Here is a 56,721-nt window from a genome sequence, read left to right as displayed (position 1 = left end):
GCCCGTCCCGCACGTCGAGGAACACCAGGCCGAACGGCCGGTCCATCCCCGGCCGCATCTGCCAGTACGCTGGGGACCCGTTGGCGCGCACCGGCTCCAGCCACGCGCCGGCGCACGAGGCCTGCGGATCGTGCAACGCCAGGGAGATCGCCGGGCGTCCGCGCAGCCACCAGCTGAACGGCGGCATCGACATCGTCGCGTCCTCGTGCAGCAACGACACCAGCGTCCGCACGTCGTGCCGCTCGAACGCCTCGCAGTACCGGCTCAGCAACGACCGCTGCTCCGCGTCGACGGGGTCGAGCGGGTCACCGGGGTCGACGACCCGCAGCGTCGCCCGCGCCCGTTGCAACGCGCTGTTCGCCGCCGCCACCGAGATGTCGAGCAGCGCGGCCACCTCGGACGCCTGCCACGCCAGCACGTCCCGCAGGATCAGCACCGCTCGTTGCCGCGGCGGCAGGTGCTGCAACGCGGCCACGAACGCGAGTCGCACGGTCTCGCGGCGGATCGCCTGGTCCTCGGGCAGCACCAGTGCGTCCGGCACGGGCTGCACGAAGGCGTTCTCCAGCAGGGGAGCGCCGATCTCACCGCCGGACGGTCCCAGGTCGACCGAGAGCGCGCGCCGCTGGGCGCTGCGCTGCATGTCGACGCAGATGTTCGTGGCGATCCGGTAGAGCCACGTCCGCACCGACGCCCGTGCGGAGTCATAGCTGTCGTACGCCTTCCACGCGCGCACGAGCGTCTCCTGCACGGCGTCCTCGGCCTCGAAACCGGAGCCGAGCATGCGGTAGCAGTAGCCGGTCAACTCGACCCGGAACGGCTCCAGCGCGTCGATCACGGGACCGACCCTACGCGGACCGATGAGTTTCCGACGGCCGATCCGTACATCCGGACATGACCGAAGAAATCCGTGCCGCGGTGGCGGCCGAACGGCGTGACCAGGCAGAACTCCTCAGCGGCCTCACCGGCGACCAGTGGGACGCGCCGAGCCTGTGCGCGGGCTGGACCGTGAAGCACGTCCTCGCCCACACGACCCTGCCGTACCGCTCGTCGATGAGGCGCGTCCTGTGGGAGATGGCCAAGTCGGGCGGCCGCTTCAACCACGCGTCCGACCGCATGGCCCGAAAGGACGCCCGGCTGCCCGCGAGCGACCTGCTCGGCGCGCTGAAGAACAACATCGACCACCCGTGGACGCCACCGGGCGGCGGTCCGGCCGGCGCGCTGTCGCACGACGTCATCCACGGCCTCGACATGACCGTCGGGCTCGGCCTCGACCGCGTCGTCCCGCACGACCGGTTGCGGATCGTCCTGGGCGAACTGTCCCCGAAGCACGTCAAGTACTTCGGCTCCGACCTCGACGGCAAGCGGCTGGAGGCCACCGACATGGACTGGTCGTTCGGCGAGGGCCGGCCGGTGCGCGGGCTCGCCCAGGACCTGTTGCTGCTGGTCTGCGGCCGGACGCTGCCACCGGGCAGGGTCAGCTGACCTCTTCGCGCACCCGCTCCGTCGCCTCGATCGTCGAGGCGAGGAACCGGGCGACGACCTGGCGTTCCTCGGCGCTCATCGAGCCCCACGCGGCCGCGTAGCCGCGCGCGAGGGGCTGGAAGAACGTCGCCGCGAGCTCCGTCGCCGTGTCGAGCACCCGCAGCTCGACGCGGCGGCGGTCGCCGGGGTCGCGGTCGCGCTCGACGTGCCCGGCCCTCTCCAGCCGGTCGAGGACGGACGTCGTCGCGGACGCGCTGAGGTTCAGCGCCTTCGCCAGCGTGCCGGGTGTCATGGGAGCCGTCATGATGAGGTTCAGCGCTGTCATGTCCGTGGGATGCAACTCGTGGGCGGCGCTGAAGATCTCGAGGAATCGGTTCGACTCCATGACGAGTGTGCGCAGCATCATGCTCAGGTCGTAGTCGGTTGCATCGCTCACGATCACAGCTTACTGTTTCGACCATCGAAACGTTCGACGATCGAAGGAAAAGCTGATGCGAGTCCTAGCCGGGGTCCTGCTCGTCGTCTGGCTGGCCCTGGGTGGCTTCACCGGGCCGTACGCGGGCAAGCTCTCGGAGGTGGCGGAGAACGACAACAGCGCGTTCCTCCCGAACTCCGCCGAGTCCACCCAGGTCGCCGAACTGCAGAAGAAGTTCCAGCAGGAGAACGCGATCCCGGCGATCGTCGTGGTCGAACGCCCCGGCGGACTGACCCCGGAGGACACGAAGTACCTCGCCGACGAGGTCCAGGGCTTCAAGGCGTCGCCTGTCATCCCCGCGCAGGACGGGAAGGCCGCGCAGGCCATCGTGCTGCTCGACCCGGCGAAGGACGTCAAGGACGCGGTCTTCGAGCTCCGCGACGGCACGCGCGGCGCTCCGGAGGGCCTGACGGTGCTGGTCACGGGCCCGGCCGCGCAGGTCGCGGACCTCGTCGAGGCGTTCGGCGGGATCGACGGGCTGCTGCTCGTCGTCGCGGGCGCGGTGGTCGCGCTGATCCTCCTCGTGGTGTACCGCAGTCCGCTGCTGCCGGTCGTCGTGCTGGTGTCGGCGGTGTTCGCGCTCGGCCTCGCGAGCTTCGTCGTCTACCTGCTCGCGAAGAACGACGTCCTCGCGCTGAACGGGCAGAGCCAGGGCATCCTGTCGATCCTCGTCGTCGGCGCCGCGACCGACTACGCGTTGCTGCTGGTGTCGAGGTTCCGCGAGGAGCTCCGCGACACCGAGGACAAGCTCGCGGCCGTGAAGACGGCCTGGCGCGGGACGATCGAACCGATCGCGGCATCGGCCGGCACGGTCATCCTCGGCCTGCTGTGCCTGCTGTTCAGCGACCTCGACTCGAACAAGGGCCTCGGCCCGGTCGCCGCCATCGGCATCGCCGCCGCCCTGATCACCACGATGACGTTCCTGCCCGCGGTCCTCGCGCTGCTCGGCCGCGGCGCCTTCTGGCCGTTCGCGCCGAAGTTCGGCTCCCCGCACCCCGAGACGAGCGGTCTCTGGGGCCGCGTCGCGAACCTGGTGCGCCGCAAGCCCCGCGCGCTCTGGATCGGCACCACGCTCGTGCTGCTCGTCGGAGCCGCGTTCCTGCCACAGCTCAAGGCGTCCGGCACCGCGCAGTCCGACGTGTTCCTCACCCCGGTCGAGTCCGTCGCGGGCCAGGAGGTGCTGTCGCGGCACTTCCCCGGCGGCACCGGGTCGCCGACCGTGATCATCGCGAACGAGGGCGCCACCGCCGAGGTCGTGCAGAAGGCCAAGGTGGACGGTGTCGCGGACGTGCGGCCGTCCGGCACCGCCGACGGGCTCGTGCGCATCGAGGCCACGCTGAAGGACGCGCCGGACTCCGACGCGGCGGTGGCGACGGTCGAGCGCCTGCGCGCGGCGGTCGACGGGATCGACGGCACCAAGGTCGGCGGCCCCACAGCGACGTTGCTCGACACCAGGAACACGTCCGAGCACGACCGGACGCTGATCATCCCGATCGTGCTGCTGGTGATCTTCCTGATCCTGACGGTGCTGCTGCGGTCGCTGCTCGCGCCGTTGCTGCTGATCGCGACCGTCGTGCTGTCGTTCGCGGCCACGATGGGCGTCTCGGCGCTGGTGTTCAACCACGTCTTCGACTTCCCGGGTTCCGACCCGGTGGTGCCGTTGTTCGGGTTCGTGTTCCTGGTCGCGCTGGGCATCGACTACAACATCTTCCTGATGACCCGCGTCCGCGAGGAGACCCAGCGGCTCGGCACGGTCGAGGGGACGTTGCGCGGCCTCAGCCTGACCGGTGGCGTGATCACGTCGGCGGGTGTGGTGCTGGCGGCGACGTTCGCAGCGCTGGCGGTGCTGCCGATCCTGTTCCTCACCCAGATCGCGTTCATCGTCGCGTTCGGCGTCCTGCTGGACACGCTGCTGGTGCGGTCGTTGCTCGTGCCCGCGCTGTCGGTGGACATCGGCGGGCGAATCTGGTGGCCGTCGAAGCTGCGGTGAGCCAGGATTCCGGCATGACCTCCACGGCCCGTCAGCTCAACCGCGCCACCCTCGACCGGCAGATGCTGCTGCGCCGGGAAGAGGTGGGGTCGCTGACGGCCGTGGAGCGGGTCGTGGCGATCCAGGCGCAGGAGCCGGCGTCGCCGTACATCGCGCTGTGGAACCGGGTCGAGGGCTTCGACCCGGCCGAGCTGGACGAGGCGTTCGCGAGCGGGGCGGTCCGCAAGGCGTCGCTGATGCGGATCACCCTGCACGCCGTGACGGCGGCCGACCACGAGGTGTTCCACCACGCGATGCTGCCCGCGCTGAGGGCGTCGCGCCTGTACGACAAGCGGTTCAAGTCCATGGACCTCACGGTCGAGCAGGCCGACGCGCTGCTCCCGCACCTGCTGGAGTTCGCCGCGACACCCCGGCAGAAGGCGGAGATCGAGGAACTGCTGCACGCGCACGTCGGCGACGTCGGCGAGCCCGGCGTCTGGTGGGCGCTGCGGACCTACGGCGGGCTCGTGCACGCGCCGACGGGCGGGCCGTGGTCGTTCGGGCTGCGACCGTCCTACCAGTCCGTCGCGACGGAACCGCGCGAACGCCTCGCCGCCGTCGCCGAGATGCTCCGCCGCTACCTCACCGGGTTCGGCCCGGCGACCGTGCTCGACATGAACCAGTTCAGCATGCTGCCGCGCACCACGATCCGCGAGGCGCTGGCGCTGCTCGACGTCGTCGAGGACGGCGGCTACTACGACGTTCCCGATCGGACGGTCCCGGACGAGGACACCCCCGCGCCGCCCCGGCTGATGGCCATGTGGGACAGCACGTTGCTCGCCTACGCCGACCGCAGCCGCGTCATTCCGGACGAATACCGCAAGCTGGTCATCCGCAACAACGGTGACACCCTGCCGACCGTGCTCGTCGACGGGTACGTGGCCGGGGTGTGGCGCCCGACCGAGGACGGCGGCGTCGAGGTGACCGCCTTCCACGCCTTTGACGAGGGGCAATGGGCCGGGTTGGCCGAGGAGGCGGCGGCGCTGCGCAAGCTCCTGGGAGACCGCGAACCGCAGGTGTACAAGCGTTACGCACGGTGGTGGAGCGGCCTTCCGGCTCACGACGTTCGTACTGTGTGAAAACGTCGGAGCGCGGCCGTCCCGGCAGCTCGGGCCACGAGCGCTTCCGGTTCGTGCTGCAGCAGGCCGAGCGCTACCAGAGCAACGGCCTACCGCGCCGGCAAGTGACCCGACGGGAGGGCCTGCGCCGACAGCAAGAGGAAGCGCAGGCCCTCCCGTGACGCGTCGTCCGTCGCGGTGTAGGCGACGAGCAGCTGGTCCGGGTGGGTGTCCACGGTGAACTGCTGCACGTCGAGCACGAGCTCGCCCGCCACGGGGTGCCGGTAGGTCTTCACCAACTGGCGCGGGCCGCGCACCTCGTGCGTGGCCCACCAGTGCCGGAAGTCCCGGTCCTTCACGCTGAGCTCGCCGACCAGCGAGCTCAGCGCCGTGTCGTGGGGCGTGCGCCCGGCCTCCATCCGCAGCACCGCCACGCACTCCTTCGCCGAGCGTTCCCAGTCGCCGTAGAGGGCGCGGAACGACGGGTCGAGGAACGTCAGGCGGATCAGGTTGCGGTCCGCTGTGGACAGAGCCGCGAAGTCCGTCAGCAGGGCGGCCGCGCCCTTGTTCCACGCCAGCACGTCCATGCGGCGGTGCAGCACCATCGCCGGGATGTCCGGCATGCCGTCCAGCAGCTGCTGCAGCCGCGCCGCGACCTCGGGGGTGGCGGGCCGCCGGTCCGGGGCTACGTCCGCGACCCGGAACAGGTAGTCGCGTTCGTCCGGGGCGAGCCGCAGCGCGTCGGCCAGCGCGTCGAGGACGGTGCGCGAGACCCGTTGCGTGCGGCCCTGTTCGAGCCGGACGACGTAGTCGACGCTGACGTGGGCGAGCTGGGCCAGTTCCTCGCGGCGCAGGCCCGGCACCCGGCGCTGCCGCCCGTCGTCGGGGAAGCCCGCGCGCGCCGGGTCCACGGCGGAGCGGCGGGTGCGGAGGAAGTCGCCCAGTTCGGTCATGCCTCCAGTGTCCGCGTCCGCGGCGGCGCGTGCCTGGTACTGGTCTGCATAGGCTGAGTCCTCCCTGGCTGCGAGGACCTCCCCGGGACGACCGTGGTGGACATGGACAACGTGACCTTCCTCAGCAACGGACTCGAGATCGCCGGCCACCTCCACCGGCCGCTGGGCGCCCCGCGCGGCGCGATCGTCGTCGGCCACCCCGGCACGGCGGTGAAGGAGCAGACGGCGGGGGAGTACGCGCGGCGGCTCGCCGAGCAGGGCTTCGTGACGCTCGCCTTCGACGCCGCGTACCAGGGTGAGAGCGCGGGCCTGCCGCGCGGCCTGGAAGACCCTGCCCAACGGGTCGAGGACATCCGCGCCGCCGTGACGTTCCTCGGCGAGGAGCGCGTGGGCGTGCTCGGGATTTGCGCCTCGGGTGGCTACGGCCTCGCCGCCACCGGCTCCGACCCGCGGATCAAGGCGTTCGCGGCCGTGAGCCTCGCCGACATCTCCCGCCAGTTCCGCTTCGGCGCGGACGGCACCCAGGACCCCGCTGTGCTGCAAGGACTGCTGGCGCACGACCTGGACGGCTCGTTCCCGCTGTTCCCGGCGGACGAGGAGCAGGCCCGCGCCGGTGGGCCGCACGTCTTCGAGGGCTGGGAGTACTACCGCACCCCGCGCGGCGAGCACCCGAGGTCGGCGCAGACGCTCACCTGGAACAGCGTCGGCCGCATCGCCGCGTTCGACGCGTTCCGCACGGCGGGCCTGGTCGCGGACCGGCCGGTGCTGTTCGTGGCGGGCCGGGAGGCGGTGACGTCGTGGATGAGCGTCGAGGCGTTCCAGAACCTGAACGGCCCCAAGGAGTTCCACTGGGTCGAGGGCGCGACGCACGTCGACCTCTACGACCGGTACGTGCCGCAGGTGACGGACCGGGTGGCGGAGTTCTTCGCCGCGAATCTCTAGATCGCGGCGGCCACCGCCCGCGCGTGGTCGAGTTCCCGTTGGTAGCGCCCGGGGTTGTGTGCGGCGAGGGCCTCGAACATCGGCAGCGCCTCGGCGATCGCGGCCTCGGCCTCGGCGCGTTCGGAGCGCAGCGTGCGGATCACGGCGTGGTCGGTGAGCGCGTCGGCCAGCAGGTAGCCGTGCTCGTACGGGTCCTCCGCGTGCAGCGCCCGGTAGTGGGCGACCGACCACAGCGACGGTTCCAGCGCGGCGTCCAGTGCGCCCGCGTGGGCGGAGGCGAGCGCGAAGGTGTTGCGAGACATGGCTTTGCCGCTCTCGGTCGAGTACAGCTCGATGCTCCGCGCCGCCGCTGCCGCCGCCTCGGCGTACGCGCGGCGGGAGATCAGGAGGCTCGCGCGGTTGTTCAACGCCCGCGCGAGTTCCCTGCGGCCGAGGTCGCGGTCCTCGTGCTTGCTCGCGAGGGCGACGGCCTCGTCGTTCGCGGCGAGCGACTCGTCGAGCGCCCCGACGTCGTGCAGCCTGCTGCCGAGACTGACGAGCGAGAGGGCGAGCCGCACCTCCGCCCTCAGGACCTGGGGACGGCGTTCCGCCTCGGCGAGCATCGCCCGGTAGCGGCCGACCGCCTCGCGCGCGGCCTCGACCGCCTCCTCCCGCAGTCCGAGGTCGAGCATGCGGTTGCTGTGGTTGTGGACCCCGCCCGCGAGGTCGTCGAGCGACTGCCGGTCGCCCTCCTCGTCCGCGTGCTTGCGGAGCACGGCCAGCGCCTCGTCCGCGGACACGCGGGCCTCCGCCAGTCTGCCCAGCCGGAGCTGCAGGAAGAAGAGCTCTTCGAACGAGTCGTGGCAGTTGATGTTGCGGCCGATGCGGTCGCGATCGCGCCAGAACACCGCGCTCAGGGCCATGAACTCGGCCGCCTGCTCGTAGTCGCCGATCCTCGCGAGCCGGCGGGCGTACTCCTTCCACGCGTGCGCGAGCTGGTAGCCCTCCGGCTCGTACGGCACCGGCCCCTGGCCGTCGAGTTCGGCGACGGCCAGCCGCGCGTTCTCGGCGGCTTCCTCGTGCCGGCCGAGCCTGCCGAGCAGGTTGGTGACCCAGTACCGGGCCGTGTTGGCGATCCCGGTGTTCGACTCACCCCGCACGGCGAGGCTCAGCGCCAGCGGCAGCTCCTCCTGCGTGACCGCCAGCGCCTCCTCGTACCGCTCCTGCCGCATGAGGTTGTCGCGCAACGAGGTCAGCACCACTCGCAGCTGCTCCGGCCCGCCGAACTCCCGCCGGAACTCCAGCACCTCGTGGTGGGTCCGCAGGGCGAAGTCGTCCCACCCGGCCTCCTCGAAGTACTGGGCCAGCTCCACCAGGTGGTCGGCGAGCGCGTCCGGCGCCGGCCACCGCTCGCGGGGCGTGCCGCGCAGCTCCTCGACCTTCGGCCACACGTGGCCCAGCATCTTCAGCGGGTCCGGGTAGCCGCTCCTGGCAGGCCGGTGCCACGTCTCACCACGGGTCACGGGGGTGATCACCCGTGAGTGGATATCACGCGGGCTGTGCTCCCGGAGCCGCCTTCACCACATCCGCCTCCGCCGCGACGGCCGCGAGCCGCTGCGCCATCGTGCCGCCCTCCGGCGTTCCCGCGGGCGAGGGCACCTTGCCCAGCAGGTACCCGGCGTGGCTCACGCCGAGCAGCACCAGGAACGCGTCGGAGAACGCGGGCAACCCGGCGATGCCCGCGGGGTTGTCCACCGCCTTGAGCGCCGACACCGCCTGCGCGACGTAGAGCAGCACGAGCAGCACGGTGATGACGAAGTTCTGGAACTTCGCGAGGTCGATCGACTTGCCCGCCGACGCCCCCTCCTCGACGGTCAGCATCTCCCAGAACCGCCCGCCCTCGGCGCCGAGCGGGTACGCCGCCACCGACTCGGGCCTGGTCGTGCTCTTCGCGACCTTGACCGCCACCGCCACCACCCCGGAGCCGACCGAGATGCCGAGCAGCCACAGCACCTGGTCCGGGATCTGGAAGCCGGCCACGTCCACCTGCCCCGCCGCGAACCGGCCGAACGCCATGCCGCTGATGAGCGACAGCAGCACGACCGTCCACAGCATCACCTGCACCCGCGAGAGGCTGTAGCGGCCGCGCGCGTCCCGCAGCACGTTCTGCGTGCCGAGACGGCTGGGGACCACCACCGCGAGCAGCACGATGACGGCAGCGGACACGATCCAAGCCCAGAACGTGGTCGCCATGGGGACCTCCTCGTTACGCCGTTCGGACGCTGTGGCCGATACGTCGTCCGAAGGCGACCAGGCGTTATCACGCTAGGTAACGATTTGGGGGTCGGTGCCCGTTGTGGTCGATCACCAGCGAGGCCCGCGCGGCCGGATCGCACGACCTCAGGTACAGCCGCTGCCCCTCGACGTACCGGCGGTTGCGGGGGTCGCCCGGATCGGGCGGGCTGCCGTCGCGCCCGGCCATCCGCGCCACCGACACCGCGAAGTCCACGTCCAGGAACACCGAGAAGTCCCAGTGCGCCACGACCTCGTCGCGGTGCAGGAAGATCCCGTCCACGAGCAGCAGCGCGTCCGGCGACGCGACCTCGGCCGGCGGGTCGGCGTACGCGTCGGTCTCCAGGTCGTGGCTCGCCCGGCGGAACGGCTCCCCGGCCGCGAACGGCGCGAGCAGGTGCCCGACGAACCGCCCGTAGTCGAAGCTGTCCAGGAAGAAGCCCTCGGGCGAGGTCCTCCCGCGCCGCCACCGGATCGCGCTCGGGTGGTGGAAGTCGTCGACGGACGCCCGCACGACCTCGCGGCCGTCCGCGCGCAGCACCCCGGCCAGCGCGTCGCAGAACGTCGTCTTGCCCGCGCCGTCCACCCCGTCGACCGCGACGAGGCCCCGCGGCGGCAGCAGGTCGGCGACCTCGTTGATCTCCACGGCACCGACCATCTCACACGGCGTGACCGCGACGGGCCCTTTCGGATGAGACCCAGGTCTCCCCGGCCTCAAGAACGCGTAAAAGCCGGGCCCGCACCCGTAAGGACGTTGTCAGGCACCCCCTGATCAGGGATTTCGTGATGCACGCTTCCGGGCGTCATCAAGAAGACCAAGTCGTTGAAGGGAGCGGCGTCATGGCCGACCTGGCCTACGCGTTGCTGCTGATCGGGAGTTTCGTCGTGCTGGGACTGACGGTGCGCGGACTGGAGAAGTTGTGAGCACGGGACTCGTCGCGAACGCCGTCGCCGGCGTCCTCGCCCTCGGGCTGATCGTCTACCTGTTCGTCGCGCTCGTCAGGCCGGAGAAGTTCTGATGTCACCTCTCGTGGCCGGCCTGATCCAGGTCGGCATCCTCTTCGCGGCCCTCGCGGCCGTGTACCGGCCCCTCGGCGACTACATGGCCCGCGTGTTCACCGCCAAGGGCCACTTAAAAGCCGAACGCGTCGTCTACCGCTTCGCGCGGATCAACCCCGACGCCGAGCAGAAGTGGAGCACCTACGCGTACGGCGTGCTGGGCTTCTCCTTCGTCGGCATCGTGTTCCTGTACGTGGTCCAACGCCTGCAGTCGTTGCTGCCGTTCGACTTCGGCCGCGGCGACATCGGTCCCGGCATGGCGTTCAACACGGCGATCAGCTTCGTGGCCAACACGAACTGGCAGTCGTACGTGCCGGAGGCGGTCATGGGCCACGCGGTCCAGCTGATCGGCCTCACGGTGCAGAACTTCGTGTCGGCGGCGGTCGGCCTGGCCGTGGCGATCGCGCTCGTGCGCGGGTTCGTGCGCCACCAGACGGATCGGCTCGGCAACTTCTGGGTCGACCTCGTCCGCGGCACCGTGCGGATCCTGCTGCCGATCGCGTTCCTGGGCGCCGTCGTGCTGGTCGCGCTGGGCGTCACGATGTCGCTCAAGTCCGGTGTGGACGTCGACGGCCAGACCGTGGCCAACGCGCCTGTCGCCTCCCAGGAGGCCATCAAGGAGCTCGGCACCAACGGTGGCGGCATCCTCAACGCGAACTCCGCCCACCCGTTCGAGAACCCGAACGAGTGGACGAACCTGATCGAGATCTTCCTGATCCTCGTCGTCCCGGTCGCGCTCACCCGCACGTTCGGACAGCTCGTCGGCAACCGCAAGCAGGGGTACGTCCTGCTGGGCGTCATGGGCTTCCTCTGGTCGGCGATGCTCGCGGTCATCTGGGCCGCCGAGGCGAACGGCGTCAGGCCGTTGGAGGGCAAGGAACTCCGCTTCGGCATCCCCGGCAGCGCGATCTTCGCCGACGCCACCACCGGCACGTCCACCGGCGCGGTCAACTCGCTGCACGACAGCTACACCGGGCTCGGCGGCGGCGCGGCATTGCTCAACATGCTCTTCGGCGAGATGACGCCGGGCGGCGTCGGCACCGGCCTCTACAGCATCCTCGTGATGGCGATCATCGCGATGTTCCTGGCGGGGCTGATGGTCGGCCGCACGCCCGAGTACCTCGGCAAGAAGCTGGGGCGCAAGGAGGTCACGGCCGCCGCGGTCTCCATCCTCGCCATGCCCACCGTGCTGCTGGTCGGCGCCGGCATCGCCGCGGTCCTGCCGAGCACCCAGGCGGCGCTCAACAACCCGGGCGAGCACGGCCTGTCCGAGATCCTCTACGCCTACGCGTCGGCGTCGAACAACAACGGCAGCGCCTTCGCGGGCATCACGGTGACCAGCGACTGGTTCCAGTCGTCGCTCGGCCTGTGCATGCTCTTCGGCCGGTTCGTGCCGATCGTCGCGGTGCTGGCGCTGGCCGGATCCCTGGCGGCGCAGCGGAAGGTGCCGGTCACGGCGGGCACGCTGCCCACCACCGGACCGCTCTTCGCGACGCTGCTGACCGGTTCGATCGTGCTGGTCGCCGCGCTGACGTTCGTCCCCGCTCTCGCTCTCGGTCCCATCGCGGAGGCCCTGCTGTGACCACCACCCTCCAGAAACCGGCCGTGGTGGGGGAGAAGGCCGCCAAGCCCGGCCTCGCCGCCGCGCTCCCCGAAGCGTTGCGCAAGCTCCACCCGCGCCACCAGCTGCGCAGCCCCGTCATGTTCGTCGTCTGGGTGGGCTCGCTGCTCGTCACCGCCTTCGCCGTGACCGAGCCCAGTGTGTTCACCATCGCCGTCGCGGCCTGGCTGTGGTTCACCGTGCTGTTCGCGAACCTCGCCGAGGCCGTCGCGGAGGGACGCGGCAAGGCGCAGGCGGACTCGTTGCGCCAGACCAAGAAGGACGCCGTCGCCCGCCTGGTCAACGGCAGCGTCGTGCCCGGCACCGAGCTCAAGATCGGGGACCTGGTCGTCGTGGAGGCGGGCGAGGTGATCCCCGGCGACGGCGACGTGGTCGAGGGCATCGCGACCGTGGACGAGTCGGCCATCACCGGCGAGTCCGCGCCCGTCATCCGCGAGTCCGGCGGCGACCGGTGCGCGGTCACGGGCGGCACGACCGTGCTGTCCGACCGGATCGTCGTGCGGATCACGACGAAGCCCGGTGAGTCCTTCGTGGACCGGATGATCGCGCTCGTCGAGGGCGCCGAGCGGCAGAAGACGCCGAACGAGATCGCGCTGACGATCCTGCTCTCGACGCTGACGATCATCTTCCTGCTGGCCGTCGTGGCGCTGCAGCCGTTCGCGATCTACTCGGGCGGCGAGCAGTCCGTGGTCGTGCTGACCGCGTTGCTGGTCTGCCTGATCCCAACGACGATCGGGGCGCTGCTGTCCGCGATCGGCATCGCGGGCATGGACCGGCTGGTGCAGCGCAACGTGCTCGCCACCTCGGGCAAGGCCGTGGAGGCCGCGGGCGACATCGACACGTTGCTGCTCGACAAGACCGGCACGATCACCTGGGGCAACCGCCGCGCCACCGAGTTCATCCCGGTCGGCCCGGCCTCGGAGCAGGAGCTCGCTGTCGTGGCCAGGCTTGCGAGCCTGGCCGATGAGACTCCCGAAGGCCGCAGTATCCTTGAGTTCTGCGGTGAGAAGTATGGTCTCGCACCGCAGGTGAGCACCGATGAACTTGTCGGTGAGGTTCGCAACGTGCCGTTCACGGCGCAGACCCGCATGTCGGGCATCGACCTCGGCGAGCGGGTGATCCGCAAGGGCGCCGCGTCCGCGTTCGACCTGAGCGACACGGCTCGGGAGGTCGTGGACGAGATCAGCGCGCAGGGCGGCACCCCGCTCGTCGTCGCCGAGAACGGCCGCGTGCTCGGCATCATCCGCCTCTCCGACGTGGTGAAGCCCGGCATGAAGGAGCGCTTCGCCGAGCTGCGCGCGATGGGCATCCGCACGGTCATGGTCACCGGCGACAACCCGTTGACCGCCAAGGCCATCGCGGAGCAGGCAGGCGTCGACGACTTCCTCGCCGAGGCCAAGCCCGAGGACAAGATGGCCCTGATCCGCCGGGAGCAGGAGGGCGGCCGGCTCGTCGCGATGACCGGTGACGGCACAAACGACGCGCCCGCGCTGGCCCAGGCGGACGTCGGCGTCGCGATGAACACCGGCACGTCGGCCGCGAAGGAGGCCGGCAACATGGTCGACCTCGACTCGGACCCGACGAAGCTCATCGAGATCGTGGAGATCGGCAAGCAGCTGCTGATCACCCGCGGCGCGCTGACGACGTTCTCCGTGGCGAACGACCTGGCGAAGTACTTCGCGATCCTGCCCGCCATGTTCGCGGCGATCTACCCGGCGCTCGACAAGCTCAACATCATGCGCCTGGCGACGCCTCAGTCCGCGATCCTGTCGGCGGTGATCTTCAACGCGGTGGTCATCGTCGCGCTGATCCCGCTGGCGCTCAAGGGTGTCCGGTACCGGCCGTCCAGCGCGTCCGCGCTGCTGCGGCGCAACCTGCTGATCTACGGCCTGGGCGGCGTCGTGACGCCGTTCGCCGGGATCTGGCTGATCGACCTGCTCGTTCGACTCGTCCCCGGGATCGGCTGATGACCAACTTCCTCAAGCAGTCGTGGGCGGGCCTGCGCGTCCTGCTCGCCCTCACGGTGCTCCTCGGCGTGCTCTACCCGCTGTCGGTGTGGGCGGTGTCGCGGCTGCCCGGCTTGCACGCCAACGCCGAGGCGGTGGACACGACGCTCGTCGCCGTCCCGCGCGAGGGCGATCGGTACTTCGTGCCGCGTCCGTCCGCCGCGACGCTGCCCGCGTCCGGCGGGTCGAACAAGAGCGAGATCAACGAGGACTACACAAAGGTCGTCGCGGAGCGCAGGACCGTTGTGGCGCAACGCGAGGGTGTGTCCGAGAGCGAGGTGCCGCAGGACGCGGTGACGGCGTCGGCCTCGGGTCTCGACCCGCACATCAGCCCGGAGTACGCCGCGTTGCAGGTGCCCCGCGTGGCACGCGCGTCTGGGCTGCCGGTGGAGGAGGTCCGGGAGCTGGTCGTGTCCGCCACCTCGGGCACCTTCACCACCACCGTCAACGTGACAGCGCTGAACCGTGCCATCGACAGCGCCTCCCGGAACAATGGGCGTTGACGGTCGCCGGGGTGAGCTGAGGATCTACCTCGGCGCCGCTCCCGGCGTCGGCAAGACCTTCGCCATGCTCGGCGAGGCTCACCGGCGCCGGGAGCGCGGCACGGAGGTGGTCGTCGGGCTCGTGGAGACCCACGGCCGCGACAAGACCGCCTCGCTGCTCCGCGACCTGGAGGTGGTGCCGCGCAGGGTGGTGCGGCACCGCGACCTCGAAGTGTCCGAAATGGACGTGGACGCGATCCTGGCCCGCCGGCCGGAGGTCGCGGTCGTCGACGAGCTCGCGCACACCAACGCGCCGGGCTCGCGCAACGAGAAGCGGTGGCAGGATGTCGAGGAGCTGCTCGACGCGGGCATCGACGTCCTGTCCACGGTGAACGTGCAGCACCTGGAGTCGCTGAACGACGTCGTCGAGCGGATCACCGGCGCGCGGCAGCGGGAGACCGTGCCGGACGAGGTGGTCCGCCGTGCCGAGCAGGTCGAGCTGGTCGACATCACCCCCGAGGCGTTGCGGCGCCGGCTCGCGCACGGCAACGTCTACCCGGCGCACCGGATCGACGCCGCGCTCGGCAACTACTTCCGGCTCGGCAACCTGACCGCGTTGCGGGAGCTGGCGCTGCTGTGGGTGGCCGACCAGGTCGACGTCGCGTTGCAGCGCTACCGCAGCGAGAAGGACATCACCGACACCTGGGAGACCAGGGAACGCGTCGTCGTCTCGATCACCGGCGGACCGGAGAGCGAGACGCTGATCCGCCGCGCCCGCCGCATCGCGACGCGGGCGGGCGCGGAGCTCCTGGTGGTGCACGTGCTGCGCGGCGACGGCCTGTCCGGCGTCGCGCCCGAGCACATCGCCCGGTCCCGCGTCCTGGCCGAGGACGTCGGCGCGACGTTCCACTCCGTGGTCGGCGACGACGTGCCGACGGCGTTGCTGGAGTTCGCCCGCGGGGTGAACGCGACGCAGCTCGTGCTCGGCACCTCGCGCCGGTCGCGGGTGGCGCGGGCGTTCGACGAGGGCATCGGCGCGGCGGTGGTCCAGGAGTCCGGCGCGATCGACGTGCACATGGTCACGCACGACGAGTCGCGGCGCGGCCTGCGGTGGAAGGCCGCCGCCGACCCGTTGTCGTTGCGGCGCAGGACGATCGGCTGGGCGCTCGCGCTACTGCTGCCCGCCGCCGTCACCGGGATCGGCATGCTGTGGCGCGACGACCTGGACTTCTCCACGGACCTGGTGGCGTTCCTGCTGGTCACGTGCGTAGTGGCGATCGCGGGCGGACTGGGGCCGGCGCTGTTCTGCGCGGTGCTCGGGGCCGGGCTGCTGAACTACTTCTTCACCGAGCCCTACTACAGCCTCGCGGTGCGGACGCCGGAGAACGTGATCACGCTGGTGGCCATGGTCTTCGTCGCGACCGTGGTCGCGCTGACCGTGGACCGGGCGGCGCGGCTCGCCGAGCAGGGCGCGCGGGCCCGCACCGAGGCCGCGTTGCTGGCCTCCTACTCGCGCACCGTGCTCACGTCGCCGTACCCGCTGGCCCGGCTGCTGGAGAAGATCCGGGAGAACTTCGGCCTGGAGTCGGTCGCGCTGCTCGAACGGCGCGACGGGGTGTGGACGCGGGTCGAGTGCGCCGGGTGCGACGGCGGTCCGGAGTCCGAGGTGACGGTGACGGAGGACGTGCGGCTGAAGCTGTGCGGGCGCGTGCTGCCCGCGAGCGACCAGCGGGTGCTGGAAGCCGCCGCCGGACAGACGTTCATGGCACTGCGCCAGCAGCGCATGGCCGCGGAAGCCTTGGGCGCGCAGCGGAAGGCGGAGTCGGCCGAGCTGCGCACCGCCCTGCTGTCGGCGGTCGGCCACGACCTGCGCACCCCGCTGACGTCGATCAAGGCGGCGATCGGCAGCCTCCGCGACACCTCGCTACCACTGTCCGAAGAGGACACCGCCGAACTGATGGAGACCGTCGAGGAGTCCGCGGACCGCCTGACCGGCCTCGTGGACAACCTCCTCGACTCGTCCCGCCTGGCGACCGGCTCGGTGGAACCCGTGCTGCGCCCGGTCGGCTACTACGAGGTCGTGGCGAGGGCGCTCGCCGGCACCGGGGGAGAGGTGTCGGTGCAGGTCGACGAGGACCTGCCCCCTGTGCTCGCGGACCTGGGCCTGCTGGAACGGGTGATCGCCAACGTCGTCGACAACGCCCTGCGCCACGGCCGCCCGTCCCCGGTGACGATCAGCGCGAGCCACCACCGCTCGTCCGTCGAGTTGCGCGTGGTCGACCACGGCCCCGGCCTCCCGAAAAAGGCGGGCCACAAGGTCTTCGCGCCGTTCCAGCGCCTGGACGACCGCTCGACCGGCCTGGGCCTCGGCCTGAGCGTCGCGAAGGGCTTCACCGCCGCCATGGGCGGGGAGATCAGCGCCGAGGACACCCCGGGCGGCGGCTTGACCGTGGTCATCTCGCTACCCGCCCACGAGGAGAACCCATGACCTCAGTACTGGTGGTCGACGACGAACCGCAGATCGTGCGCGCGTTGAGGATCAACCTCACCGCCCGCGGCTACGACGTGATGACGGCCTACGACGGCAAGTCGGCCCTCGGCATAGCCGTGGAGGGCAAACCGGACGTGGTCGTCCTCGACCTAGGCCTCCCCGACCTCGACGGCGTGGACGTGATAGCGGGCCTGCGCGGCTGGTCCACGATCCCGATCATCGTCCTGTCCGCGCGCACCGACTCGTCCGCGAAGGTAGAGGCCCTGGACGCGGGCGCCGACGACTACGTGACCAAGCCGTTCGGTATGGACGAACTGCTGGCCCGGTTGCGCGCGGCGGTGCGGCGCAACGTGGCCCGGTCGGGCGACCCGGTCGTCGAGACGTCGTCGTTCGTGGTGGACCTGGCCGTGAAGAAGGTGCGGCGGGACGGGCACGAGGTGCACCTGACGCCCACCGAGTGGGGGCTCGTGGAGATCCTGGCGCGCAATCCCGGGCGGCTGGTGTCGCAGAAGCAGTTGTTGCAGGAGGTTTGGGGGCCCATGCACGTCAACGAGTCGCAGTACCTGCGGGTGTACTTCGCGCAGTTGCGGCGGAAGTTGGAGGTGGATCCGGCGCATCCGCGGCATCTGATCACGGAGCCGGGGATGGGGTACCGGTTCGAGGTGTGAGGGGCGCGGGCGAGGGGCTGGGTCGCGACTCGGCCGCTCGCCGGGACCCAGCCACCCGTCGGATTCCTGCCACCCGCCCCACTCCAGGTCCGCCACCAGATCAACGCTCGCCCGCGCCCCGACCCGGCTGCCCCGACCCGACCCGGCTGCCCCGACCTGCCGCCTCAGCCAGTCTTTCGCCCCCACCCCTTCCACCCGCCGGTTGACGAACACCCCATGAGAGCGCTTCCATGAAGGTCCGCTGCCGCACGATCGTGACAGAGAGGTCATCGTCGTGGCTCGAAAACTCACGCGCGCCCTGCTGGGACTGGCCCTGGTCCTCCCGCTCTCCGGCACAGCGCAGGCAGCGGTCCCACCCACCCCGCCCGGCTGGTCCCTGGCCTGGTCCGACGACTTCACCGGCGCGAACAACAGCGCCCCCAACGCGAACAACTGGATCGTCGACACCGGCCACGGCTACCCGGGCGGCCCCGGGAACTGGGGCACCGGCGAGATCCAGCGCTACACCAACGACCGCGCCAACCTCGCCCTCGACGGCTCCGGCAACCTGCGGATCACCCCGCTCAGGGCGGCCGGCGGTGAGTGGACGTCGGCGCGCATCGAGACCCGCCGCGCCAACTTCAAGGCTCCGGCGGGCGGGGTGCTGCGCATCGAGGGACGCATCCAGATGCCGAACATCACCGGCACGCCCGCGCTCGGCTACTGGCCCGCGTTCTGGGCACTGGGCTCGCCCTACCGCGGCAACTACTGGAACTGGCCGAGCATCGGTGAGTTCGACGTCATGGAGAACGTCAACGGCATCAACAGCGTCTGGGGCGTGCTGCACTGCGGCGTGAACCCCGGCGGACCGTGCAACGAGACCAACGGGCTCGGCGCGTCGCGCGCTTGTCCCGGTAGCAGTTGTCAGTCGGCGTTCCACACCTACCGCTTCGAGTGGGACCGGTCGGTCAGTCCCAACCAGCTGCGGTGGTACGTCGACGGCCAGCAGTTCCACACCGTGCGGCAGAACCAGATGGACGCCACGTCGTGGAACAACATGACCTCGCACCAGGGGTACTTCATCCTGCTGAACGTGGCGATGGGCGGGGCGTTCCCGAACGGCGTGGCGGGGCGCACGACGCCGACCGCGCAGACGACCCCCGGCCGGCCGATGCTCGTGGACTACGTCGCGGTCTGGACGCGCCCGTAGGGCTGGCCCTACTGTCCCGCCTCCCCGGAGTCGCTAGCGTGGAAGGGACTTCGGGGGAAGGTGGGGCCGTGGGGGATCTCGCACGCCGGGACGTGCTGTCCTGGCTGGGCAAGGGGGCACTGGGGGCGGCGGCGCTGGCCGCGGTCGGGCAACCGGCGCACGCAGGCGGGGTGATCGCGCTGCGCGGGGCCACGTTGATCGACGGCACCGGCAGGCCGCCGGAGCGGGACGCCACCGTCGTGGTCGCCGGCGACCGGATCCTGGCCGCCGGTCGGTTGCGCGAGTTGCCGCGCGGGGTGCGGGTGGTCGACGTGACCGGGAAGTACGTGATCCCCGGGTTGTGGGACCTGCACACGCACGCGACGTTCTTCGCGGACACGCTCGCGCCGTTGCACGTCGTCCAAGGTGTCACCGGCATCCGCGAGATGTGGGGGATGCCCGAGACGCACGACACCCGCCGCCGCGTCGAGGACGGTGAGATCCTCGGCCCGCGCATGGTGATCGCCAGTGCGATCGTCGACGGGCCGGGCTCCATCTGGCCGGGTTCGGAGATCGTCCGCACGCCGGAGGAGGCCCGTGCCGCCGTGCGCAGGGCCAGGGACGGGGAAGCGGACTTCGTCAAGGTCTACTCGTTCCTCTCGCCGGAGTGCCATGCCGCCATCGCCGACGAGGCGCGCCGGCTGCGCATCCCGTTCGCGGGTCACGTGCCCGCGCGGGTGCCGGTGCAGGACGCGCTGGCCCAGCACACGCACGAACACCTCTACAACCTGTTCACGTCCACTTCGGACAACGCGGACGCCCTCTACGCCCAGCTCCGCGCCATGCCCGACGACCCGGCCGACCCGAACTGGTGGGGCCGGCACGCGGGCCGGATCGAACGGGCCGCCGTCGCCACCTACTCGCCGGACCGGGCGCGCCGCCTGTTCGCGGAGATGGCCGAGCGCGGCACCTGGCAGTCGCCGACCCTCTTCGTCGAACGGAACATGTCCCGCTCGCCCGAGGCGATCACGAACGACCCGGTCGCGCTGGACCGGCTGCGCTACGTCCCGGTCGACCTGCGCGCGCAGTGGCAGCAGATCATGTCCGGCCGCCCTCCCCGCACGCCCGAGGAGGTGGCCGAGCTGCAGCGGTTCGGCGACGCGCGGATGCGCCTGCTGAAGCAGATGCACGAGGCGGGCGTCGGCATGGTCGCGGGCACCGACGCGGGCTTCGCCTACGTCTTCCCGGGCTTCTCCCTGCACGACGAACTGGCCCTGCTGGTCCAGGCGGGATTCACTCCGGCCGAGGCCCTCAAAGCGGCCACCAGCGACGCCGCGCGCTGCCTCGGCCGGGAGCACGAGACCGGCACGGTCACGCCGGGCAAGCAGGCCGACCTGGTCGTGCTGGACGCGAACCCGCTGCGGGACATCGGGAACGTCCGCCGCGTCCACGCCGTCGTCAGCCGCGGCCGTTACCTCGGACCGCAGGACCGCGCCCGCGTCCTCGAGCAGATCGAGGCCGCCGCCCGGGAACCGGTCGACGTGCCGCCGACCCCCGGTGGCTGCCTGCACTGATGTGGCCCCCGCCACCGCGCTCGTCAGGATCGCGTCAAGGCGGGGCCCGCCCGTGTCAGGGTCTCGTCCGGGACCTGGGCACGGCCCGGCGGCAGGCGTGTGCTGGACCCATGACACTCGCGGAGTTGGTGCCCAGCATCGGATGTTCCACCGAACCGGTGCTGGAGGAGGGTCTCTGGCCGGACGGCTCGCGTCTCGCCGGCGGGGACCTGGTGATCGGTGGAGTTCCCGCCACGCAGCTGGCCGCGCGCTTCGGCACCCCCTGCCAGGTCCTGGACGAACGGACGGTCCGCGCCAGGGCCAGGGCGTTCCACACCGCGCTCCCGCACGCCGAGGTCGTGTTCGCGGGGAAGTCGTTGCCCTGTCCCGAGGTCTACCGCTGGATGGCCGGCGAGGGCCTGTCGCTGGACGTCTCGTCGGCGGGAGAGCTCGCGCTGGCCAGGGCCGCCGGCTTCCCGGCGAGCCGGATCATCATGCACGGCAACGTGAAGACCGCCGAGGACCTCAAAGCCGCGCTGGAGTACGGGGTGTCGCGGATCGTCGTCGACTCCTTCGACGAGATCGCCCAGCTCGGGGCACTGGCCACGCACGGCCAGGAGGTCATGGTCCGCGTGACGCCCGGGATCGACGCACACACCCACGCCAAGATCGCGACCGGCGTGGAGGACCAGAAGTTCGGGTTCTCGCTGGCCTCCGGTGCCGCGCTGGAGGCGGTTCTGCGGATCGTCGAGCAACCGTCGCTCCGGCTCGCCGGCCTGCACTGCCACCTCGGCTCGCAGCTGCGGCACGTCGCGAGCTACGAGGAGGCCGTGCGCCGGATGGTCGGCCTGATCGCCTCCTGCGGCACCAGGATCGAGCAGCTCGACCTCGGCGGCGGCTTCTGCGCGCCGTACCTGCCGGGTGACACCGCCTTCGACCTGGCGGGCTTCGCGCACCGGATCACGGGCGCCCTCAACTACGAGTGCGCGGTGCACCGGGTCCCGCCGCCGCGCCTGCTCGTCGAACCCGGACGGTCGATCGTCGCGAACGCCGGCGTGACGCTGTATCGGGTGTGCGCGGTCAAGCGCTCGACACGCACCTTCGTGGCCGTGGACGGCGGCATGAGCGACAACCCGCGCCCCGCCCTCTACGGAGCCCGGTACGCGGTGCGACTGGTCGGCCGCGGCGGCAGGCCCGAGACCGTCACGGTCGTCGGGCGGCACTGCGAGGCGGGCGACGTGCTCGCGGAGAACGTGCTGCTCCCAGGCGACGTGCACGCCGGTGACCTGCTCGCCGTGCCCGCCACGGGCGCCTACCACCACGCCTTGGCCTCCAACTACAACCAGGTGTGCCGGCCGCCGGTCATCGCGGTCCACCAAGGGGTCGCGCGGCCGGTCGTGCGCCGGGAGACCGAGGAGGACCTGCTGCGCCGGTACGTTTGATCAATCGGCCTCCGAGTCGAACGTCTGTTCCCTAGAGTGGCGCGATGCACTCGTACGCCTACGTGGCCGACTCGCGGCTGGACGAGACGCGGCGCGCCCTCGGACTGCAGACCTCCGGCGGCAGGGCGCCGAACCCGCGCTTCTTCACCGGGTTCCTCGCCGACTCCCAGCAGGCCGCCACGGCGTTGCTCGCGATCGCCAAGATCGCCGGCACCCGGTACTTCCAGCCCACCAACGAGCGCCTGCGCGACCCGGTCGTCACCTGCAACGGCGACCGGCTGCGCTTCGAGTCCTTCTCCGGCTGCTGTGGTGTCTACGCGCGCCTGGACGTCCTCGGCGACGCGCTCGACGGCGAGGTGCACGACCGCGGCACCACGAACGTCGACGTCAACGAGCCGCTGCGGCGCGCCCTCGCCCGCGTCACGAAGGGCGACCCGCTGCACCTCACGGTCGGGCCCGACCAGGTCGAGGTCGGCACGCTCGACGGCGCGGTCGTCGAGAAGAAGGTGCCGCTGCCGCCGCGCTGGCTGCGCGGGTTCGCCGAGACCCAGGTGCTCACCTCGAAGTTCGACCTGAAGGCCGAACTGTCCCCGATGGACGCCCAGCGGTTCCTCAAGACGCTGCCCAAGGGGCGTGCGGCGGTGTGGGCGGTGCCGTCCGGGAAGTCGTTGCGGCTCAGCGGGACCGCCTCCGCCCACGCCGTGTGCCTGGCCGGGCCGAACCGGCTCGAGACGCTGATCCCGTTGCTGCGCTTCGCGAAGGCCGTCCGGCTCTACGGCCCGCCCGCCGACGGCAAGCCGGTCGCGAGCGGCTGGGAGGTCGACCTCGGCTCGCAGCGCCTGACGCTCGTGCTCTCACCCGAGGTGACGCGCGGCCTGTCCGGTGAGGGCGCGGTTCTCGACGGACTCGCGGCGGGCGACGCCGACACCGACGCCGAGCTGATCGGCGCGCTGCTCGACTTCGAGCCCCGCGTGGACGTCGCCGACCTCGCCGACCGCTCCGGGCTCACCCCGGCCCGGGTCAAGGACGCGCTGGCGCAGCTCGGCACGTCCGGGCGCGTGGGCTACGACCTCGCGGAAGCGTCGTACTTCCACCGCGAACTGCCCTACGGCGGCATCGACGTCGAGGCCATGAACCCCCGGCTGCGCAACGCGAAGGCGCTCGTCGCGCAGAACGCCGTCAGCTGGGACGGCGACACCGCGGTCGTCGGCTCCTACCGCGTCAACGGCGAGGCGTGCACCTGCCAGTGGTGGGCCGAGTACCGCGGTGGCCGCGGCAAGTGCAAGCACGTGCTGGCGGCGGACATGGTGAGGAGCGGGGCGTGACGTTCGACCGGATCCGGGACCTGATCGAGTCGGATCAGAAGCTCACGCTCGGCGAGGTGCTGAAGGGCCTCACTCCAGACGAGCGCAAGGCGTGTGCGAAAGAACTGGTCGCGTACGAGAGGAAGCACCGCGCGGAACAACGCTGGAGCCACGGGGAGACGCTCGCCATCGCCGGCGCGGGCCTGCTGCCCACGGCCACCGCGCTCACGCCGTGGCTCGTCCGCTACCGCATCTGGATGCACTACCGGACCGAGCACGACCAGGGCATCGAGGTGCTCCTGGACGTGCTGCGGCACCGCGACCCGGCGTGGATGCCGGACCTGCTCGCGAAGCTGGCCGCCAAGATGCCGACGCGCGAACGCTGGCGCCAGGACCTCAAGACGATCATCGTCGCGTTCTGCGGGGACGAGCCGCCGGACGCGGACGGATTCCTATTGCACCTCATGGACTCCGAGGCGCTCGCGGACTGGCGGCCGTCGTTCGACGCGCTGATCCCGCGGATGCTGGCGGCCGTCGGTTCCGGCGCGGTGCTGGGTGTTCAGCGCGGCAGCTGGCCCGAGTTCCTGCGCGACCGGACCGACCGGCAGGTGCTGCTCGACGGCTGCCTCGCCCGCCTGCAGCAGGGCGGGTCGGCGAGCGAGATGGACGGGTTCCTCGTCCTGCACGAGGTCGTCAAGGTCACCATGGACGAGACCGCGAAGCACGCGCGGGACTACGTCGCGATGCTGCCGGACTCGCGGTCGACCGTCGCGGGACTCGCGCAGGAGCAGCTGAAGTGGCTGGACGACGCCGGAAGGCTCGACTTCGCCCTGCTCGCCGACGCGAGCCGGTGGGTGTTCGGTCGCACCGAGAAGAAGCTCGTCCGCTCGCAGCTCTCGTGGCTCGGCAAGCACGCCAAGGCGCACCCGGACGAGGTGGTGCTGACCGCCGCGGAGCTGTTCGCGCACGAGTCCGCGGACCTGCGCGGCCACGCCGTGAAGCTGATCGTGAAGCACCTCGGTGCCACGGCCGAGGGCACGCGGGCCGAGGTCCGCGCACTCGCCGAGCAGCTGCCGGCCGACCTGGCGCAGCAGCTCGGCGTCACGGCCGAGCAGGAGCACGCCACCGAGCTGGCCCCGTTCGAGGCGAGGCCGTTCCCCGAGCCGATCGCGACCCTCGACGAGCTGACGGCCGAGCTGATGAGCGCGTTCGGCCGCAACGCCGGCCACCTCGCGGCCCCGGTCACGGAACGGATCGTCGAGGCGCTGGTCCGGTTCTCCTGGGAGGACAGGGAGAAGCTGTCCGAGGCGATCCAACCGCTGTTCGACAAGCACACCTGGCTCGCCCACCGCGAGGAGCACGGCGACAGCGAGGAGCGCACGCCGCGCTCCGAGTTCATCGAGGTCATCCTGGCCACCCGGCGCAAGCGCCGGCCGCTGCCGTCCCACGTGAACACGGAGCTGGACTTCGCCCGCAACATGAAGGTGCGCGCGAACGACGGCGCGATCGCCCACCGGCTCGCCCGGCGGCTGAACGAGATCGCGAAGGGGCTCGTCCACCTGCCGAAGCCCGCCCTGGTCTCCACCCCGACGGCGATGTCGGGCCTGATCGACCCCGCGGTGCTCGCCGGGAGGCTCGCCCGCGCCGAAGCCGAGGGCTGGCAGCCCTGGCCGCGCGACCTGCGGCAGGCCTTCGACCGCCTGCCCCGCGACACCGACGCCGGCCCGTTCGCCGCGCTGACCGGCACGGCGGCGGACCAGGTGCGCGAGTGGCTCGCCACCAGGACCGACCCCGTGGTCACCGTCGAGCAGCGCACCTTCCGGTACTCGTCGTACTACCAGCACGTCACCGACACCGGCTTCTACGCCGTCGTGACCCCGGACCTCGAGCAGCCGCACGAGCAGCTGCGGATGTACGACGAGTGGGGGCCGATGATCGAGTGGTGGCCGACGGTGCTGCCCGCGCGGCGCGAGCTCGTCGCGGCCCACCTCGTCCCGCACCTGAGGTCGCGCACGCAGTCCAAGGGCGGCGACGGCCCGTTGCTGCCGATGCTCGCCGAGGCGGACGGACCGGCTGGACCTGCCGTGCACCTCGCCCTCGGCTACGGGCTGGGCGCCGAGCTGACCGTCAACCGCGCCTACGCCGTGGACGCGATCCTCGTCCTCGCCGCCCGCGACCAGCTCGACGGCGAGCTGCTCGGCGACCTCCTCGCGAAGTTGTTGCAGCACGGCGACGTCGTGCTGAACCGGGTCGCGCCCGGCCTGCGCGACGCCGCCCGGTCCGGTGCGGCACACCAGATCTGGGCCGCGCTCACCGCGTTGCTGCCCCGCCTCTGGACCCACGGCAGGGTCGCGGACCTGGTCGAGCTCGCCGTCGAACTGGCGCAGCAGCTGCGGCCCGGCGGTGACGTCGAAGGCCTCGCGGAGGTCGCCGCGCGCAAGGGGACCAGCAAGATGATCGTGCAGGCCAAGCGCCTGCAGAACGCCCTGGGAGGGGCAGCGTGAGTTTCACACGGATCCAGGCGCTGATCGAGTCCGATCAGCTGCTCGCGCTCGGCGAGGTGCTGAAGGACCTGACACCGGACGAGCGCAAGCGGTGCGCGGCGGACCTGGTGGCGTACGAGAAGAAGCACCGAGCGAGCGGCCGGAGCTGGCACCACCACGACGCCCTGGCCATCGCCGGCGCCGGGCTGCTGCCCACCGCCTCGGCGCTCACGCCGTGGCTGGTCCGCTACCGGCTGAGCAAGGGATACCGGGGAGCGGAGAACGGGCTCGCGATCGCGACGGACGTGCTCCGCCGGCGCGACCCCGCGTGGCTGCCGGACCTCGCCGCCCGGATCGCGGCCAGGATGCCGTCGCGCCAGCTCTGGCGCGACGACCTGCTCCACTTCGTCCTGGAGTTCTGCGGGGAGGACCCGCCGGACGACGACGGGTTCCTGCTGCACCTGCTGGCCTACAGCGCCCACGACCGCTGGCGCCCTGGCTTCGACGTGCTGTTCCCGCGGCTGCTGCACGTGCCCGGCGCGGGCGCGTTCTTCGGCGACGCGCGGTCGGTCCAGGCCTTCCTGTGCGCGCGGATGGACCGGCGACTGCTCCTCGACGGCTGCCTCGCGCGACTCCAGCAGGGCGGCCCGCAGAACGAGGTGACCGGGTTCCTGGAGCTGCACGCGGCCATCGGCGTCACGCTGGACGAGACCGTCGAGCACGTGCGCGACTACGTGGCGATGCTGCCGGACTCCCGGTCCACCGTGGCCGGTCTCGCGCAGCAGCAGCTCAAGCGCGTGGACGAGGCGGGCAAGCTCGACTTCGACCTCCTCGCCGAGGCGAGCCGGTGGGTCTTCGGCCGCACCGAGAAGAAGCTCGTCCGCACTCAGCTCGCCTGGCTCGGCAAGCATGTGAAGGCGCACCCGGACGAGGTCGTGCTACTCGCCGCGGAGCTGTTCGCGCACGAGTCCGACGACCTGCGCGGCCAGGCCGTGAAGCTGATCGTCAAGCACGCGAACGAGATCAGCGCCACCACCCGCGCCGAACTGCTGGGGCTCGCCGAGCAGCTGCCCGCCGACCTCGCCGCCCAGTTCGGTGCCGAGACCGCCGCGGAGGAGGCGCCCGCCCTCGCCCCGTACGCGCCGACCCCGTTCCCGGACCCGATCGCCACGCTGGACGAGCTGACCGGTGAGGTGCACGCGCTGTTCGGCCGCAACTCCGGGCAGCTCGACGCCGTCACCGGGGAGCGGATCATCGAGGCCGTCGTCCGGTTCGCCTGGCAGGACAGGGAAGCCGTCGCGCGAGCCTTCACGCCGTTGTACGAGAAGTACCCGTGGGTCCAGCACCGCAGCGCCTACGACAACGTCCCCGACCTCGCCCGGCAGCACAGCTGGTCGATCTTCATCTCGATCATCGCCGCCGTCTCCACGCCCGTGGCGCCACTCGGCCCGATCGACACGATCCTCAACGCCGCGCGGACGTGGGCGAGGCAGCTGCGGCGCGCCGAAGAGGGCTCGGTGAGCCACCAGCTCGCCACGAGGCTGCACGAGATCGCCCGGGGCCTCACGGGTTCGCCGCGCCCGGCGCTGGTGTCCACGCCGACCGAGACGTCCGGCCTGCTCGACGCCGCGACACTGCTCGACCGGCTCGCCAAGGCCGAGGCGGACGGCTGGGAACCGTGGCCGCGCGACCTCCGGCACGCCTACTACCGGCTGCCGCGCGACACCCGGCCCGAGGACTTCGCGTCACTCGAGAGCTCCTCGGCCCGGTTGCTGCGCGAGTGGCTGGCAGATATGGAAGACCCCGTGGCCGAGCTGGTCGAACGCAGGCGGTCGAGCCCGAAGGTGGAGAGCAGGCTGCTCGTCACGCTCGAGCCGGGTCTGCCCGCGCCGGAGCACCACTGGTACGGCCACAACGAGTGGGGCGCCATGATCGAGTGGTGGCCCGCGGTCCTGCCCGTGCAGCGCGAGGTCGTCGCCGCGCACCTCGTGCCGCACCTCGCGCACCGGCTCGAGTCGAAGGGCGGCGACGGTGCTCTGCTGCCGATGCTCGCCGAGGCGCACGGCCCTATCGGCGTCGCCACCCACCTGGCGTTCGCCTACGGCCTGGGCGCCGAGGCGACGGTGGGCCGCGCCCACGCCGTGGACGCGTTGCTGATCCTCGCCGCGCGTGGCCAGTTCGACGGCAAGGCGCTGGGTGAGCTGGTCGGCCTGCTGGTGGAACGTGGTGACCTGCCGCTGAACCGGGTCGTCCCGGCCCTGCGCGACGTCGCGAGGTCCGGTGCGGCGCCCCAGGTCTGGGACCTCGTGGCCGTCGCGCTGCCGAAGGCGTGGTCGCACAACAGGGTCGCGGACCTGGTCGAGCTCGCCGTCGAACTCGCCCAGCAGCTCAAGCCGGGCGGCGAGATCGGCGGACTCGCCGAGGTCGCCGCCCGCAAGGGTTCCAGCAAGGCCGTCGTGCAGGCCAGGAGGCTGGTGAGCGCGCTCAGCTAGCGAACACGGGGTAGTGGTCGGAGAAGTCGGTGTAGGTGTACTTGCGCCCCCACGACCAGATCGACCACTGTGGACTCTTCGCGCGCCGGGTCTCGTTGCGCAGCACCGGTCCCTGAACGGTCAGCACGTAGTCGAGCTGCTCGGACGCGTACTCCGGCCCGTACTGGTCGCGGCACACGCTGTTGTCCGCGCAGTCCCACGAGAACGGGTGCCCGCCCAGCTCCGGCGTGCGGGCGCCGAGCTCCGCCACCATCGCGGGGAACTCGGCGCTCGCCGCCACCACGTTCAGGTCGCCCGCCACGTACACGGGTTCGCCGGAAGGGATGTTCCGCGCGGCGAGGAACGCCCTGATCTCGGCCCGCTGCTTCGCCCGGTACCCGCCCGGCGCGCTCGTGCACGTCGAGTCCTCGGCCTGCATGTGCGTGCCGATCACGTGCACCGGCCCGGACGGCGCCTCGATCCGCACATACGCGAACCCTTTGTTGGAGAACCAGTCCGCGCCGCACGCGTCGGCGTAGACGTGCTGGACCCGCGTGGTGATCGGCCACCGGCTCAGCACCGCGACCCCGCCGTCCTCGGGCGTGGCGTCGCTGTACCGCCCGCTCGTGACGTCCCACCCGGCGCGGCTGCGGCCGAGCACCGGGGTCTGGTGCGGGTAGGTGTCGCGCAGGTTCGCGAGCAGCCGGTCGGAGGCGGTGTTGTCGAACGCCTCCTGTAGCACCACCACGTCCTGGCCGGCCAGCACGCCGGTGCTGTCGATCAGGTCGGCGCGGGCGACCTGGCCCCAGTTCGGGTAGAGGTTCCGCGACAGCATGAACACGTTGTGCGTCGCGATCTTCAGCGCGGGGGCGGCGGAGACCGCGGGCGCGGCGGTGAGCGTCAGGGCCGCGGCGGCGACGAGCGTGAGCAGGCGCATGAGGCCCGATGCTGACGGACGTGAATGTCTTTCACAACCGTCGTACCGGTACCCGATGGTGTCGTATCGATTAAGACTCAGCGCACAGGACTCAGCGCAGCCGGTCGAGGTCGGCGCCCGACTTGTCCACGAGCGCCCGCATCGCCTCGTAGGCCGCCTCGGGGTCCCGCGCCGAGATAGCGTCCAGCACCGCGCGGTGCGACGGCACCGGGTCGTCGTCCACGGTCCCGTGCACGAGCTTGTCCCGCTCGGCCAGTCCGATCGCGATGATCCGCTCGACCTGCGTCAGGAACGTGTTGTGCGTGGCGGCCATCAGCAACCGGTGGAAGTCCAGGTCGGCACGGACGGTCGCGGCGAGGTCGCGGGCCGCCGCCATCCGGTCCAGGGCGCCCGCGAGCGCCTCGATGTCGGCGTCCGACGCGCGTTCGGCGGCCAGGCGGGCGGCGGCGGGCTCGACGATCACGCGCATCTCGGTCAGCTCGTCGAACAGGCCGTGGTCGGAGCCCGCCTGGGTCTGCCAGCGCATCACGTCGGTGTCGAGCAGGTTCCACGACGAGCGCGGCTGGACGAACGTGCCGCGCTTCTGCCGCGCGTCGATCATGCCCTTGGCGGACAGCACCTTCAGGGCCTCGCGCAGCGCGGTCAGCGACACGTCGAGCTCCTCGCGCAGCGCCGGGAGGTCGAGCGTGTCGCCCTCGCCGATCTCGCCGGCCAGGATGCGGCCCGCGAGGGCCTCGACGGTCTGGCCGTGCACGCCGCGCAGCCGCTTCTCGTTCATGCCCGCGATCATACGGCACATCATAAATTATGAATTATTCTTGACATGATCATGACCCAGGCGCACTCTTTCCAGCCATGGACAGGCGTCACTTCCTCCGCGTCACCGCCGCCGCGGGAGCCGGGCTGCTGGTCAGCGGCACGGCCTCCTGCGCCACCTCGGCGTCCTCCGGCCCCGTCACCCAGACCGCGGGCACGGCCACGATCCAGTCGAACCTCTCGGCGCCCGCTGCCAAAGCGGCGATCGACGCACTGGTGAAGGCGTTCAACGACAAGAAGGGCGCGCAGGCCTCGGTCAACACCGTGGCCTCGGAGACCTTCCGCACCCAGCTGCCCAGCTACCTCACCTCGGCCACCCCGCCCGACCTCTTCACCTGGTACCCCGGCGCGCTGCTCAAGGGGTACGAGGAGAAGGGGCTGCTGCTCGACATCAGCGACGTCTGGCAGACGATGAGCGACTACCCGCAGTCGTTCAAGACGTTGAGCGGCAAGGTGTTCGTGCCGACGACGTACTACTGGTGGGGCTTCTTCTACCGCAAGTCGAACTTCGCGAAGTGGGGCGTCACCCCGCCGAAGACCTGGACCGAGTTCGTCGACCTGTGCAAGGTCCTGCAGGCCAAGGGTGTGATCCCGCTCGGCATGGGCGCGGGCGCGGACTCGCCGTGGACCGCCTCCGCCTGGTTCGACTACTTCAACATCCGGATCAACGGCGCGCCGTTCCACCGCGAGTTGCTCGCGGGCAAGCAGCGCTTCGACGACCCGAAGGTCAAGGCGATCTTCGCGCAGTGGCGCGAGGTACTGCCTCACACCGACCCGAACGGCACCGCCATCGGCTTCCAGGAGGCCACGACCGCGATGCTGCAGGGCCGCACGGGCATGCTGCTCACCGGCGCGTTCTTCGCCGACGCGGCACCGAAGGACGCTCTCGACGACATCGACTTCTTCCGGTTCCCGATCATCGACCCGACCGTGCCGCTGGCGGAGGAGGGCCCGACCGACGGGTTCTTCGCGAGCGCCAAGTCCCCGCACGTCAAGGAGCTCAAGGAGTTCCTGACCTACGCGGCGACGGCGGAGGGGCAGGAGGTCTACATCAAGGCCTCGTCCGGCACGGTCCTGCCGACGCACCCGAACGCCAAGGACGCCGGAACACCGCTCGTCACGAAGGGTCGCGCGCACCTCGAGGAGGCCGCGGAGATCACCCAGTTCTTCAACCGCGACTCCAGCGACGCGTTGCAGCCCACGGCGGACGCCGCGCTGGTCAAGTTCCTCCAGCAGCCCGACCAGCTGGACACGATCCTGTCGACGTGGCAGAAGGCCGCCGAGCAGGTGTGGTCGAGCTGACCATGACCAGGAGCCTCACCAGGGTCCCTCCGATCCTGCTGCTGTTCGTGCTCGTTCCGCTGGTGGTGGAGGGGTTCTGGGTCTTCTGGCCCGCGCTGCAGGGGTTCTGGCTCGCGCTGACGAACTGGGACGGCGTCTCGGCGCCCCAGTTCGTCGGGCTCGACAACTACGCCAGGATGATCGACGACCCGGTCTTCCACACCGCCGTCACCAACACCGCGATCTGGCTCGTGCTCTTCGGCGGCCTGTCCGCGGTCGGCGGCCTCGGCATGGCCGTGCTGCTGCAGAAGGAACGGCGCGGCGTCGGCGTCTACCGGGCCGCGCTGTTCGTGCCGGTGGTGTTCTCGCTCGTCGCCACCTCGCTGATCTGGCAGGTGCTCTACCAGCCCGGCGGGATCTTCGACAGCAGCCCGCTCGCCGATCCCGACACCGCGATCTACGCGGTGCTCGTGCCGGCGCTGTGGCGGCAGGTCGGCTACGTGATGGTGCTGTACCTGGCGGGCCTCAAGGGCATCGACCCCGGACTGTACGAGGCGGCCACTTTGGACGGTGCCACGGCGTGGCAGAGGTTCCGCCACATCACCTGGCCGCAGCTGTCGAGCGTGAACTCGGTGGTGCTGTCGGTGATCGTGATCGACTCGCTGCGGTCGTTCGACGTGGTGTGGTCGATGACGCGCGGCGGCCCGTACCACTCGTCCGAGCTGCTCAGCACCTACATGTACTCGACCGCTTTCCAGTCCTTGAAGCTCGGCTACGCGAGTGCGCTCGCCGTCGTCATCTTCTTGCTGGCGTTCGGCGTGATCGTGACCTACCTCGTCCGCGCCTTCCGGGAGAACTGAGATGTCCAACCGCGTTTTCCACGCCGTGGCGGGCACCATCTCCGTGCTCTGGCTGCTGCCGATCGCGGCCGTGCTCGTCACCGCCGTCCGCTCCTTCGACGACATCGCCGCGAACGGCCTCGCGTCCGTCCCCCGGTCGTTCACGCTCGCCGGGTTCACCGACGCGTGGACGAACGGCGGCGCGGGCGCGATGTGGAACAGCGTCGTGGTCACGGTCCCGACCGTGTTCCTGTCGCTCGCACTGGCCTCGGCCGCCGCGTACGCGCTCAGCCGCTTCGCGATCCCCGGCCGGCGCACGATCGTCCTGCTGATGCTCGCGGGCAACCTGCTGCCCCCGCAGATCCTGCTGGTGCCGGTGTCGAAGCTGACCGAGGTCCTCGGCATCTACGACACGCTGTTCGCGCTGATCGTCGTGCAGGTCGGGTTCGGGCTCGGCTTCTACACGTTCGTGCTGCAGGGCTTCATGCGCGCGATGCCGAACGAGGTGCAGGAGGCCGCCACCATCGACGGCGCCGGTCCCGTGCAGATCTACTGGCGGATCGTGCTGCCGATGACCAGGCCCGCGCTGGCCGCGCTCGCCGCCCTCGCGTTCACCTGGATCTTCAACGACCTGCTGTGGGCCATCACCGTGCTGCGGTCGTCGACCGTCATGCCGGTGACCCCGGCGCTGCTCGCCCTGCAGGGCCAGTACGTGTCGAACTGGAACGTGATCGCGGCGGGGTCGGTGATCGCGGCGATCCCGACCGTGGCGGTGTTCCTGCGGTTCCAGCGGCACTTCATCTCCGGACTCGCGGTGGGAGCGGTGAAATGACCCGGTGGACCCTTCGGATGGCGACCACGTCCTACACGGTGGCCGTCGAACCCGGCGGACGCTGGGCCGAACTCGTGGCGTGGGGTCCGCACGGGGTGGAGGAGGGGCCGTCGCCGCTGAAGAACCTCGGCGACGTCCACTTCATCACCGAGGCCGACGCGGCGCCGGTCGAGTACGCGCCGCGCGGCGAGCGCCCGTTCACCGGCGCCGACCTGGAGGTGGACGGCGACTCGTGGCTCACCTTCGAGGAGGCCGTCGAGGCCGGCGGCGTGCTGCGGCTGGCGTTCGCCGACTCGGTGGCCGGCCTGCGCACCGTGCTCTGCTACCGCCCCGAACCCGGGACCGACGTCCTCGCGCGCTGGGTCGAGGTCACCAACCTGCGCGCCGAACCGCGACGCCTCACCAGGATCGGGTCGGCGGGCGTGTGCCTGCCCGTGCGGGAGCCGCGGCTGTCGTTCCTGCACGGGGAGTGGTCGCGCGAGTTCCAGCTGGACCACGTCACGCTGCCCGCGGGCGGGTTCCGCATCGGCAGCTCCTACGGCGTTCCCGGGCACAACTACGCGCCCTGGCTCACCATCGACGGCACGTGGGGCGTGTCGCTCGCGTGGTCCGGTTCGTGGGAGATCACGGCTGACGTCGAACCGTCCGGGCTCACCCGCGTGCGCGCCGGGATGCTCGGCCCGGTCGTGGTCGGGCCGGGGGAGACCTTCACGACCCCCGAACTCGCACTGGCCTTCTCGGTCGACGACCTGCCTGGCGTCTGGCACGCCTACGACCGGTCACGTTCGCGGCCCGCGCGCAGGCCGGTCCTCTACAACTCCTGGGAGGCCACGGGGTTCGAGGTCGACCTGCCGAAGCAGCTCGACCTGGCGCGGATCGCCGCGGACCTCGGCGCCGAGCTGTTCGTCGTGGACGACGGCTGGTTCGAGGGTCGCCACGACGACACCGGCGGCCTCGGCGACTGGTACCCGGAGTCGCCGGACTTCGGCGCGTTCATCGAGGAGGTGCGGGCGACGGGGCTTGACTTCGGCCTGTGGGTCGAGCCGGAGTCCGTCAGCCCGAAGTCACGGCTCTACGCCGAGCACCCCGACTGGATCTACCGCATCGACGGTCGTGAGCCCACGTTGATCCGCAACCAGATGCTCCTCGACCTGGGGCTGCCCGAGGTGTACGAGTTCGTCGTCTCCACTTTGGACAGGCTGCTGACCGAGCACCGGATCAGCTACCTCAAGTGGGACATGAACCGCCCGGCCACCGAACGGCCGCCGGAGCTCGACGACGCCCACGTCCGCAACTACTGGCGGGTGCTCGACCACCTGCGCCAGAAGCACCCGCACGTCCTCGTCGAGGGTTGCGCGGGCGGTGGGGGCCGCACGGACCTCGCGACGACACGCATGGTCGACGTGGTGTGGCCCAGCGACAACACGGCACCACTCGACCGCCTGAGGATCCAGCACGGCTTCCTGCACATGCACGCCCCGCACCTGATGTCGTCGTGGGTCACCGACGCACCGGGCTTCTTCGACGCGCGCCCGCGGTCGCTGAAGTTCCGGTTCGTGCTCGCGATGGCGGGCGTGCTGGGCATCGGCGCGGACGTGCGGCACTGGTCCGCGGAGGAACGCGCCGAGGCGGCGTCGCTGATCGCGCGCTACAAGGAGATCCGCGACGTCGTGCACGGCGGCCGGGCTCACGTGCTGGCGGAGGACGGGATCCAGTACAGCGGCGAGGACCGGGTCGTCGTGCTGGCCTGGAACACGGGACCGCTCACCGGCGTGCCGGTGGTGCCGGGCCAGTCGTCGCGGGTGAGGCTCCGGGGCTTGTCCGCGCAGTCCTACGTGGACGAACAGGGGCAGGTGTACTCGGCCGCGCACCTGATCCACGTCGGGCTGCCGTTCTCCTGGACCCGGGAGAACGACGCCGACGTGGTCGTGCTCAGGCCTTCAGCAACGCCTTGATCTCCTCGACGGGCGTGCGGGCCAGGGCCGACCCGACCCCGCACGCCACCGCCCCGGCCTCGAGCCAGGCCGGGACGTCCGCGGGCGCGACGCCTCCGGTGGGCACGAGCGGTGCGTACGGCAGCACGGCGAGCACGTCCTGCACCCACCGGGGCGTGGGCGCGGGGAACACCTTCACCGCGTCCGCCCCGGCCTCCAGCGCCTGCACGACCTCGGACACCGATCCGGCGCCCGGCAGCACGGCCGCGCCGTAGCGGTGCCCGGTCCGGATCACCGCCTCGTTCAGGTTGGGCGCCACCAGGAACCGCGCCCCGGCCCGCACCGAGGCGACGGCGGAGGCCTCGTCCAGCACTGACCCCGCGCCGATGACGGCCGCCGGGTAGTCCGCGCGCAGCCGCCCGATCGCCTCCAGCGCGCCGGGGTTGGTCAGCGGCAGTTCGAGCGACGTGACGCCGGCGTCCAGCAGGGGAACCGCGGCCTTCACGGCGGAGGCGGCGTCGGCGGTGCGGACGATCGCGATGATGCCCTGCCGCACGACCGCCTGGGTGATCTCGTAGCGGTAGCTCACGCCCGCCAGCCTACTACACATAAATTACGAATTATTCTTGACACTGACGACGGGCAAGGGGAAGGCTCACGAGCATGTCGGTTCGCAGAGTCGCGTTGGCCATCGCGTTGATGTCCTTGGTGGCGACACCCGCCCAAGCGGGTGACGACCAGGGAGCGCCCACCTACTACGACAGTGGTGTCGCGAAGACCCCGTACATGGGCTGGAACACCTACTACGGACTCGGTGCGCCGAGCGAGAAGGAGATCCGGAGCATCGCCGGCTTCCTCGCGAGCAGCGGGATGCGCGACGCCGGGTACCGGCTCCTGTGGATCGACGGCGGCTGGACCGCGCCGACCCCGAGGGACGCCCGGGGCGACCTCCAGGAGGACCCGGCGAAGTTCCCCAGCGGCATCAAGAAGCTCGTCAGCGACCTGCACGCGCAGGGCTTCAAGGCGGGCATCTACACCGACGCCGGCCCGTCCGACGGCAAGAACTGCGCGGCCGGCAGCGGCGGCGGGTTCTACGAGAAGGACACGAAGCGGTTCGCCGACTGGAAGTTCGACGCCGTGAAGGTCGACTTCCTGTGCGGCATCGCCGCGAACCTCAAGCCCGCGCAGGCCTACGCCGACTTCAGCAAGGCGTTGCGCAAGGCCGGGCGGCCGATGGTCCTCAACATCTGCAACCCGGTCACCGGCGAGTGGGGCGTCCCGCACACCCCCGACCAGACCGCCGACATCTCTTACACCTTCGGCCCGCTGCACGGCGACTCGTGGCGCACCACCACGGACATCGCGTTCGGCACACCGTACGAGGGAATCTGGCGCGACGTGCTGCGCAACATGGACCGCAACGCCGCGCACCCCGAGGCCAACGGTCCCGGCCACTACAACGACCCCGACTACCTGATCCCGATGCGCAAGACGCAGCAGGGCACGTACGAGCTGAACGAGGAGGAGTCGACCTCGCAGTTCGTCATGTGGGCGCAGATGGCCTCGCCGCTGATCATCGGCTCCGACCCGCGCACGCTGCCGCCGTCGATGATCGCCACCCTGAAGAACCCGGAGATCATCGCGGTCGACCAGGACCCGCTGGCGATCCAGGGCGTCCGCGTCGCCACGACCGGCGACACCGACGTCTACAGCAAGGTGTTGTCCCGCAAGGGCGAACGCTCCGTCGTGCTGCTCAACCGCCGCGACGTCCCCGCCGAGATGACGGTCGAGTTCGCGTCCGCCGGTCTGAAGGGCACCGTCTCGGTGCGCGACCTGCGCGCTCGCGCCGACCGCGGCACCGCGACCGACCGGTACACCGTCACCGTCCCGCCGCACGGCACCGCGATGCTCAAACTGCGCGGCACGGACCTCGTGCCCGGCGAGGCCGTCGGGTCCGACGCCACCGCGTCGCCCGCGATCGCCCGCGTCGGGGACGAGGCCGTGGTGTTCAGCCGGAGCACCGGTGGCGAACTGAGGATGCTGCGCGGCGGCAAGTGGTCGAGTCTCGGCAAGGCGATCCAGGGGCAGCCCGCCGTCCGCACGGTCGGCGCGGACGTCGAGGTGACCGTCCGCGGCACCGACGACAGGGCCTGGCAGCGCACCCTCCACAACGGACGCTGGAGCACGTGGAAATCGCTGGGCGGCAAGCTCACCGACGCACCCTCGGTCTCGGCCGACGGCACGATCGTGGCACGGGGCTCGGACGGCCTGGTCTGGTCGTACCGGGGAGGCTCGTGGTCGTCGCTCGGCGCGCCCGGCGGTGAGCCGGTCTACGGCAGGCCCAGCGTGGCCGGCGGCCAGGTGGCCGTGCGCACGGCCGCGGACAGCGTGTGGGTCCGGCCGGTCGCCGGCGGTGAGTGGACGTCACTCGGAGGCGTGATCTCCGGCAGCCCGACCCTGGTCGAGTTCCAGGACCGGATCTACCTGTTCGCGCGGGCCGGCGACTACACGCTCTGGCAGATCAACAGCTCCGCCGGTGTCTGGGGCGGCTGGTTCCACCGTCCCGAGTTCCCGAGCAACTCGCTCGTCGGCGCCGTCGGTGCTACTGCTGGTGCGGACGGTTCCGCGTGGACGGTCGTGCGCGGGCCGGACGACAAGGTCTACCGGCAGAAGCTCTAGGGGGAACGTGCATGAAGTGCGCGGTGGTGTCGGGTGCGGCGGCGGGGATCGGTGCCGCCACGGCGAAGCACCTGGCGGACAACGGCTACGCGGTGATCGGCGTCGACCTCGCCGGTGACGTCGCGGTCAAGGGCGACGTGAGCGACCCGGCCACGTGGCAGCGGGTCGTGAAGAAGGCCGCGGAGTTCGGCGGCGTGGACGCGTTGGTGAGCAACGCCTTCACGGTCACCGTGAAGCCCTTGGACGCCACGGACCCGGCCGAGTGGGACCGCCAGCTCGCGGTCAACCTCGGCGGCGCGTTCCACGGTGTGCGGGCCTGCCTGCCGTCGCTGCGGGAACGCCGCGGCGCGGTCGTGCTCGTCTCGTCGGTGCACGCGCACTTCGGCATCCCCGGCCACGGCGCGTACGCGGCCTCGAAAGGCGGGCTGGTGGCGCTGACCCGCCAGCTCGCCGTCGAGTACGCGCCGGCCGTCCGGGTCAACGCGGTGTTGCCCGGTCCCGTGCTGACGGCGGCGTGGGACCGGGTCTCGCCCGAGGACCGGGAACGCAGTGCCCGAGCCACCCCGGCGGGCCGCCTCGGCGATCCGGCCGAGGTGGCCTCGGTGATCGGTTTCCTCCTGTCTCCGGCGGCGTCGTTCGTGACGGGCGCGGAGCTCGTGGTCGACGGCGGCTGGTCCGCGGCGAAGGATTCTTCATGAAGGTGACGGCGGTCGAGACGTTCCTGGTCGAGCCCCGCTGGCTGTTCCTCAAGGTGAGCACCGACGAGGGCGTGACCGGCTGGGGCGAACCGGTCGTGGAGGGCAGGGCCGAGACGGTCCGCGCCGCCGTCCACGAGCTGTCCGAGCTGGTCGTCGGCCAGGACCCGCTGCGCGTCGAGGACCTCTGGCAGGTCCTGCGCCGCGGCGGCTTCTACCGCGGCGGCCCCGTGCTGTCGTCGGCGCTCTCGGGCTACGACCACGCTTTCTGGGACATAGCAGGCAAAGCGCGTGGCCTGCCGGTGCACGAACTGCTCGGCGGCCCGGTCCGCGACCGCGTGCGCGCGTACTCGTGGGTCGGCGGAGACCGGCCGGACGGCGTGCACGACGCGGTGGCGCGGCAGGTGGAGGCGGGCTTCAGCGCCGTGAAGATGAACGCCACCGCGGAGATGCGCCCGATCGCCTCGCCCGCCGAGGCCGAAGCGGTGCTGGTCAGGGCCCGCGAGGCGCGGGAAGCCCTGGGGCCGCGGGGAGAGCTCGCGATCGACTTCCACGGCCGCGTGTCGCCCGCGATGGCGCGCCGGCTCGTGCGGATGCTCGAGGAGGTGCAGCCGATGTTCGTCGAGGAACCGGTGCTGCCCGAGCTCCCGGCGGAGGTGTTGCAGTCGGTCGTGCAGGCCTCGACCGTGCCGATCGCGACGGGGGAGCGGCTGTTCTCGCGCTGGGAGTTCAAACCCGTGCTGGAGGCCGGGGTCGCGGTCGTGCAGCCCGACCCGTCGCACGCGGGCGGCATCTCCGAACTGCGCCGCATCGGGTCGCTCGCCGAGGTGTACGGGGCGTCGATCGCGCCGCACTGCCCGCTCGGGCCGATCTCGCTGGCGGCGTCGTTGCAGGTCGCGTTCACCACGCCGAACTTCCTGATCCAGGAGCAGAGCGCGGGCATGCACTACCACGGCACCGACCCGTCGTACCTGGTGGACATGGCGCCGGTGCGGGTCGTGGACGGCTGGATCGCGCGGCCGACCGGACCGGGCCTGGGCGTCGAGGTCGACGAGGCGGCGGTGCGGCGGGCGGCCGAGGTCGGGCACGCCTGGCGGTCGCCGATCTGGCGGCACGACGACGGGTCGTTCGCCGAGTGGTGACAGCGGCTGCCAGCCGCTGCCAGTGAGCTGAGCGGGTGGTGCCAGCGGGCGGGACGAGCCTGGTCGTGGCCGTCAGGGAGGCGGCTTCGACCAGGGGAGTTCCCACATGCACGTCACGATCATCGGTGCCGGTCTCGGCGGTCTCACGCTGGCTCGCGTGCTGCACGTACACGGCATCCCGTCCACCGTCCACGAGGCGGAGGAGTCGCCCACCTCGCGGGCCCAGGGCGGCATGCTCGACATCCACGACTACAACGGCCAGCTCGCCCTCGAGGCGGCGGGCCTGATGGACGAGTTCCGCGCCATCGTCCTGCCCGGCCGCGAGGCGATGCGGATCCTCGACTCCACCGGCGCGGTGCTGCACGAGCAGGCGGACGACGGCACGGGCGGCCGCCCCGAGGCCCTGCGCGCCGACCTACGGCGGATGCTCCTCGACTCGTTGCCTGCGGGAACCGTCCGCTGGGGGAGCAAGGTGACCGCCGTGTCGGGCCGCACGGTGACGTTCGCCGACGGCGGCACGGTGGAGGCCGAGGTGCTGGTCGGCGCCGACGGCGCGTGGTCGCGCGTCCGTCCGGTGCTCAGCGACGCGCGCCCGGCCTACGCGGGATCCTCGTTCGTCGAGACCTACCTCTACGACGCCGACACGCGGCACCCGGAGGCGGCCCGCGCGGTCGGCGGCGGCTCGCTCATGGTGCCGGGCAAGAGCATGGGCATCTTCGCGCACCGCGAGGCCGGCGACACCCTTCACACCTACGTGGAGTTCAGCAAACCGCTCGACTGGTTCGACACGTTCGACGTCACCGACCCGGCCGCCGTCGCCCGCCACTTCGAGGGCTGGGCGCCCGAGCTGACCGCGCTGATCACCGACACCGACACCACCCCCGTGCTGCGCGCCCACCACACCCTGCCCGACGGCCACCGCTGGGACCGCGTGCCGGGCGTGACGCTGGTCGGCGACGCCGCACACCTGTTGCCGCCCAACGGCGAAGGTGCCAACCTGGCCATGCTCGACGGCGCCGAACTGGCGCTGGCCCTGGCCCGGCACGCCGACGTCGAGACCGCGCTGGCGTCGTTCGAACAGGAGATGTTCGAGCGCACCGCGAAGACCGTCGCCGACGACGGGATCACGCTGCAGAGCCTGTTCGGCGACGACGCCCCGCAGAAGCTCGTCGACCTGCTGCTCGACGCCTGAGGTTGCGCGCCGGGCCGCTTCGGGCTCGACCTTCTTGCCAAAAGCGCAAGCCGCCGTGCATCTCGCGCACGGCGGCTCTACCTTGGGGTTCATGAGCGAACACGGACACGGTGGCGGGCACGGCCACAACCACGGCCACGGCGGTCACCACGGGCACGGGCACGGTCACAACCACGGCGCCACTCACGGCCACGGGTACACCGACCACGACCAGGCGGAGGTCCTCGACCTCGACGCCGAACTCCTGGCCGACCACACCGCCGCCGTGATCGACTGGCTCCCGACCGCCACCGCCCGCCGCGTCACCGACCTCGGCGCCGGCACCGGCGCGGGCACGTTCGCCCTCCTGACCCGCTTCCCGGAGGCCCACGTCACCGCCGTCGACGCCTCCGTCGACCACCTCCAGCGCCTGCGCACCAAGGCGGGCGAACGGGGCGTCGCCGACCGCGTCCACACCGTCCTCGCCGACCTCGACACCGACGTCCCCGACATCGGCGCCCCGGACCTGATCTGGGCCTCGGCCTCCCTGCACCACCTGGCCGACCCGGTCCGCACCCTGCGCGGCCTGCACGACGCCCTCGCCCCCGGCGGCCTGCTCGCCGTGGTCGAACTGTCGGGCATGCCGCGGTTCCTGCCCGAACAGGCCCCGGACGGCCACGACGAACGCCTCCCGCACCGCGGCGCGGACTGGGCGCCGATGCTCACCGAGGCCGGGTTCACCGTCGAGGGCGAGCGCACCGTCACCGTCCACATCGAACGGTCGGAGGCCGTCGAACGCTACGCCCGCATCGTCCTGGGCAGGCAGCTCGACCCGGACGTGCTGGAGAAGACCCTGCGCCGCGAAGACCTCGCCCTGCGCACCGAACGCAAGGTGTGGGCGGCGCGCAAGGCCCGTTAGCGCGCCGCGTCGACGAGTGCCGTCCGCAGCGACTCCAGGGCGAACGCGCGCGCCCCGGCCAGCGACGGCGCCGAGACCGACGCCGCCACCACGTCCACCCGGCGGGGCGAGCGCGCGCACTCCGCCCGGATCGCGTCCAGCAGCGACGGCCCCCACGACCCGCCGACCACGACGACCTCGGGGTCGGCCAGCGTCACCAGGGCCGTGACGACGCCGCCGATCGCCCGCGCCAGCACGGCGGGGTCCGCGGCGCCCACCCGTGCCACGTCGATCGCGGTCGTTCCCGGCCGCCGCAGCCCGAGCTCGCCGAACACCTCGATGAACGGCGTGGCACCCGACGGTCCCTCCGTGATCACGTGCGAGATCTCGCCGGCGAGTCCCGACCGCCCGCGCCGCACCTCGCCGTCCAGCACGACCGCGCACCCCAGGCCCTCGCCGAGGAACAGGTAGGCGAAGTCCGCGACCTCCAGCACGGCTTGTTCGGCGCGGGCCGCCCAGTTCACGTCGTTGTCCACCACGACCTGGCCGTGCAGCAGCGGTCCGAGCACCGCGACCGGGTCCAGCTCGCCCACGAGGAACGGCGAGTCGGGCAGCTGCACGAGCCTGCCGGTGGCCCGGTCCACGGGATCGGCCGCGCTCACCGCACAGAGCCGGACGTGGTGCGCCGCAACGGTTTTCGCTGCGACAACCGGCAGTACCGCGCCCACCTCGCCGGGGTCGGAGATCGGCCGGTGCACCCTCTCCACGACGTCCCCGTAGGCGTCGACGCACTCCGCCGTGACGCCGTCCGGCGCGATCGTCACCACCAGTGCGACGCCGACGTCCGCCAGCGAGTAGAACGAGCCGACCCGGCCCTTGCCGCGCCCGCCCGGCGTCCGTTCGCCGGTGTCGGCGACGAGCCCGGACTCCACGAGCCGCCGCACGCTCTCGCTCACCGTCGGCTTCGACAGGCCCGTCAGCGCGGCCAGTTCGGCCCGCGTCAGCTTGCGCTCGGCCATCAGCGCGCGCAGCACGTGCTCGTCCGAGATCGAGCGCAGCAACTCCTGGGACGGCTTGGTCACGGGGGCGGATTCTAGTTAGGGGTCTTGCCTACAACCGCGCGACACGCTTACAGTTCCAAGTTAGGAGGCCTTACTGGAAGGGATCGACATGCTGCCGAACTGGGACACGACACCCGCTGACCTGCCGAAAGCCATCCGTGAGGTCAAGCGGGCCATCCGCGCGAACATCGAGGCGTCCGGCCGCACCGTCGAGGAGGTGTTCGCGGTCGTCGAGCAGCAGATCCGGCGCGAGGTCGACGATGTCAAGGCGGGCCAGGCCTGGCCGGTGATCGACTACGCGGACATCGAGAACGGCACCGCCGACGCCGAGCTGGTGAAACGCCGCGGCTGCCTGGTGGTGCGGGGCCACTTCGACCGCGAGCAGGCCCTTGCCTGGGACGGATCCATTGTGGACTACGTCGAGAGCAACCAGTTCTTCGAGAACTACCGCGGCCCCGGCGACGACTTCTTCGGCAGCGTCGGGTCGAAGCCCGAGATCTACCCGATCTACTGGTCACCCGCGCAGACCGAGGCCAGGAAGCACGCGCGCATGGCCACCGTCCAGCGCTTCCTCAACGGCCTGTGGCGCCACGACGGCTGGTTCGACCCGGCCACCGACGTCGGCTACCCGGACCGCATCCGCCGCCGCCCGCCCGGCGCCAACTCGAACGGCCTGGGCACCCACCTCGACCCCGGCACCCTCGACCTGTGGATGACGGCCGAGTACCAGCAGGCGTTCCGGCACCTCTTCGACGGCACCCCGGAGCAGTACGACCCGTGGGACGCCGCCCACCGCACCACCGGCCCGCAGTACCCGGGAACCACGATGTGCTCGGTGTTCCGCACCTTCCAGGGCTGGACCGCGCTCTCGGACATGGACCACGACCAGGGCGTCCTGCACACCGTCCCGATCCCCGGCGCCATGGCGTACCTGATGCTGCGCCCGCTGCTCGACGACGTTCCCGAGGACGAGGTGTGCGGCGTCACCGTCAACCAGGTCTTCCCGGTCAACCCGAAGTACCACGAGCTGCTGATCGAGGCGCTCAGCGGAATCCCGGACGTCAAGGCCGGCGACTCGGTCTGGTGGCACTGCGACATGATCCACAGCGTCGCGCCGGTCGAGGACCAGAAGGGCTGGGGCAACGTCATGTACATCCCGGCCGCGCCCTCCTGCCCGCGCAACGACCGGTACGCGCAGGAGATCCGACGGGCGCACGAGACGGGGTCGAGCCCGAGCGACTTCCCCGAGGAGCACTACGAGCGCACCTGGCCGAACCGCTCACGTCCCGAATAGCACCCGGAACACCGCGCCCTCGCCGGGCGCGGTGTCCAGCTCGATCCGCCAGCCGTGCGCCGCCACCAGCGCCGCCACGATCGACAACCCGAGTCCACTCCCGCCAGGTCCACGCGCCGGATCGGCCCGGTAGAACCGCTCGAACACCCGAGCAGCCTGCTCCGGAGTCATCCCGGGGCCGTGGTCGGCCACCTCGACGGCGTCCGCGGTCAGCCGCACCTCGACCGGCCCCGACGTGTGGATCAGCGCGTTGTCCAGCAGGTTCGTCAGGACCTGCCGGACGCGCGCCTCGTCCGCCTCGACGAGCACCGGCTCCGCGGGCAGCCGCCGGGACACGCGAGGACCGGCCTCGACGTCGTTCACCAGCGCGACCAGGTCCACTGTGGACAACGTCAGCGGCTGCTCCGAGTCGAGGCGTGCCAACTGCAGCAGGTCGTCCACCAGCACCCCCATCCGCGCCGCGTGGTCCTCGACGCGCTTCAACACGTCGGCCGGGTCCGACGCCGCCCCCTGCCGGTACAACTCGGCGTACCCGCGGATCGACGTCAACGGCGTCCGCAGCTCGTGCGACGCGTCGGCCACGAACCGCCGCATCCGGTTCTCCGACGACACCCTGGCCGCGAACGACGACTCGATCTGCCCCAGCATCGTGTTCAGCGCGGCGGCCAGCCGCCCGACCTCGGAACCGGGACGCCGCACCGGCACCCGCCGCGACAGGTCGCCCGCCGCGATCTCCCCGGCGACCCGCTCGACCTCCTCCAGCGGCCGGAAGGAGGCCCTGACCAGCGCGTACCCACCCATCCCCACCAAGATCAACGCCCCGAGGCTGATCAGCAGGAACGCGAGCCGCAGGTCGTCCACCGCCCGGTCCACTTCGGACTGGTCCACGAACGCGACCAGCTCACCCCCGTCCCATTCCCGCATCAGGACCCGCCGCGTCCCCACGGTCACGTGCTCGCCCGGCACCAACTCCCCGTACGCCGGCAGCCCGTCGAACGACGTTCCCGCCACCACGCCCGACGCGTCACGCAGCACCATGTTGTCGCGCAACGGAAGCGCGCGCGGCAGAGCCACCACCCGGTCCAGCCGCGCGTCGAGCTGGCCGAGCAGGTACCGCTCCATCACCTGCGAGCCGATCAGCCACGTCGCGAACAGGCCCGCGGCCAGCAGGGCGACGAGCACGACCACGAGCCGCACGCGCAACGTCATGGGCGCATCATGTACCCGAGGCCGCGCACCGTGTGGATCAGCTGGGGTTCGCCTACTTTCCGGCGCAGGTAGGAGATGTACGACTCGACCACGCCGACGGCGCCGTCGAAGTCGTGCGACCACACCTGGTCCAGGATCTGCGCCTTCGACAGCACGCGCCCGCTGTTGCGCAGCAGGTAGTGCAGCAGCCGGAACTCCGTCGGCGACAGCTCCACGACCCGCGCGCCCCGCCGCACCACGTGGCTGTCCACGTCCAGCGACAGATCGCCGCAGGTCAGCACCTCGGAGCCGTCCGGGCGGGTGCGGCGCAGCACGGCCGTCACCCGCGCGATGACCTCCTCCAGGCTGAACGGCTTGGTGATGTACCCGTCGCCGCCGATCGTGAGACCGGTGACGCGGTCGTCGGCGCCGTCGCGGGCCGTCAGGTACAGCACGGGCACGCGGACTCCGGACGACCGCAGCCGCCGCACCACCTCGAACCCGTCCCGGTCGGGCAGCATCACGTCGAGCAGCACCAGGTCCGGAGCGCCGTCCCGGGCCGCCGCGAGTGCCTCCGACCCCGTGGCCGCGCTCGTCACGGCGAACCCCGCGAACCGCAGGCTCGCGCACAGCAGCTCGCGGATGCTGGGTTCGTCCTCGACGACGAGCAACCGGCCGCGCTCCACGCGTGCATCGTGCATCAGCCGGTGGCCGGCCGCTGGGTGATCGTCTGCCCGGCCACCGTGCCGTCGGAACCGGCCTGGCCCTGCACGACGACCTGCTGCCCGGCCTTCAGGTCGCTGAGCTTGCCCTCGGACGTGATGTCCACCTTCGTGGAGTCCGAAGTGGACACCTTCACGACCTGGCCGTTCTGCGTCTTCACGTACACGGTCGTGTCGTCGACGTGGTCGATCGTGCCGACGGTGCCGCGCCCGCCGAACTGACCGCCGCCCTGCCGGTTCGTGCCCGACGGGGGAGTGCCCCCGCCGGGGAACTGCCGGCCGGCCGCGTTCTGCCGCGCCGGGTTCTCGGCCGCGCCGAACGACTTCTGCACGAACACCCCGCCGACGAACGCGACGATCGCGAGCACCGCCACGCCGAGGACGATGGTCGTCCTGCCGACGCCCGCCTTGCGGTCCTTCAGCTCAGCCGTGATGTCGTTCTCCAGCGGCTGATCGAGTGGGTTGGACACGTCGAGAACTCCTTATTCGTGCCGGAGGGCTTCGATGGGACGCAGCTTCGCGGCGCGGGAGGCCGGGTAGCTGCCGAAGAACAGGCCGATCAACGCCGACACCGCGAAGGCCAGCAGCACCGACGACGGCACGATGACGGGCTGGATGCCCGCGATGGTGAACCGGCTGCCGATCACACCCGCCGCGACGCCCAGCGCGCCGCCGAACAGGCTCAGCAGCGTCGCCTCGATCAGGAACTGTCCGAGGATCGACGAGCGGGGAGCGCCGACGGCCTTGCGGATGCCGATCTCCCGGATCCGCTCGGTGACCGTCACCAGCATGATGTTCGTGATGCCGATCCCGCCCACCAGCAACGAGATCGCCGCCACCGACGCCAGCAGCACGGTGAACGTCTCCGTCGTCGCGGTCCGCGCGGTCAGCAGCTGGTCCTGGCTCAGGATCCGGTAGTCGGCGGCGGTCGTGCCGGAGATCTTGTGGCGCCCGTTGAGGATGGTGGTGACCTGGGCCTGCGCGTTCGGCAACGCGTCGGCCGACTGCGCCTGCACCACGATCTGCGTCAGGCTGCCGTACCCGGTCAGCGCGTTCTGCGTGGTCGTCAGCGGCGCCACGGCGAGGTCGTCCGCGTCCTGCAACCCGCTCGACCCCTTGGCGGCCAGCACTCCCACGACGGTGAACGGGATGTTGTTGACCAGCATGGACTTCCCGACCGGATCGGTCCCCGGGAACAGCTCGGAGGCCACCGTCGAGCCGATCACCACGACCTTGCGCGCCTGCTGCACGTCGTTGTCGGAGAACAGGTTCCCCTGCGCGACGGAGCTGTTCGTCGTGTCGAAGTACCGCGGGTCCGACCCGACGAACTGCCCGATGTCGTGCGTGGTGTCGCCGTACCCGGCGGTCGCCTGCGCCGAGACGACCGGCGACGCGTACTTGACGTCGGGTGAGTCCGCGCCGACCAGCGCCGCCGCGTCCGCCGTGGTGAGCGGCTTGGCGGTCGAACCGGGCTGGGCGCGCTGCGGGCTGATCGTCAGGATGTTCGTGCCGAGGCCCGCGATGCTCTGCTGCACCGCGCTCGACGCGCCGTTGCCGACCGCGATCAGCAGGATCACCGACGCGACACCGATCAGGATGCCGAGAGTGGTGAGCCCGGACCGCATCTTGTTGGCCGTCAACCCCCGCACGGCGAAGGCGGCGATCTCGAGGACCCTCACACCAGCACCCCCGCGACTCTGCCGTCCACGACCCGGACGGTCCGCATCGCGTGCGCCGCGACCTCGTCCTCGTGCGTGATCAGCACGACCGTGCGCCCGCTCGCGTTGAGCCGGTCGAGGATGCCGAGCACGTCCCGGCTGGAGTCCGTGTCGAGGTTGCCGGTCGGCTCGTCCGCGAGCACGATCGCCGGGGACGTCACCAGCGCCCGCGCGATCGCGACCCGTTGCTGCTGACCACCCGACAGCTCGTTCGGCCGGTGGTGCACGCGGTCCTTCAGGCCGACGAGGTCGAGCGCCGCCAGCGCCCGCTCGCGGCGGTGGGCACGCCGAACTCCCGCGTACACCAGCGGGAGCTCGACGTTCGTGAGTGCCGTCGTGCGTGGCACCAGGTTGAAGGACTGGAAGACGAAACCGATCTTCCTGTTGCGCAGCAACGAGAGCTGCTCCTCGTCGAACTCACCCGTGTCGATCCCGTCGAGCAGGTACTTCCCGCCGGACGGCACGTCGAGGCACCCGAGGATGTTCAGCAACGTCGACTTGCCCGACCCCGACGCGCCCATGATCGCGAGGTACTCGCCCTTCTCGACCGTGAGATCGAGCCCGCGCAACGCGTGCACGGCCGTGTCGCCGCTCCCGTAGGTCTTGCGGAGGTCGCGGACCTCGATCACGGGGCTCATCGACCGGTCCCGGTGAACCCGCCGCCGTTGCGGTTGCCGCCCCCGGTGCCGGGGAACTGGCCACCCTGCTGCTGACCGGTCCGGTTCTGGTTGGTGGACGTGGTGACCTGCGGCAGCACCACCTCCTCGCCCGCGGTCAGCCCCGACTTGATCTCCACGTACTGGTCCCCGCGCACCCCGACCTCGACCGTCTTGCGCGTCTCCACGCCGTTCTCCAGCACGGCAACGGAACTCGCGCCGTTCACCGTCTGCACGGCCGCGGCGGGCACGGCGAGCACCCCGGTGGCGCCCGCGACGGTGATCTCGACGCTCGCCGACTGCCCCGGCCTGAGCCCGGCCGGCGGCTCGGTGAGGGTGAGCGTGACGCCGTACTGCACGACGTTGTTCACGGTCGTGGGCGTCAGGTCGACCTGCGCGACCTTGGCCTGGACCGGCTGCGACTGCATGGCGTTGACCGTGACGGTCGCGGCCTGGTCGGCCTTGAGCTTGCTGACGTCGGACTCGGAGACGTTCGCGTGCAGCACCAGGTTCTTGAGGTCCGTGACGACGACGAACCCGGACGTGGTGGTGGTCGTGGTCGTGCTGGTGTTGCTCGAGGTGTTGTTCGAACTGCCGACCTTCTGGCCGACCGAGCCCGTGACCGACGTGATCGTGCCGTCGCCCGGCGCGGTCAGCACCGTGGACGCGAGCGTGTCCTTGGCCTGCTGGAGCGCGAGCTGCGCCTGCCGGTACGCCGTCAGCAACGCGGTCGTGCCCGTTCCCTTGTCCAGCGCGGCGTTCAGGTTGCCCTGCGCGATGTCGACCTGCAGCTGCGCCTGCGTCGGGTCGAGCTTCGCGAGCTGCTGGCCCTTCGTGACGACGTCACCGACCTTGACGTTGACCTCGGTCACCGTGCCGCTCGCCCCGAACGACGCGGCGGCGCTGAACGAGCTCTGCACCGTCCCCGACGCCGTCACCACCTCGCTGACGTCGCGGGTGGCGGCGGCCGCCGTGCGGGCGGCGGTGGGCTGGGCGTTGCCGGAGGAACCGAAGAACACCAGGTAGCCGGCCACACCGGCGCCGAGGAGCACCACCACCAGCAGTCCGTTGATCACCAAGGATCTGCGACGTCGAGTCATGGCAGGGGATGCTCGTCCGCGAAGCTGTGGCGGGGCTGCGAGTTTCCTGGCAACGAGCTGAAGATCAGCCCGCCCGATTTCACCCTGTTGTGCACCTTGTTGCTCTTCGAGCAAGCCCTACGGTCGAGGAATGGCCACCAGCACTCCCTCTACCGCCTACAGCCGAGACCTGGGCGAGGAACTCCGCAAAGTGCGCGAAAGCTCCACCGACCTCACGGGCGCTGCCTTCGCCCTCCGGCTGGGCTGGGACCCCAGCAAGGTCTCCACCCTGGAACGCGGCAAGTACTGCCCGAGCGAGATCGACCTCGTGCAGTACCTCTCCATGTGCGGCAAGGACATCGACTTCTTCGAGGACTTCAAGCGCCGCTTCAAGAACGCGTTCGAGGAGTACATCGTCCAGGTCTCGGACAACCTGCGCACACTGGCCATCGCCGAGTCGACCGCCAGGACGATCACGAGCTACGACGCGCAGGCGATTCCGGGCCTGTCGCAGACGCCCGAGTACGCGGACAGCCTCTACCGGATGGGCGGCTACATCGTGGAGGAGCGGATCCCCGCGGTGGTGAAGTGGCGCATGGAACGCCAGGCGATCCTGAACCGGCACGATCGGCCCGCCTGCCTCTTCTACATCCACGAGCACGCGCTGCGAACGGAGGTCGGCGGCGCGCGGGTCATGGAGGACCAGTACGCCAAGCTGCTGTTCGGCGCGCCGAGGATCCGCATCGTCCCCGCCTCGGCGCAGCTGGTGGCCACCAGCTGCGTGCTGTGGGAGTACGACAAGGCGATGCCCATCGCGTTCACCTCGACCGACCTCGCGAAGGTGTTCGTGCAGGACCCCGGCGCCATCGCCCGCACCCGGCTGCTGTTCGAGCGGTTGGCCGAGGTCGCCCTGAGTGAGGAACAATCGCGGACGGTGCTGGCGGACCACGTCGGCCGACCGCGAGAGGAACTCCATGAGCGAGGCCCGCGCTTGGCGTAAGAGCAGCTACAGCGGCGCGACCGAGGACGACAACTGCGTCGAGGTGTCGTTGTCCGGTGACGCGCTCGTCCGGGACTCGAAGAACCCGGCCGGCGGCGTGCTGACGTTCGGTGTCAGCGCCTGGGCGAGCTTCGTCCAGAGGTTGCCAGTTAGTTGACAACTGCTCCGTTCGCCGGAGCAGCCTGCTAGGACGATCACATGAACCTCGTGTGGGTGCTGGCAGGTGTGGCGCTGCTCGTGGTGGCGGCGGGCGTGTGGCTCTGGCGTCGGTACCAGCACCGGTGGTACAGGTTGCGCCGCGCCGGGTCGGTACCCACAGGTCGGATCGGCGGTGTTGGCGGAGGTGTGCCACCGGAGAAACGGCCGGTCGACCTCGTGATCAGCGAGAACGTGTTCGAGCCGGACCTGGGGGCCTTGCCGCAGGTGCTCTTCGACGAGGCGGACGTGCCCGCCTTCGCCATCGACGGCCGCATGGGGCGGTGGCTGTCGGAGGAGGTCCCGCTCACCGGCAGGCAGGCGCCGCTGCCCAGGGACGGCCTGTTCGTGCGACGCAACAACGCGTTCGGCACCAGGGCTGTCCTCGGCATCAAGGACCTGATCGACGAGGGCGTGCTGATCGGCCAGGAGCAGATCCGGTTCGACGACTTCGTCGCCTCCGACCCGTCCGGCATCCCGGTGCCGCCGCCCGGACAGGGTCTGGCGGTGAGTTCCGGGGTGTCTCCCGCCCTGGCGAACCTGCGCGCCAACGAGAACACCACCCACTTCGTCGAGATCGCGTTGCGGGCAGGGGAGGCGAGTGGTCCGACCGCCCGGTCCGTGCCGGTGAACTTCGTGTTCGTCGTCGACACGAGCGGCTCCATGGGCGGGCTGAAGATCGGGACGGTCCGGACGGCGATCCGCGAGCTCTACACCCAGCTGCGGGACACGGACGTCCTCGGCATCGTCGCGTTCGACACCACGGCCAGGACGGTGCTCAAGGCCACGCCCAAGGCGTCCCTGACACAGGTGAGGCTGGACGCCGTCGTCTCGGAGCTGAACGCGCACGGCGGCACCGACATCAACCTGGGCGTGCTCTACGGCATCGACGAGATCTCCCGGCACGCCGAGCCGGGCATCGTGAACTGCGTCTACCTGTTCTCCGACGGGGAACCGAACTCGGGCGAACGCGACTGGATCGCGATCCGCCGCAACGTCGCCGACAGGGCGCGAGGCGAGCTGACGCTGTCGTGCTTCGGTTTCGGTCGTGACGCCCGGATGCGCGAACTGGAAGCACTGGCGGGCACGACCGGTGGGTTCTGCACGCTCGTCACCGATCCCGAGGACGTGCGCCTCACCCTCGCCGAGGACCTCGCCCGGCGCGAGCACCTGGCGGCCTTGAACATCCAGCTCCAGATCACGCTAGACGAGACCGTCACCGCGTGGCACCTCTACGGCCACGACCTCATCACCGACGCCCCGGCCCGTGCCCGCGTGGAGCGGGACGTGGCCGCCGCCGGAGAACGCGCGCGGGAGGAGTTCGGTGTCGAGTCGTTGCCGGACCTCGTGACCCAGGACGGCGGCATCCGGATCTTCGCGCCGGACCTCGCGCACGACGAGACCTACTGGGTGGTGCTGGAGGTGCAGGCTCCCGGCTCGGTCTTCGGCGCCGCCACCGTGCAGCACGTGGACGTCGTCGCCGGGGAGAACCGGCGGCAGACCCTGGAACTGGGCGCCTCGGGCACGATCTCGCCGGAGACGGTCTTCGCGCACGCGGTCGGCCTGTGGACGAGCGAGATCACGTTCTACGCGCTCGACGACCTCTACCAGAACGACCGCCAGACGGCGAACTCCCGGCTGTCCGGCCATGTCGAGACGCTGCGCCAGGCCCACGCCCACACCCCGGCGCCGCAGTTCCGCGACGACCAGGTGACGTTCCGCAAGCTGATGAGCCTCACCGCGAACCTGGGCACCGTCCGGGCGTTCTCCGACACCGGTGAGGCCGTCGCCGTGCACGCGCTGAACGCGTTCGGGCGGAGCCGTTCCGGCTTCGCGCGGAACCGGTTCGGGTAGCCGGGAAAATTTCCCGAACTCCCTTGAACCGTTGCCCGCCCCGCCACGTGTACCCGCTGTCGAACGGGAACGAGGGGACAGTGCCATGGCTGACGAGAAGACGGTGTTGATCGGCCAGTGCGGCCCGACGGTGCTGCTGCCCAAGCAGGGTGCCAAGGTCGTGCCGCTGCGGCCGAAGGCCCCGCTGCGGGTGGACGTCGCCGGCGGCGGCCCCGTCGGTCTCGCGTTCGCGTGCACCTTGAAGGCGCAGCTCGGTGATGCCGTCTCGATCCGCGTGCACGACCGCCGCTGGAAGCGCCGCGGTGACCGCGTCGTCTGGAAGGACCAGTCCGACGGCAACAACCGCCGCGAGCAGGTCGTGACGCTGCAGAGCAACGTCTGGGCGGCCCTGCCCCTCGCCGTGCAGCACCGCCTGTTCGCGCCCGGCCGGTTCTCCGAGATGTGGCCGCTCGGCCCGGACTCCCCGGCGTCCAAGGGCAGGCCGCGCAACATCAAGATCCGCTGGATCGAGGACGCCCTGCTCGACATGGCGCAGGACGTCTACGGCATCGACGTCGTCGCCGGCGCCTACACGCCGCCCGCGAAGTTCGACGGCACGCACGTCCTCGCCATCGCCGACGGCGCCCGTTCCGCGACGCGCGACGCGTTCTCCGCGCAGTTCGGCACCCCGAGCCGTGAACTGTTCTCGGTGGACGGTTCGCCGCTGGACGAGCGCGTGCTCGGCATCCGCGTCACCGCCAAGTCCCCCGACGAGCACACCGTGCCGCTGACCGTGGCGCAGAACAGGTTCCTGTTCAACTCGATGGGCGGCGGCTTCATCAACATGCGCCTGACCGCCGAGGAGGCCTCCGAGATCGTCGCGCTGGGCGAGAGCGGCCCGGTGTCGTGCATCGGCAAGTTCGGCTGCACCATGCGACCGTCGGGTTCGCGCTTCGTCTGCGACCGCCACCGCGCGGTGTTCAAGCCGTCCGTCGACAAGCTCTCCTACCTGTGGCCCCGCATCCTCGACGGCCTGCGCTTCTTCGGTGTCGGAGCGGCCGACGTCGTGGGCATCACCTCGTTCACGCTCGGCATGCAGCAGATGTCGAAGTTCACCGCCCAGCTCGCACCGTCGACGTTCGGGTTCCTCCTGGGCGATGCCGCCAACTCCCTGCACTTCTGGCCCGGCCGCGGCCTGAACACCGGTCTGAAGAGCGCGCTCTCCCTGGCCGTGAACCTGCAGAAGCGCTGGAACGGCAAGCCCTTCCGCGCCGCCGACTTCGCCCAGCACGAGGGCATCATGCAGCAGCTCCAGTACCGCGAGAAGTCCCGCGCCTGGACCACCATGCTCATGCCCGACGCCGAAGGCACCCCGCGCGGCATCGAGGACCGCATCCGCGACGGCCTCCAGGGCCCGTGCGACCGCGCGGCGTTGGTGCAGACGCTGTTCGAGCGCGTGCTGGACATCAAGAAGCGGATGGGTGACCGGATGGGCTCGCTCGCCACCGACGAGTGGTACTACGGGCGCATCACCGCTCTGGACACCCGGACCTTGAAGGTCATGGTCGAGTCGGGGGCGTGGATCACGCGGGAGATCGGCGGCGAGGAGGTCGAGATCCCTTCGGCGGCGCCGGCCTTCGTGGAGCCGCAGCCGGTGCGCCGGGGGTTGTCGCTGGTCGGCTAGTGGCTGAGAAGCCTGAGCAAGTGGTTGGTCAGGTCCCCGCGCAACCCGGCATGTCCTGCCCGTTCGTCGCACGCCGCCCGCAGGGCCTCGGACTCCCGGTACACGTGGACGGCCCCTGTCTGCACCACGGCCGCAGTCGGCTCGTTCTCGCTCATGCCCGCAGGTACACCCACGCGTCGAGGCCGGACCCGAGTCGCACGAGCGAGCGCCGGTAGTCGTCCACCTCATAGATGTCGGCCGCGGCCAGTTCCGCGGTCGTCACCTCCAGCACCGTCCCGGCGACCGAGTCGGTGGCACCGGCCCGCCGGACGATCGGGTGCCGATCAGTCCCGCTGACCGCCACCACCGCGGGGTCGGTGATCGTCACCCAGTCCTGCCGGTGGCCCGGCAGCACGTCCGACTTGCCGACGAGCGTGCGCCCGAAGTGCGAGACCTGCACCGGCTCCGACTGCAGGGTGCCGTACGAGAACAGGTTCACGACCGCGTCCGCCGGCCCGCCGATCCGGTGCAGCACGGGCTGGTCCACGTCCGCGTTCCCGACCACGACCGTCGCCCGCGAGGCCGGCCCGACCTCGGCCAGGTACCGGCGGCTGGCCGCGTGGTACCGCTGGTCGAACGCCTTCTCCGCCTTTTCGAGGCCGCCCAGCGGTTCGGTGTCGCGCCGTGTCCCGCGCTCGAAGGCGACGGAGAACGGCGTGTCCACGAACACGACCTGGTCCCACTCCAGGTCGCGCTGCAGGAAGCTGCCGTCCACCACGAGGACGAGGTCGTCCGGTGCCTCGACCGGGGCCTCGTCCAGGGGAGTGTCCGACCTCAGGTCGATGATCCGTTCGCGGTAGCGGCGGTCCCCGTCCGGACCGAGAGGCTCCAGCACCAGTCGGGAGAACGCGGCGAAGTCGTACGCGTCCTGGTAGTAGCCCTCGGCCGAGTCGCGGCCCAAGCGGTGCCGCACGGCGCGCGGGTGGTGGAACCCGTCCATCGAGAGGTGGGCGGCGGAACGGCCCCGCGCGGCCACCAGGGCCGTGAGTTCGCGGGCCAGGGTCGTCTTGCCCGACGCCGTGATCCCGTCGACCGCCACCCTCAGCGGGCCGCCCAGACCGACCAGGTGGTCGGCGATCCGGTTCAGCACGCGCTCCCGTGGAGTGATCACGTGCCCAACCCTAATCCTCCTCCACCTCGCGGCGGGCCAGCCGCACCTCCTCGATGTCGAGCTTGCGCTGGATCGTCCGCAGCACGATGTCGTCGATCGCCTGCTCGTCCCGCAGCCGCACCACCGTCGACCGCTTGTGCGCGATCAGCTCCAGCCGCAACGCCGTGTACTCGACCTCCGACTGGGCCACCTCCTCGTCCCCGGCTTCACGGGCCCGCACGACCTCGAGGTGGTGCTCGTACTCGGCCCGCACCCGCTTGTAGACGACGTCGGACACGCCCACCTTGTCGGCCAGTGACGGCAGCGCCTCGTAGGCCTCCTCCGACGCGGTCGACTGGGCCAGCCGCAGCTCCTCGTCCAGCGCCGTGTCCTCGGGCAGGCGGGAGAACCGGATGATCGACGGCAGCATCACCGACTGCACGATCAGCGTCAGCACCACGACGCCGGACGTGACGAGGATGATCTCCTCGCGGAACGGGAACGGCCCGCCACCCACGACCGTCTCGGGCACGGCGAGGGCGGCGGCCAGCGACACCGCGCCGCGGAACCCGGCGGCCGACGACACCAGGCGTTGCCGGGCACCCACCCGGCGCAACCGCTGTTGTGGGCGGCGGTCCAGCGCGCGGATCACGTACGGCGTCGTGTAGCTCCACAACATGCGCGTGCCGACCACCGTCAGCGCCACCAGGCCGATGGCGCCGAACGTCGCGAGGACCTCGGAGCCGTCGAGTGAGCGCAGAGCGCTGTGGGCCTGGAGTCCGATCAGGACGAACAGGGCACCGTTCAGCACGAACGTCGCGATGCCCCAGAACGCGTAGCTCACCTGACGGGTGTCGGCACGCACGATGCGCGGCCCGACCTGGGCGAGCACGAGGCCGCACGTCACCACGGCGATCACGCCGGACCCGTGCACAGTCTCGGCCAGCAAGAATGCCGCGAACGGCGTCAGGATGCTGACCACCGTCTCGTGCAACGGGCTGTCGAGGCGCTTGCGCACCTGCACGGCGAGCCAGGCCACGAGCAGGCCCGCCACGGCGCCGCCGCCGTACGACAGCACGAGCTGCAGGCTGACCCGGCCGGTGCTGAACTGCTGCTCGCCGACGGTGATGGCCACGGCGATCGCGTAGATCACCAGGGCCGTGCCGTCGTTGATCAGGGACTCGGCGCGCAGGATCGTGGTCGTGCGGCGGGGCATGCCGCGGGCGATGGCGGACACAGCGGTCGCGTCCGTGGGGGCCAGGGCGGCGCCGAGGACCCACGCCGGGCCCCAGTCGAGGCCGAGGGCGTGGGCCACGGACGCCACGGCGGCGGCCGTCGCGAGCACCAGCAGGGTGCTGAGCAGCACGATCGGGCGGAGGTTGCTGCGGATCTCCCGCAACGACGTGTTGAGACTTTCCCAGTAGAGCAGGGCCGGCAGAAAGATCAGCAGCATCGCCTCCGGCGGGAGGCTGACCTCTTCCAAGGCGGGCACGAAGCCGAGCACCGCGCCGCACACCACCAGCAGGACGGGGGCGGCGACGCGCACCCGTCCGGCCACGACGCTGCTCGCGAGGATGCACACACCCAGCACCACGACGAGTTCGAGACCGAGCATGCGCTAGAAGATAGGCCGATCAGGCGCTCAGCGCGTCATCCAGCTCGGCCAGCAGGCGGGACTTGGGTCGCGCTCCCACGATCTGCCGGATCGGCACGCCGTCGCGGAACAGCAGCAGCGTGGGCAGTGACATGACCTGGTGGTCGCGGGCGGTGGCGGTGTTCTCGTCGGCGTTGATCTTGACGACGGTCAGGTCGTCGCGCTCGCGGTCGATCTCCTCCAACACGGGGGTGAGCATGTGGCACGGTCCGCACCACTGCGCCCAGAACTCCACGAGGACGGTGCCGGTCCCCACCTGCGAGGCGAACGTGGCGTCGGTCAGCTGCTGCACTGGAACTCCCTGGGTTCTGGCACGAGGCACGGGT

The 56,721-nt window shown here is 71.1% G+C and carries 52 protein-coding genes (2 of these 52 cut by a window edge); 31 read left to right on the top strand and 21 right to left on the bottom strand.

What is annotated here, in order from left to right:
- Positions 1–835: the 5' portion of a sigma-70 family RNA polymerase sigma factor gene (locus tag ABZX02_RS26040; protein WP_355301537.1), read on the bottom strand. Its footprint begins 68 nt before the window's first position; only the first 835 of its 903 coding nucleotides appear in the window; the start codon lies at positions 833–835; the stop codon falls past the left edge of the window.
- A 56-nt stretch (positions 836–891) separates the two neighbouring features.
- Here ABZX02_RS26040 and ABZX02_RS26035 point away from each other — a divergent pair, with 56 nt between their 5' ends.
- Positions 892–1,482, top strand: a complete 591-nt coding sequence (locus ABZX02_RS26035; protein WP_355301535.1) for a maleylpyruvate isomerase family mycothiol-dependent enzyme — start codon at positions 892–894, stop codon at positions 1,480–1,482.
- Here the strand turns inward: ABZX02_RS26035 and ABZX02_RS26030 are convergent.
- Entirely contained in the window at positions 1,475–1,918 is a 444-nt protein-coding gene (locus tag ABZX02_RS26030; RefSeq protein ID WP_355301533.1) for a MarR family transcriptional regulator, read from the bottom strand. The two genes, ABZX02_RS26035 and ABZX02_RS26030, sit on opposite strands and share 8 nt — an antisense overlap.
- 55 nt (positions 1,919–1,973) lie before the next feature.
- Here ABZX02_RS26030 and ABZX02_RS26025 point away from each other — a divergent pair, with 55 nt between their 5' ends.
- Positions 1,974–3,947, top strand: coding sequence for an MMPL family transporter (locus ABZX02_RS26025; RefSeq protein ID WP_355301531.1), 1,974 nt, complete (start codon positions 1,974–1,976; stop codon positions 3,945–3,947).
- 14 nt (positions 3,948–3,961) lie between these two features.
- The gene (locus ABZX02_RS26020) at positions 3,962–5,065 is read left to right on the top strand and encodes a winged helix DNA-binding domain-containing protein (RefSeq protein ID WP_355301529.1); all 1,104 of its coding nucleotides are present in this window, start codon (positions 3,962–3,964) and stop codon (positions 5,063–5,065) included.
- An 89-nt stretch (positions 5,066–5,154) separates the two neighbouring features.
- Here ABZX02_RS26020 and ABZX02_RS26015 read toward each other — a convergent pair whose 3' ends face one another.
- Positions 5,155–5,997 (bottom strand): helix-turn-helix transcriptional regulator, encoded by an 843-nt coding sequence (locus tag ABZX02_RS26015; protein WP_355301526.1) that lies wholly within the window; start codon positions 5,995–5,997, stop codon positions 5,155–5,157.
- A 102-nt stretch (positions 5,998–6,099) separates the two neighbouring features.
- Between ABZX02_RS26015 and ABZX02_RS26010 the strand changes: the two genes are divergently transcribed.
- Positions 6,100–6,939 (top strand): alpha/beta hydrolase, encoded by an 840-nt coding sequence (locus ABZX02_RS26010; protein ID WP_355301524.1) that lies wholly within the window; start codon positions 6,100–6,102, stop codon positions 6,937–6,939.
- On the opposite strand, the gene ABZX02_RS26005 is transcribed toward ABZX02_RS26010, so the two are convergent.
- From ABZX02_RS26005 to ABZX02_RS25995, 3 genes are all read right to left on the bottom strand, one after another.
- A complete protein-coding gene (locus ABZX02_RS26005) occupies positions 6,936–8,453 on the bottom strand; it encodes a hypothetical protein (protein ID WP_355301520.1) in 1,518 nt (505 codons plus the stop codon). The genes ABZX02_RS26010 and ABZX02_RS26005 overlap by 4 nt on opposite strands.
- Before the next feature lie 13 nt (positions 8,454–8,466).
- Positions 8,467–9,171: a hypothetical protein gene (locus ABZX02_RS26000; RefSeq protein WP_355301518.1), complete on the bottom strand. Its 705-nt coding sequence runs from the start codon at positions 9,169–9,171 to the stop codon at positions 8,467–8,469.
- Between the two features lie 67 nt (positions 9,172–9,238).
- The gene (locus ABZX02_RS25995; RefSeq protein WP_355301516.1) at positions 9,239–9,856 is read right to left on the bottom strand and encodes a uridine kinase; all 618 of its coding nucleotides are present in this window, start codon (positions 9,854–9,856) and stop codon (positions 9,239–9,241) included.
- A 140-nt stretch (positions 9,857–9,996) separates the two neighbouring features.
- On the opposite strand from ABZX02_RS25995, the gene ABZX02_RS25990 reads away from it, so the two are divergent.
- The 13 genes from ABZX02_RS25990 (at position 9,997) to ABZX02_RS25930 (ending at position 27,979) form a co-directional block, all read left to right on the top strand.
- Complete coding sequence (locus ABZX02_RS25990) at positions 9,997–10,134, top strand: hypothetical protein (RefSeq protein ID WP_355301514.1); 138 nt, start codon at positions 9,997–9,999, stop codon at positions 10,132–10,134.
- Positions 10,131–10,229, top strand: coding sequence for a K(+)-transporting ATPase subunit F (kdpF, locus tag ABZX02_RS25985; protein ID WP_355301512.1), 99 nt, complete (start codon positions 10,131–10,133; stop codon positions 10,227–10,229). Before ABZX02_RS25990 ends, kdpF begins: the two co-directional genes overlap by 4 nt.
- Positions 10,229–11,851 (top strand): potassium-transporting ATPase subunit KdpA, encoded by a 1,623-nt coding sequence (kdpA, locus tag ABZX02_RS25980; protein WP_355301510.1) that lies wholly within the window; start codon positions 10,229–10,231, stop codon positions 11,849–11,851. The genes kdpF and kdpA overlap by 1 nt, the downstream gene beginning before the upstream one ends.
- Positions 11,852–11,874: 23 nt before the next feature.
- The gene (gene kdpB / locus ABZX02_RS25975) at positions 11,875–13,857 is read left to right on the top strand and encodes a potassium-transporting ATPase subunit KdpB (protein WP_355301596.1); all 1,983 of its coding nucleotides are present in this window, start codon (positions 11,875–11,877) and stop codon (positions 13,855–13,857) included.
- A complete protein-coding gene (locus tag ABZX02_RS25970) occupies positions 13,857–14,399 on the top strand; it encodes a potassium-transporting ATPase subunit C (RefSeq protein WP_355301508.1) in 543 nt (180 codons plus the stop codon). Before kdpB ends, ABZX02_RS25970 begins: the two co-directional genes overlap by 1 nt.
- Positions 14,389–16,866, top strand: coding sequence for a sensor histidine kinase KdpD (locus ABZX02_RS25965; RefSeq protein WP_355301506.1), 2,478 nt, complete (start codon positions 14,389–14,391; stop codon positions 16,864–16,866). Before ABZX02_RS25970 ends, ABZX02_RS25965 begins: the two co-directional genes overlap by 11 nt.
- A complete protein-coding gene (locus tag ABZX02_RS25960) occupies positions 16,863–17,537 on the top strand; it encodes a response regulator (RefSeq protein WP_355301504.1) in 675 nt (224 codons plus the stop codon). The genes ABZX02_RS25965 and ABZX02_RS25960 overlap by 4 nt, the downstream gene beginning before the upstream one ends.
- A 274-nt stretch (positions 17,538–17,811) precedes the next feature.
- Positions 17,812–18,726, top strand: coding sequence for a glycoside hydrolase family 16 protein (locus ABZX02_RS25955; protein WP_355301502.1), 915 nt, complete (start codon positions 17,812–17,814; stop codon positions 18,724–18,726).
- A gap of 68 nt (positions 18,727–18,794) precedes the next feature.
- Positions 18,795–20,279 (top strand): amidohydrolase family protein, encoded by a 1,485-nt coding sequence (locus ABZX02_RS25950; RefSeq protein ID WP_355301500.1) that lies wholly within the window; start codon positions 18,795–18,797, stop codon positions 20,277–20,279.
- Between the two features lie 110 nt (positions 20,280–20,389).
- Positions 20,390–21,700: a diaminopimelate decarboxylase gene (lysA, locus tag ABZX02_RS25945; RefSeq protein WP_355301498.1), complete on the top strand. Its 1,311-nt coding sequence runs from the start codon at positions 20,390–20,392 to the stop codon at positions 21,698–21,700.
- 44 nt (positions 21,701–21,744) lie between these two features.
- Positions 21,745–23,025 carry an SWIM zinc finger family protein gene (locus ABZX02_RS25940; protein WP_355301496.1) on the top strand — a complete coding sequence of 427 codons (1,281 nt, stop codon included), beginning with the start codon at positions 21,745–21,747 and terminating at the stop codon, positions 23,023–23,025.
- Positions 23,022–25,508, top strand: a complete 2,487-nt coding sequence (locus tag ABZX02_RS25935) for a DUF6493 family protein (protein ID WP_355301494.1) — start codon at positions 23,022–23,024, stop codon at positions 25,506–25,508. Before ABZX02_RS25940 ends, ABZX02_RS25935 begins: the two co-directional genes overlap by 4 nt.
- The gene (locus ABZX02_RS25930) at positions 25,505–27,979 is read left to right on the top strand and encodes a DUF6493 family protein (RefSeq protein ID WP_355301492.1); all 2,475 of its coding nucleotides are present in this window, start codon (positions 25,505–25,507) and stop codon (positions 27,977–27,979) included. The genes ABZX02_RS25935 and ABZX02_RS25930 overlap by 4 nt, the downstream gene beginning before the upstream one ends.
- Here the strand turns inward: ABZX02_RS25930 and sph are convergent.
- Positions 27,972–28,895 carry a sphingomyelin phosphodiesterase gene (sph, locus tag ABZX02_RS25925; protein ID WP_355301490.1) on the bottom strand — a complete coding sequence of 308 codons (924 nt, stop codon included), beginning with the start codon at positions 28,893–28,895 and terminating at the stop codon, positions 27,972–27,974. The genes ABZX02_RS25930 and sph overlap by 8 nt on opposite strands.
- Before the next feature lie 91 nt (positions 28,896–28,986).
- Positions 28,987–29,673, bottom strand: coding sequence for a FadR/GntR family transcriptional regulator (locus ABZX02_RS25920; protein WP_355301488.1), 687 nt, complete (start codon positions 29,671–29,673; stop codon positions 28,987–28,989).
- A 77-nt stretch (positions 29,674–29,750) separates the two neighbouring features.
- On the opposite strand from ABZX02_RS25920, the gene ABZX02_RS25915 reads away from it, so the two are divergent.
- The 4 genes from ABZX02_RS25915 to ABZX02_RS25900 are packed head-to-tail and all read left to right on the top strand — an operon-like array spanning position 29,751 to position 34,618.
- Positions 29,751–31,013 (top strand): ABC transporter substrate-binding protein, encoded by a 1,263-nt coding sequence (locus ABZX02_RS25915; protein ID WP_355301486.1) that lies wholly within the window; start codon positions 29,751–29,753, stop codon positions 31,011–31,013.
- Positions 30,977–31,852, top strand: coding sequence for a sugar ABC transporter permease (locus tag ABZX02_RS25910; RefSeq protein WP_355301484.1), 876 nt, complete (start codon positions 30,977–30,979; stop codon positions 31,850–31,852). Before ABZX02_RS25915 ends, ABZX02_RS25910 begins: the two co-directional genes overlap by 37 nt.
- 1 nt (position 31,853) lies before the next feature.
- Complete coding sequence (locus tag ABZX02_RS25905) at positions 31,854–32,663, top strand: carbohydrate ABC transporter permease (RefSeq protein WP_355301482.1); 810 nt, start codon at positions 31,854–31,856, stop codon at positions 32,661–32,663.
- Positions 32,660–34,618, top strand: a complete 1,959-nt coding sequence (locus ABZX02_RS25900) for an alpha-galactosidase (RefSeq protein ID WP_355301480.1) — start codon at positions 32,660–32,662, stop codon at positions 34,616–34,618. The genes ABZX02_RS25905 and ABZX02_RS25900 overlap by 4 nt, the downstream gene beginning before the upstream one ends.
- Here ABZX02_RS25900 and ABZX02_RS25895 read toward each other — a convergent pair.
- Positions 34,596–35,186 (bottom strand): bifunctional 4-hydroxy-2-oxoglutarate aldolase/2-dehydro-3-deoxy-phosphogluconate aldolase, encoded by a 591-nt coding sequence (locus ABZX02_RS25895; protein ID WP_355301478.1) that lies wholly within the window; start codon positions 35,184–35,186, stop codon positions 34,596–34,598. The two genes, ABZX02_RS25900 and ABZX02_RS25895, sit on opposite strands and share 23 nt — an antisense overlap.
- A 74-nt stretch (positions 35,187–35,260) precedes the next feature.
- Between ABZX02_RS25895 and ABZX02_RS25890 the strand changes: the two genes are divergently transcribed.
- From ABZX02_RS25890 to ABZX02_RS25870, 5 genes are all read left to right on the top strand, one after another.
- Positions 35,261–37,276 carry a hypothetical protein gene (locus tag ABZX02_RS25890; protein WP_355301476.1) on the top strand — a complete coding sequence of 672 codons (2,016 nt, stop codon included), beginning with the start codon at positions 35,261–35,263 and terminating at the stop codon, positions 37,274–37,276.
- Positions 37,277–37,287: 11 nt separating this feature from the next.
- Positions 37,288–37,974, top strand: coding sequence for an SDR family oxidoreductase (locus ABZX02_RS25885; RefSeq protein ID WP_355301474.1), 687 nt, complete (start codon positions 37,288–37,290; stop codon positions 37,972–37,974).
- On the top strand, positions 37,971–39,113 hold the full coding sequence (gene dgoD / locus ABZX02_RS25880) for a galactonate dehydratase (protein ID WP_355301472.1): 1,143 nt from the start codon (positions 37,971–37,973) through the stop codon (positions 39,111–39,113). Before ABZX02_RS25885 ends, dgoD begins: the two co-directional genes overlap by 4 nt.
- A 106-nt stretch (positions 39,114–39,219) precedes the next feature.
- Positions 39,220–40,305, top strand: a complete 1,086-nt coding sequence (locus ABZX02_RS25875; RefSeq protein WP_355301470.1) for an NAD(P)/FAD-dependent oxidoreductase — start codon at positions 39,220–39,222, stop codon at positions 40,303–40,305.
- Positions 40,306–40,396: 91 nt separating this feature from the next.
- Positions 40,397–41,203: a methyltransferase gene (locus ABZX02_RS25870; protein WP_355301468.1), complete on the top strand. Its 807-nt coding sequence runs from the start codon at positions 40,397–40,399 to the stop codon at positions 41,201–41,203.
- Here the strand turns inward: ABZX02_RS25870 and ABZX02_RS25865 are convergent.
- Entirely contained in the window at positions 41,200–42,264 is a 1,065-nt protein-coding gene (locus tag ABZX02_RS25865; RefSeq protein ID WP_355301466.1) for an ROK family transcriptional regulator, read from the bottom strand. The genes ABZX02_RS25870 and ABZX02_RS25865 overlap by 4 nt on opposite strands.
- An 88-nt stretch (positions 42,265–42,352) precedes the next feature.
- Between ABZX02_RS25865 and ABZX02_RS25860 the strand changes: the two genes are divergently transcribed.
- The gene (locus ABZX02_RS25860; RefSeq protein WP_355301464.1) at positions 42,353–43,537 is read left to right on the top strand and encodes a YbiU family protein; all 1,185 of its coding nucleotides are present in this window, start codon (positions 42,353–42,355) and stop codon (positions 43,535–43,537) included.
- Here ABZX02_RS25860 and ABZX02_RS25855 read toward each other — a convergent pair.
- The 6 genes from ABZX02_RS25855 to ABZX02_RS25830 are packed head-to-tail and all read right to left on the bottom strand — an operon-like array spanning position 43,523 to position 48,921.
- Positions 43,523–44,746, bottom strand: a complete 1,224-nt coding sequence (locus ABZX02_RS25855; protein WP_355301462.1) for a HAMP domain-containing sensor histidine kinase — start codon at positions 44,744–44,746, stop codon at positions 43,523–43,525. The two genes, ABZX02_RS25860 and ABZX02_RS25855, sit on opposite strands and share 15 nt — an antisense overlap.
- A complete protein-coding gene (locus tag ABZX02_RS25850) occupies positions 44,743–45,426 on the bottom strand; it encodes a response regulator transcription factor (protein WP_355301460.1) in 684 nt (227 codons plus the stop codon). Before ABZX02_RS25850 ends, ABZX02_RS25855 begins: the two co-directional genes overlap by 4 nt.
- On the bottom strand, positions 45,426–45,917 hold the full coding sequence (locus ABZX02_RS25845) for a hypothetical protein (protein ID WP_355301458.1): 492 nt from the start codon (positions 45,915–45,917) through the stop codon (positions 45,426–45,428). Before ABZX02_RS25845 ends, ABZX02_RS25850 begins: the two co-directional genes overlap by 1 nt.
- 12 nt (positions 45,918–45,929) lie before the next feature.
- Positions 45,930–47,126, bottom strand: a complete 1,197-nt coding sequence (locus ABZX02_RS25840; RefSeq protein WP_355301456.1) for an ABC transporter permease — start codon at positions 47,124–47,126, stop codon at positions 45,930–45,932.
- On the bottom strand, positions 47,123–47,803 hold the full coding sequence (locus ABZX02_RS25835) for an ABC transporter ATP-binding protein (RefSeq protein ID WP_355301454.1): 681 nt from the start codon (positions 47,801–47,803) through the stop codon (positions 47,123–47,125). The genes ABZX02_RS25840 and ABZX02_RS25835 overlap by 4 nt, the downstream gene beginning before the upstream one ends.
- Positions 47,800–48,921, bottom strand: a complete 1,122-nt coding sequence (locus tag ABZX02_RS25830) for an HlyD family efflux transporter periplasmic adaptor subunit (RefSeq protein ID WP_355301452.1) — start codon at positions 48,919–48,921, stop codon at positions 47,800–47,802. The genes ABZX02_RS25835 and ABZX02_RS25830 overlap by 4 nt, the downstream gene beginning before the upstream one ends.
- Positions 48,922–49,051: 130 nt before the next feature.
- Between ABZX02_RS25830 and ABZX02_RS25825 the strand changes: the two genes are divergently transcribed.
- The 4 genes from ABZX02_RS25825 (at position 49,052) to ABZX02_RS25810 (ending at position 53,612) form a co-directional block, all read left to right on the top strand.
- Positions 49,052–49,900, top strand: coding sequence for a helix-turn-helix transcriptional regulator (locus ABZX02_RS25825; RefSeq protein WP_355301450.1), 849 nt, complete (start codon positions 49,052–49,054; stop codon positions 49,898–49,900).
- Entirely contained in the window at positions 49,875–50,057 is a 183-nt protein-coding gene (locus ABZX02_RS25820) for a DUF397 domain-containing protein (RefSeq protein WP_355301448.1), read from the top strand. The genes ABZX02_RS25825 and ABZX02_RS25820 overlap by 26 nt, the downstream gene beginning before the upstream one ends.
- A gap of 41 nt (positions 50,058–50,098) precedes the next feature.
- On the top strand, positions 50,099–51,949 hold the full coding sequence (locus ABZX02_RS25815; RefSeq protein ID WP_355301446.1) for a VWA domain-containing protein: 1,851 nt from the start codon (positions 50,099–50,101) through the stop codon (positions 51,947–51,949).
- An 85-nt stretch (positions 51,950–52,034) separates the two neighbouring features.
- Positions 52,035–53,612 (top strand): hypothetical protein, encoded by a 1,578-nt coding sequence (locus tag ABZX02_RS25810; protein WP_355301444.1) that lies wholly within the window; start codon positions 52,035–52,037, stop codon positions 53,610–53,612.
- Here the strand turns inward: ABZX02_RS25810 and ABZX02_RS25805 are convergent.
- The 5 genes in view from ABZX02_RS25805 to ABZX02_RS25785 are tightly spaced (at most 19 nt apart) and all read right to left on the bottom strand, a layout consistent with a single transcriptional unit that may run on beyond the window.
- Positions 53,609–53,767: a hypothetical protein gene (locus ABZX02_RS25805; RefSeq protein WP_355301442.1), complete on the bottom strand. Its 159-nt coding sequence runs from the start codon at positions 53,765–53,767 to the stop codon at positions 53,609–53,611. The two genes, ABZX02_RS25810 and ABZX02_RS25805, sit on opposite strands and share 4 nt — an antisense overlap.
- A complete protein-coding gene (locus tag ABZX02_RS25800; RefSeq protein WP_355301440.1) occupies positions 53,764–54,762 on the bottom strand; it encodes a gamma-glutamylcyclotransferase in 999 nt (332 codons plus the stop codon). The genes ABZX02_RS25805 and ABZX02_RS25800 overlap by 4 nt, the downstream gene beginning before the upstream one ends.
- Positions 54,763–54,772: 10 nt before the next feature.
- Complete coding sequence (locus ABZX02_RS25795; protein WP_355301438.1) at positions 54,773–56,356, bottom strand: Na+/H+ antiporter; 1,584 nt, start codon at positions 56,354–56,356, stop codon at positions 54,773–54,775.
- Between the two features lie 19 nt (positions 56,357–56,375).
- Positions 56,376–56,687 (bottom strand): thioredoxin, encoded by a 312-nt coding sequence (gene trxA, locus ABZX02_RS25790; RefSeq protein WP_355301436.1) that lies wholly within the window; start codon positions 56,685–56,687, stop codon positions 56,376–56,378.
- A protein-coding gene (locus ABZX02_RS25785; RefSeq protein ID WP_355301434.1) for a MerR family transcriptional regulator crosses the window boundary here: on the bottom strand, positions 56,675–56,721 show its 3' end. The gene runs 343 nt beyond the window's last position; only the last 47 of its 390 coding nucleotides appear in the window; the start codon falls outside the window, past its right edge; its stop codon occupies positions 56,675–56,677. Before ABZX02_RS25785 ends, trxA begins: the two co-directional genes overlap by 13 nt.

Source organism: Lentzea sp. NPDC003310 (assembly GCF_040610935.1).
Lineage (GTDB): Bacteria > Actinomycetota > Actinomycetes > Mycobacteriales > Pseudonocardiaceae > Lentzea.
This window is presented reverse-complemented; position numbering and strand designations above follow the sequence as displayed.

Coding starts and splice junctions, on each gene's coding strand:
- ABZX02_RS25990 (WP_355301514.1), top strand. CDS start 9,997: ATGCACGCTTCCGGGCGTCATCAAGAAGACCAAGTCGTTGAAGGGAGC.
- ABZX02_RS25885 (WP_355301474.1), top strand. CDS start 37,288: ATGAAGTGCGCGGTGGTGTCGGGTGCGGCGGCGGGGATCGGTGCCGCC.
- kdpA (WP_355301510.1), top strand. CDS start 10,229: ATGTCACCTCTCGTGGCCGGCCTGATCCAGGTCGGCATCCTCTTCGCG.
- ABZX02_RS26020 (WP_355301529.1), top strand. CDS start 3,962: ATGACCTCCACGGCCCGTCAGCTCAACCGCGCCACCCTCGACCGGCAG.
- ABZX02_RS25900 (WP_355301480.1), top strand. CDS start 32,660: ATGACCCGGTGGACCCTTCGGATGGCGACCACGTCCTACACGGTGGCC.
- ABZX02_RS26000 (WP_355301518.1), bottom strand. CDS start 9,171: ATGGCGACCACGTTCTGGGCTTGGATCGTGTCCGCTGCCGTCATCGTG.
- ABZX02_RS26010 (WP_355301524.1), top strand. CDS start 6,100: ATGGACAACGTGACCTTCCTCAGCAACGGACTCGAGATCGCCGGCCAC.
- ABZX02_RS25890 (WP_355301476.1), top strand. CDS start 35,261: ATGTCGGTTCGCAGAGTCGCGTTGGCCATCGCGTTGATGTCCTTGGTG.
- ABZX02_RS25815 (WP_355301446.1), top strand. CDS start 50,099: ATGAACCTCGTGTGGGTGCTGGCAGGTGTGGCGCTGCTCGTGGTGGCG.
- ABZX02_RS25875 (WP_355301470.1), top strand. CDS start 39,220: ATGCACGTCACGATCATCGGTGCCGGTCTCGGCGGTCTCACGCTGGCT.
- ABZX02_RS25965 (WP_355301506.1), top strand. CDS start 14,389: ATGGGCGTTGACGGTCGCCGGGGTGAGCTGAGGATCTACCTCGGCGCC.
- ABZX02_RS25855 (WP_355301462.1), bottom strand. CDS start 44,746: ATGACGTTGCGCGTGCGGCTCGTGGTCGTGCTCGTCGCCCTGCTGGCC.
- ABZX02_RS25940 (WP_355301496.1), top strand. CDS start 21,745: ATGCACTCGTACGCCTACGTGGCCGACTCGCGGCTGGACGAGACGCGG.
- ABZX02_RS25870 (WP_355301468.1), top strand. CDS start 40,397: ATGAGCGAACACGGACACGGTGGCGGGCACGGCCACAACCACGGCCAC.
- ABZX02_RS26025 (WP_355301531.1), top strand. CDS start 1,974: ATGCGAGTCCTAGCCGGGGTCCTGCTCGTCGTCTGGCTGGCCCTGGGT.
- lysA (WP_355301498.1), top strand. CDS start 20,390: ATGACACTCGCGGAGTTGGTGCCCAGCATCGGATGTTCCACCGAACCG.
- ABZX02_RS26015 (WP_355301526.1), bottom strand. CDS start 5,997: ATGACCGAACTGGGCGACTTCCTCCGCACCCGCCGCTCCGCCGTGGAC.
- ABZX02_RS25905 (WP_355301482.1), top strand. CDS start 31,854: ATGTCCAACCGCGTTTTCCACGCCGTGGCGGGCACCATCTCCGTGCTC.
- sph (WP_355301490.1), bottom strand. CDS start 28,895: ATGCGCCTGCTCACGCTCGTCGCCGCCGCGGCCCTGACGCTCACCGCC.
- ABZX02_RS25830 (WP_355301452.1), bottom strand. CDS start 48,921: ATGACTCGACGTCGCAGATCCTTGGTGATCAACGGACTGCTGGTGGTG.
- ABZX02_RS25915 (WP_355301486.1), top strand. CDS start 29,751: ATGGACAGGCGTCACTTCCTCCGCGTCACCGCCGCCGCGGGAGCCGGG.
- dgoD (WP_355301472.1), top strand. CDS start 37,971: ATGAAGGTGACGGCGGTCGAGACGTTCCTGGTCGAGCCCCGCTGGCTG.
- ABZX02_RS25810 (WP_355301444.1), top strand. CDS start 52,035: ATGGCTGACGAGAAGACGGTGTTGATCGGCCAGTGCGGCCCGACGGTG.
- ABZX02_RS25805 (WP_355301442.1), bottom strand. CDS start 53,767: ATGAGCGAGAACGAGCCGACTGCGGCCGTGGTGCAGACAGGGGCCGTC.
- ABZX02_RS25835 (WP_355301454.1), bottom strand. CDS start 47,803: ATGAGCCCCGTGATCGAGGTCCGCGACCTCCGCAAGACCTACGGGAGC.
- ABZX02_RS25820 (WP_355301448.1), top strand. CDS start 49,875: ATGAGCGAGGCCCGCGCTTGGCGTAAGAGCAGCTACAGCGGCGCGACC.
- ABZX02_RS25920 (WP_355301488.1), bottom strand. CDS start 29,673: ATGAACGAGAAGCGGCTGCGCGGCGTGCACGGCCAGACCGTCGAGGCC.
- ABZX02_RS26035 (WP_355301535.1), top strand. CDS start 892: ATGACCGAAGAAATCCGTGCCGCGGTGGCGGCCGAACGGCGTGACCAG.
- ABZX02_RS25860 (WP_355301464.1), top strand. CDS start 42,353: ATGCTGCCGAACTGGGACACGACACCCGCTGACCTGCCGAAAGCCATC.
- ABZX02_RS25825 (WP_355301450.1), top strand. CDS start 49,052: ATGGCCACCAGCACTCCCTCTACCGCCTACAGCCGAGACCTGGGCGAG.
- ABZX02_RS25795 (WP_355301438.1), bottom strand. CDS start 56,356: ATGCTCGGTCTCGAACTCGTCGTGGTGCTGGGTGTGTGCATCCTCGCG.
- ABZX02_RS25960 (WP_355301504.1), top strand. CDS start 16,863: ATGACCTCAGTACTGGTGGTCGACGACGAACCGCAGATCGTGCGCGCG.
- ABZX02_RS25970 (WP_355301508.1), top strand. CDS start 13,857: ATGACCAACTTCCTCAAGCAGTCGTGGGCGGGCCTGCGCGTCCTGCTC.
- ABZX02_RS25850 (WP_355301460.1), bottom strand. CDS start 45,426: ATGCACGATGCACGCGTGGAGCGCGGCCGGTTGCTCGTCGTCGAGGAC.